This is a genomic window from Pelomonas lactea (genome assembly GCF_043555885.1).
Classification (GTDB): domain Bacteria; phylum Pseudomonadota; class Gammaproteobacteria; order Burkholderiales; family Burkholderiaceae_C; genus Pelomonas; species Pelomonas lactea.
The window spans coordinates 165476-220194 of record NZ_JBIGHX010000005.1 but is presented as its reverse complement, the minus strand read 5'-3'; the positions used below and the strand labels follow the sequence as shown (position 1 = coordinate 220194).

Here is a 54719-nt window from a genome sequence, read left to right as displayed (position 1 = left end):
CCTGCTCTACCAGGCCGCCGAGCAACTGGCCCGGCCCCTCGCGATGGCGGCGCAGATGGTGGTGGACGCCATCACCGGCGGCAACCGCATCCTGTGCGCCGCGCAGGGCCTGGCCAGCATGGACGCCGACTACCTCGCCGCCCGCCTGGCCGGCCGCTTCGAGCAGGAGCGCCCGGGCCTGGCCGCGTGGAGCCTGGCCGCCCAGGCGCGCGACGCCGCCGGGCTGGACCTGGCGCGGCTGCTGCAGGCCCACGGCCACCCGGGCGACGTGCTCATCATGATCGAGCCGCTGCGCGAGCAGCGCGATGCCTGGCAGCCCGCGCTGGCCGTGGCCCATGCGCAGGAGATGAGCATCATCGCGTTGACGGCCCAGCCGCAGGGCGCCGCCGACGAATGGCGCGGCGTGCTGCAGGACACCGACATCCAGATCCGCGTCAGCCACGGGCGCGAGCCGCGCGTTGTGGAAGCCCAGCGCGTGCTGCTGCATGCGCTGGCCGACGCCGTCGACCTGCAGCTGCTCGGCAGCGACGAATAACCCGATTGGAATCCCGACGATGAAGAAGTTCACCCTGACCCTGACCGCCGCCGTGCTCGCCAGCACGCTCGCCACCGGCTGCGCACCGCTGCTGATCGGCGGCGCCATGATGGGCGGCGTCACGGTCGCCACCGACCGCCGCACGTCCGGCACGCAGCTGGAGGACGAGACCATCGAGGTCAAGGCCGGCGCGCGCATCCGCGAGCAACTGGGCGACAAGGTCCACATCAACGTCAACAGCTACAACCGCGTCGCGCTGATCACCGGCGAGGCCCGCAACGAGGCCGACCAGGCCGAGGTGGAGCGCCTCGTGGCCGGCGTCGAGAACGTCAGTAAGGTGCTCAACGAAGTGGCCGTCACGATGCACAGCTCGCTGAGCACGCGCTCTGCGGACGTCGTGCTCAAGGGCAAGGTCAAGGCCCAGCTCATCGACGCGCGCGACCTGCAGAGCAACGCGTTCTACGTGGTCACCGAGCGCGGCGAGGTGTTCCTGATGGGCCGCGTGACCGAGCGCGAAGCCAACCGCGCCACCGAGATCGCGCGCCAGGTCAGCGGCGTGAAGAAGGTCGTGCGCGCGTTCGAGATCATCACTGAGGACGAGCTCGCCCGGACGCTACCCAAAAAACAGTGATTCAGGCGCGCCGCCGGGCCGCCCCAAGGCGCGACTGAGCCGATGTGCTCGGGGGCCACGCCCGCGAGCATCGGCGTCCCCTCGGGGGACCGACCAGCGCATCAGCGCTGGGCGAGGGGTCAACGATTCACAGTCGCTTGATCAGCGACGACGTGTCCCAGCGGTTCCCGCCCAGCGCCTGCACGTCGGCGTAGAACTGGTCCACCAGCGCCGTCAGCGGCAGGCGCGAGCCGTTGCGGCGCGCCTCGTCAAGCACCAGCCCCAGGTCCTTGCGCATCCAGTCGACCGCGAAGCCGAAGTCGAACTTGTCGTCGACCATGGTCTTGCCGCGGTTGTCCATCTGCCAACTCTGGGCTGCGCCCTTGCCGATGACGTCCAGCACCTGGTGCATGTCCAGGCCCGCGTTCTGGCCGAAGCGCACGGCCTCGGACAGCCCCTGCACGACGCCGGCGATGCAGATCTGGTTGACCATCTTGGCCAGCTGGCCCGAACCCGGCCCGCCCAGCAGCGTGACGGCCTTGGCAAAGGCCAGCACCAGCGGCTTCATCGCGTCGAACGGTGCGGCGTCGCCGCCGCACATCACCGTCAGCGCGCCGTTGACGGCCCCCGCCTGTCCGCCAGACACCGGCGCGTCGACGAACGGGATGCCGCGCTGTGCGCCCTCGGCATGCAGCTCGCGGGCCACGGCGGCCGAGGCCGTCGTGTGGTCCACGAACACGGCGCCCGCCGCCATGCCGGCAAAGGCGCCTTGCTCGCCCAGCACCACCGAGCGCAGGTCGTCGTCGTTGCCGACGCAGCAGAACACGAGTTCCGCGCCCTTCACGGCCGCCGCCGGCGTGGCCGCGAACGCGCCGCCGTATTCCGCGACCCAGGCCTCGGCCTTGGCCGTCGTGCGGTTGTAGACGGTGACCTGGTGGCCGGCACGCGCCAGGTGGCCGGCCATCGGATGGCCCATGACGCCCAGGCCCAGGAAGGCGACGCGGCGGGAGGTAACGGGGTTGTAGGCGCGAGTGGTCATGCTCAGAGAATCGTCAGGTGTTCGGTGCCGGTCGACAGGTCGCCGCTGCGGGCACGCTCGCTGTTGAGCTTGATCTGCAGCCGCAGGTCGTTCACGGAGTCGGCGTTGCGCAGCGCGTCTTCGTAGGTGACCTTGCCGGCCTCGTAGAGGTCGAACAGCGCCTGGTCGAAGGTCTGCATGCCCTGCTCGCGCGAGCGCTTCATCAGCTCCTTGATCTCGCTGATCTCGCCCTTGAAGATGAGGTCGGAGATCAGCGGCGTGTTCAGCAGGATCTCGACGGCCGCGACGCGGCCCTTGCCCTCGCGGCGAGGCAGCAGCCGCTGGCTGATGAGCGCGCGCAGGTTCAGCGAGATGTCCATCAGCAGCTGCTGGCGGCGGTCTTCGGGGAAGAAGTTGATGATGCGGTCCAGCGCCTGGTTGGCGCTGTTGGCGTGCAGCGTGGCCATGCACAGGTGACCGGTCTCGGCGAAGGCGATGGCGTGGTCCATCGTCTCGCGGTCACGCAGCTCGCCCATCAGGATGACGTCGGGCGCCTGGCGCAGCGAGTTCTTCAGCGCGGCTTCCCAGCTGTCGGTGTCGATGCCCAGCTCGCGCTGCGTGACGATGCAGTTCTTGTGAGGGTGCACGAACTCGATCGGGTCCTCGATGGTCACGATGTGGCCATAGGTCGTCTCGTTGCGCTCGTCGATCATCGCGGCCAGCGACGTGCTCTTGCCCGAGCCGGTCGCGCCGACGACGATGACCAGGCCGCGCTTTTGCTGCACCACCTCGCGCAGCACCACGGGCAGGTCCAGCGACTCGATGGTGGGCAGCGTGGACGGGATGGTCCGCAGCACCAGGCCCACCTGGCCCTGCTGGATGAAGGCGTTGACGCGGAAGCGCCCGATGCCATGCGGCGAGATCGCGAAGTTGCACTCCTTGGTGCGCTCGAACTCCGCGGCCTGCTTGTCGTTCATGATGGCGCGCGCCAGCTGCAGCGTGTGCTGGCCAGTCAGCGGCTGCGGCGAGACCTTGGTCATCTTGCCGTCCACCTTGATGGCGGGCGGGAACTCCGCCGTCAGGAACAGGTCGGAACCCTTGCGCGACAGCATCAGCCGCAGCAGGTCGTTGATGAATTTCGAGGCCTGATCGCGTTCCATGATCTATCCGATACGAAGTAGTACCCGTGTTCGAGCCGAGCGCCGGGCCGCTCCCAAGCCGGCCCGCGATGCAATCCGATGGGCGCCTGGCGCGCATGGGATTGCACCCCCTCGGGGGGTGGTTCGGCGTATCCGCCGAACCGGGGGTGAACAGTTCTAGCCGGGGAAGTTCTCGGGGAACTTGGCCTTGGAACGCGCTTCCGCGGGCGAGATGATGTTGCGCCGCACGAGGTCGGTGAGGTTCTGGTCCAGCGTCTGCATGCCTTGCGAGTTGCCGGTCTGGATTGCCGAGTACATCTGCGCCACCTTGTTCTCGCGGATCAGGTTGCGGATGGCCGAGGTGCCCAGCATGATCTCGTGCGCCGCCACGCGGCCGGTGCCGTCCTTGAGCTTGCACAGGCTCTGCGAGATGACGGCCACCAGCGACTCCGACACCATCGCCCGCACCATTTCCTTTTCAGCGGCCGGGAACACGTCGACGATGCGGTCCACCGTCTTGGCGGCCGACGAGGTGTGCAGCGTGCCGAACACCAGGTGACCCGTTTCCGCTGCGGTGAGCGCCAGGCGAATGGTTTCCAGGTCGCGCATTTCGCCGACCAGCACGCAGTCCGGGTCCTCCCGCAGCGCCGAGCGCAGCGCGTTGGCGAACGAGTGCGTGTGCGGACCGACCTCGCGCTGGTTCACGAGGCTCTTCTTGCTCTCGTGCACGAACTCGATCGGGTCCTCGATGGTCAGGATGTGGCCGTACTCGTTCTCGTTGAGGTGGTTGACCATGCCGGCCAGCGTCGTGCTCTTGCCCGAGCCGGTCGGCCCCGTCACCAGCACCAGGCCGCGCGGTTTCAGCGCCAGTTCGGCGAACACCTTGGGCGCCGCCAGCTGTTCCAGCGACAGGATCTTGCTCGGAATCGTCCGGAAAACGGCGCCGGCGCCGCGGTTCTGGTTGAACGCATTGACGCGAAAGCGCGCCAGGCCCTGGATCTCGAACGAGAAGTCAACCTCCAGCGTCTCCTCGTACACCTTGCGCTGGGAGTCGTTCATGATGTCGTAGACCATGTCGTGGACCGCACGGTGGTCCAGCGCCTCGACATTGATGCGGCGCACATCGCCGTGGACCCGGATCATCGGCGGCAGGCCGGCCGAGAGGTGCAGGTCGGACGCCTTGTTCTTGACCGAGAATGCCAGCAGCTGAGTGATGTCCATGATGCTTGTAAGAGTCCTCGGCCGATTATGGCGATCCCAGATTCCCTCCAAGTCACCAAAACACGGATCACCGCGGCATGTGTCGCAGCTGGCAGACCGCCCGAGGCGGTGCGGCTGCTGGTCGTCAGCAAGACCTTCCCCGCCGCCGCGGTGCGCGAGGCCTTCGATGCCGGCGCCCGTGCCTTCGGGGAGAACTACGTGCAGGAAGGGCTGGCCAAGATCGGCGAGCTGATCGACCTGCGCAGCCAGCTCGAATGGCACCTGATCGGCCCGCTGCAGTCCAACAAGACCAAGCCGGTGGCCGAGCAGTTCGACTGGGTGCATTCCGTGGACCGGCTCAAGATCGCCCAGCGCTTGAGCGAGCAGCGCCCGGCTGACCTGCCGCCGCTGAACATCTGCTTGCAAATCAACATCAGCGCCGAGGCCAGCAAGAGTGGCTTGCTGCCAGGCGAAGTCGCCGCGCTGGCGCACCAGGTCGCCGCGCTGCCCCGGCTCCAGCTGCGTGGCCTGATGGCCGTGCCCGAGCCCGGCCCCGGCGCGCTGGCCCAGCACCGGGCCATGGCGGCGCTGTTCGAGCAGCTTCAGGCCCAGGGCCTGGTGCTGGACACACTGTCGCTGGGCATGAGCGCCGACCTCGAGGACGCGATCCGCGCGGGCTCGACGATGGTGCGCGTCGGCTCGGCCATCTTCGGCCAGCGCTGACGGGCGCGCGACCCATGGTGCGACGCCCGCTCACCGCCCTGGCTGCCGGCCTGGCGCTGCTGGGCGGCGCGCCCAGCCCCGCCGCGCCGGTGCCGGACACGCTCGCGCAGCGAGCGCTGGCCTGCACCGGCTGCCACGGCAAGGAAGGCCGCGCCGCGCCCGACGGCTACTACCCGCGGCTGGCGGGCAAGCCGGCGGGCTATCTGTACAACCAGTTGCTGAACTTCCGCGACGGCCGGCGCGACTACGGGCTGATGAGCGAGCTCATCGCGCCGTTGTCCGATGTCTACCTGAAGGAGCTGGCCGGCCACTTCGCCGCGCTGGACCTGCCCTACCCACCGCCGCAGAAGCCCACGCTGGCAGCACCCGAGCTGGCCCGCGCCGAGCAGCTGATCCGCCACGGCGACGCCGCCCGCAGGCTGCCCGCCTGCGTGGCCTGCCACGGCGAGCGGCTGACCGGCACGCAGCCGGCCGTGCCGGGGCTGCTGGGGCTGTCGCGCGACTACCTGAACGGCCAGCTGGGCGCCTGGCGCAGCGGCCAGCGGCGCGCGCAGGCGCCCGACTGCATGGCGCACATCGCCAAGGCACTGACCGATGCCGAGATCAACGCGATGACGCAGTTCCTGGCCGGCCAGCCGCTGCCGGCCGACCCGCACCCGGCCGCGGCGCTGGCCGCGCCGCCCCCCGTCCGCTGCGGCGGCGTGCCGCCGTGAAGCGCGCCCTGATCGCCGCCGCGCTGCTGGTTGTGGCGGCGCCCTTTGCGCTGCTGGGCTGGCAACGCCACCTGCCCGACGCCACGCCCCGCAGCACCGCGCCGGTGGACCTGAAACGCGGCGCCTACCTCGCCGCCGTCGGCAACTGCGCCGGCTGCCACACGGCCCGCGGCGGCGAGCGGCTGGCCGGCGGCCGAGCCATCCCGACGCCATTCGGCACCGTGTTCTCGTCCAACCTGACGCCCGACGCCACCGGCCTGGCCGGCTGGAGCGCCGACGACTTCTGGCGCGCCGTCCACCTGGGCCAGAGCCGCGACGGCCGGCTGCTGGTACCGGCGCACCCGGTCACCAACACCACCCTTGTCACCCGCGCAGACGCGGACGCGCTGCACGCCTGGCTGCAGGCCCAGCCCGCCGTGAGCGCCCCGCGCCGCGAGCACGAGCTGCGCGGCCTGTACGGCAGCCAGCTGGCCATCGCCGCCTGGCGGGCGCTGTACTTCAGACCCGGCACCTACCAGCCCGACCCGGTGCGCGACGGCGCCTGGAACCGTGGCGCCTACCTGAGCCAGGGCCTGGCTCACTGCAGCGCCTGCCACGCCGGGCGTGATGCGCTGGGCGGTGACCGCGGCGCCGCCGACTTCCGGGGCGGGCTGCTGCCCGGGCTGGGCTGGCTGGCGCCGTCGCTGCTGGACCCGGCCGAGGCCGGCGTGCAGCGCTGGACGCCCGAGGCCGTGCAGCGCCTGCTGCGTGACGGCCATGCCGACGGCCACACGGCCCAGGGGCCCATGGCCGAGGTCGTGCTGGGCAGCACCGCCGCGCTGGACGACGCCGATCTGGCCGCCATGGCCGTCTACCTGCGCTCGCTGCCGGAGCAGCCCGTGCCGCGGCCCGCAGCGGCCGAGCCCGACCCGCGCCGCCGCCAGCTGGGCGCGCGGCTGTATGCCGACCACTGCGCCAGCTGCCACGGCGAGCGCGGCGAGGGCGGGCGCGACGAGGCCGGCCGCCTGGCCTACCCCGCGCTGACGGGCAGCCGGCTGGTCACGCAAGCCAGCGCGGCCAACCTCGTGCGGCTCATCGAGCGCGGTGGCTTCGGGCCGGCCACGCCGGGCCACCCGCGGCCCTATGGCATGCCGCCGTTCGCGGGCCAGTTGGGCGCCGAGGAGCTGGCCGCGCTGTCCAGCCATCTGCGGCAGTCATTCGGCCACCACGCCGGCGAGGTCGATGCCGTCGAAGTGCTGCGTTTGAAGGCCGCCGCCGCCGCGCACTGAGCCGACCGTCCACCGGGCGGGGGAGCCGTCGTGAACGACTTCACGGCCGCCGTCCACAGCCACGAGGCAAATCGTCACAGGTCGCGACACACTGCGCGCCGGCCCGTCGTTGGGGCAGTCCAAAACGGACGCGCGGGTCTACAGTCCGCTGCGGCATACACGCGCGCCGCCGGCCGCCATACCGAAGATCTCGAAGGAACGGAACGAATGAACTTTCTGACGCAACTGCGCATCGACCAGCGCCTCTTCGTGAGCTTTGGTCTGCTGATCCTGCTGCTGGTGGGCATCGGCACCTATGGCGCATCCAATGCGAAACGCCTGGCCAACGACCTGGACCGCACCGCGAATTCCAGCCTCGTGAAGATCGGGTCGGCCAACGGCCTGGAGAGCCAGGTCAACATCATTGCCCGTGCCGTGCGCGACCTGCTGCTGCTGGACACGGCCGGCGCCATCAAGAAGCAGAAGGCGGCCATCGCCGGTGCGGTGGACGAGTCCGAGAAGCAGCTCAAGAGCCTGGAAGAGATCGTGACCGACGACGCCGAGAAGTCCGTCGTGTCCGACGTGCGGGCCCAGAAGGTCAAGTTCCTGGCCGCGCTGGAGAAGTTCCAGAAGATCCAGACGGACGGCAGCCCCGACGAAGCACGCGAAAGCCTGATCACCGACCTGCGCCCCGCCCAGGCCGCGCTGCAGGACGGCATCAAGAAGCTCGTGGACATGCAGTTCGAGAACGGCAAGCAGCTTGCCACCAGCGGCGTGGACCTGGCCCGCTGGTCGGTCATGCTGACCATCGGCCTGGTGGTGTTCGCCGTCGTCGTCGGCATCGGCGGCGCCATCGTCATCGCGCGCTCCATCGTCGGCCCGGCCCGCAAGGCCCAGCTGGCTGCTGAGGCCATCGCCGCCGGTGACCTGACGCAGAACATCCAGGTCGAAGGCCGCGACGAGCTGAGCCAGATGCTGCAGGCCATGCAGAACATGCAGCAGGCGCTGTCGGGCGTCGTGCGCGACGTGTCGGCCGCCGCCAGCGAAGTGGCCTCCAACTCCGGCTCCATCGCCGACAGCAACTCCAACCTGGCCGAGCGCACCACGCGCTCCGCCGCCAGCCTGCAGAACACCGCCGCGTCGGTGGAAGAGATCGCCTCCACGCTCAAGGGCGCCAGCGACCTGACCCGCCGCGCCGCCGGCATCGCCGTGACGGCCCGCCAGGCAGCCAGCAACGGCGGCTCGGTCGTCTCCAAGGTCGTCGAGACCATGGAAGAGATCAGCGCCAGCTCCAAGAAGATCGGCGACATCATCGGCGTCATCGACGGCATCGCCTTCCAGACCAACATCCTGGCGCTGAACGCCGCCGTGGAAGCGGCCCGCGCCGGCGAACACGGTCGCGGCTTCGCGGTCGTCGCCGCTGAAGTGCGCGCGCTGGCCCAGCGCTCGGCTGGCGCCGCCAAGGAAATCAAGGTGCTGATCCAGGAGTCGACCGTCAAGGTTGAGAACGGCACGACGCTGGTCAACAACGCCGGCGTCACCATCCGCAGCGTCGTCGACGAGGTCAACAACATGGGCCAGCTGATCGAGGAGATCTCTCACTCGGCCCAGGAGCAGGCCACGGGCGTCGGCGTCGTCAACGGCGCGATGAACGAGCTGGACAAGGCGACGCAGCAGAACACCAGCCTGGTCGGCGAACTCAGCCGCTCGGCCGACGCGCTGCGCGACAGCTCCACCCGCCTCATCGAGGCCGTGGGCTTCTTCCGCGCCGCCTGAGCCCCGTCAATCACTCACCGAGGTCCGCCATGTCAATCCTGCGTTCCGTCTCCGTGTTGGCCGCCAGCCTGATGTTCGCCGTGGCGGCGGCTCACGCTGCGCCCAAAGTCGTCAAGAAGGTGCCGCCGGAGTTCCCGTCGGAAGCGGCCAAGAAGGGCATCTCCGCCGGCTCGGTCAAGGCCAAGCTCATCATCGAAGCCGACGGCAAGGTCAGCGACGTGGAAATCGTCGAAGCCGAACCCAAGCGCGTGTTCGACCGCGCCGTGAAGGCGGCGCTGATGGAGTGGAAGTTCGAGCCGGGCGAGAAGACCACCCACGAAGTCAAGCTCGTCTTCAAAAACGAGGATTGACGCCCCCTCGCCCAGCCCTGCGGCGCTGGACGCGCGCAGGCCTGGTCGGTCCCCCGAGGGGACGGCGATGCTCGCGGCCTCGAGCCGCTCGCACATCGCCAAACGGGCCGGCTTGGGAGCGGCCCGGCGCCCGGCCCGAAAGTCGAATCTACCGCCGCATCGCCGGCGGCACGTCCGCCGGCGAGCCGTGCGGCCACCAATGCACGCCGCCCATCACCAGCATCACCGTGACAACGGCGCCGGCCGCCAAGCCAAGGCGCCGTTTTCTATGGGCGCGCTGCACGCGGGCATGGCCCACGCCCGTGGCCTCGCGCAATGCCATCGCATGCGCACCGGCCGGTAGGCGCTTGAGGTTGACCGCCTGCTTGCGGCCGTCACGCCCCGTCACAACTTCAAAGCTCAGCGGTTCATCCAGGCGGGGGCCCAGACCATCGGTCGGGAAGGCCCCCAAGGCCACGAACAACTCGTCGCCGCCGCCCGCCGGGCGGATGCTGCCGTAGCCCGCCGCGTGGTTCCAGCCGCTCAGCACACCATCGAATCTCATACTGCCCTCTCAAGCTTGAATATTGGGGCGGCCGGCGCCAGGTGCCGCAACCGGATGTAAACCCCGACAATCCCGCCTTCCTGACTTTTCCGACACCGCATGCCCATCCACTGGTTCCCCGGCCACATGAACTCCACCCGTCAGGCGATCAAGGATCGCGTGAAGGCGGGGCTGGACGTGGTCATCGAGCTGCTGGACGCACGCCTGCCGGGTTCCAGCAGCAACCCGCTGCTGGCCTCGCTGACGACCGGCCGGCCGTCGCTGAAGGTGCTGAACAAGCAGGATCTGGCCGACCCGGCCCAGACCGAAGCCTGGCTGGCGTACTACAACGCACAACCCCACACCCGCGCAATCCCATTGGATGCAGGGGAGAAAACGCCGGCACGCGCGCTCGTCAAGGCCTGCCGCGAGCTGGCGCCCGGCCGGGGCGACATGCACAAGCCCCTGCGCGTGCTGATCTGCGGCATCCCCAACGTCGGCAAGAGCACGCTGATCAACACGCTGGTCGGCAAGAAGGCCGCCAAGACGGGTGACGAGCCCGGCATCACCAAGGTCGAGCAGAAGATCGTGCTGGAGAACGGCTTCTACCTGTTCGACACACCCGGCATGCTGTGGCCCAGGATCTCCATCGAGCAGAGCGGCTACCACCTGGCCGCCAGCGGCGCCATCGGCCGCAACGCGTTCGACGAGGCCGAGGTGGCGCTGGAGCTCATCGCCACGCTCAAGCGCCGCTACGCCGACCGGCTGCAGCAGCGTTTCGGCCTGGCGGAGCTGGGCGAGGACGACGCGGTGCTGGAGGCCATCGGCGTGAAGCGCGGCGCCAAGATCCGCGGCGGCGCGGTGCAGCTGCACAAGGCCGCCGAGGCGCTGCTGATGGACTTCCGCGGCGGGCAGCTGGGCCGCATCACGCTGGAGACGCCCGACGAGATGGCCGCCTGGCGCCGCGCGGCCGCCGAGGCGGAGGAACGCAAGGCGGCCCAGCGCGAAGCCGACAAGGCCGCGGAGAAGGCCAAGCGCAGCGGCAGGCGGCAGGACTCCGGCGGCGAGGCGTGATTTCCCGGCCTTGACCGCCTCCGGCGCCTGCCTATGCTGGGCGGCATGACCCGCCTCTCCCTGCTCGACCTCGCGTTCTTCATCGCCGAGAGCGAGGCCAGCCCCAAGCATGTGGCCGGCCTGCACCTTCACCGCATCCCCAAGGGCGCCAAGGCCGGCTTCGCCAAGCAGCTGTACGAGGACTTCCTCGCACACACAGACGTGCAGCCACCGTTCGACCAGGTCATCCACTTCCTGTCCGCCGGGCTGATGCCCAGCTGGGGCACGGCCGAATCGGTGGACCTGTCGCAGCACATCTTCTTCCACCAGCTCAGGCGCGGCGCCAACGACCGCGAGGCGCTGTACGCGCTGACGGCCCGCCTGCACGAGCCGGTGCTGGACCGCAGCCGGCCGCTGTGGGAGGTGCATGTCATCGCCGGGCTGTGGGATCGGCAGTTCGCCGTCTACTACAAGATGCATCACGCGGTGGCCGACGGCATCACGATGACGCGCTGGGGCGTTCAGTCGCTGCGCACGACGCCCGACGACCTCAGCCTCACGCCGGTCTGGACGCTGGACCAGTCGCGCCGCGGCGGCGGCCTCAAGGGAAAGAAGCGGCTGGACCAGGCCGTCGCCGGCACCGTGTGGAAGCAGCTCACGGCCAACAGCAAGCGCGCCGTCGGCATCGGGCGGCTGACCGCCATGCTGGCGCTGGAGGCCGTGAAGCTGACCAAGAACGCCATCGCCCTGCCCTTCATGGCCAGCGGCAACACGCCGTTCACCGGCAACGCCACGCCGGGCCGCCAGTTCGCCACCGCCGCCGTGCCCATGGCGCGCATCGACGCGATCCGCAAGGTCGCGCGCGCCACGCTCAACCACGTCGCACTGACCTGCCTGGACGGTGCCATGCACCGCTACCTGGCCGACGAGGGCATCACGCTGGACCGGCCCATCACCATCCAGATGCCGGTGAACCTGAGACGCGAAGGCGAGAAGGGCGGCGGCAACAAGATCGGCATCATCCTCGTCGACCTGTCGCCGCCCACCGATGACGCCTACGTGAGGCTGCGCAACGTCGGCTACTCGCTGCGCAACGTGCGCGCCATGATCGACTCGGTCGCCCCCGAGGCCGTCGAGACCTACACCATCCTCACCGGACTGCTGGGCCAGATCGCCGGCATGCTCAAGCTGGCCGACGTCATCACGCCGCTGGGCAACACGCTGGTGTCCAACGTGCCCGGCCCGGCCGAGAAGCTCTACCTGAAGGGCGCCGAGCTGACCGAGATGCACCCCGTCTCCACGCTGCCGGCCACGCACCTGCTGAACATCACGCTGTTCAGCTATGCCGGCACGCTGTACTTCGGCCTCATCGCAACGGACGCGCTGCCCAACCTGGGCCGGCTGGCGGCCTACGTGGACGAGGAGATCGCCGCACTGGAGGCGGCCGTGGGCATTGCCGGCAGTGCCGAGCGCACCTGATCAGCGCCGCGGGCCGGGCTCCACAAAGACCGGGCCGCCGCCATAGGGCCGCGCGTCGTAGTGATGATGTCTGCCGTGGTGGTGATGCGGCACGATGATGCAGCCCGACAGCATCACGGTGGACGAGATCAGGGCGAGGGCCAGGGCCAGTCGTTTCATGGGTCAACTCCCGGACGCAACGCGCGGCCGTCCGCTGCTAACCGCCGCACCCCGCGAACGGATGACCGGCGTCACACACGGTTACGCCCGTCATCCAGCCCCGATATGCTGCGCACTCCGTTTGTCAGGGAGTTCCAATGAAACCACTGCTGCTGCTCCTGCTGCCCGTCGCCCTGCTGGGCTGCGCCGGCCCGGCGCCCAAGGAAGAGACCGCCGCGGCCCCGGCCGCCGGCACCGTTTGTGAACGCGACGAGATCACCGGCACGCGCTTCACCGCGATGCGCTGCCGCTCGGCCGAGCAGCGCGAAAAGGACCGCCGCGCCGCCGAGGACCTCGAGGATGTGGCCCGCCGCGGCCAGGCCGTCACGCGGCCGGGTAGCACCTGACCGCCGCGTTATGCTGCGCGCCACCACGGACCTACGCCCCGTCACCATGAAACTGCTGCTCCCCCTGCTCGTGATCGGATTGGCCGGCTGCGTCGCCGCCCCGCAAACCAACGACACCGTCGCGGCCGACCAGGTCTCCTGCGAGCGCGAGACACGCATCGGCAGCAACCTGCCGACCAACCGCTGCCGCTCCGCCGCGCAGCGCGAGGCCGACCGACGCCAGGCCGAGTCCATTGGCGAGAACATCCGCCCCGGCTCCGCCGTGGCGCCGGGCCGCGGCTCCTGATCAGCGGCGGTCTTCGCGCCGCACGCCGGCCAGCGCCAGCATCCCGAGTGCCAGCACCGCGGCGGTCAGCCACAGGGCGGCATCGAAGCTGCCGCTGGCCTCCACCATGCGCCCGGTCAGCGCCGGCGCGCTGACCTGTGCCACGCCGTAGCTCAGCGTCAGCCGCGCCATCGCCTTGCCCGGGTTGGCCGGCGAACGCCGCCCCACCAGCGCCAGCGTCAGGCTGACGATGCCGATGAAGGTGGCGCCATACAGCAGCGCGCCCAGCAGCGCCGCGGCCAGGCTGTGCGACAGCGCCGGCAGCAGCACGCCGGCGATCTGCACGCCGAACGCGATCAGCAGCGCGCCGACGTCGCCGGTGCGCCGCGCGATGCGGTCCCACACGAACACCGCCGGCGTGGCCGCCAGCCCCACCAGCAGCCAGGCCCACGGCCCCTGGCCGGCCAGCAGCGGCTGCTTTTCGACGATGGCCACCGTGAAGGTCGCGTTGATGACGAAACCCCAGCCGGCGCAGAAATAGGCCGCCACCATCAGCGCCATCCAGCGCCGCGACGGCGCCGCGCCGGCCTGCGCCTTGACCGCAGCCGGCGGCACCGGCGGCCGCCACCACCACGCCGGCAGCAGGAAGACCAGCCCCAGCAGCGCGAAACCCTGCCACTGCGCGGCCCAGCCCCAGCCCAGGCCGCCCATGCCCATGGCGCCGACGGCCGACACGACGATGCCCAGCCCCAGGCCGATGAAGTACAGGCCCAGCTCGGGCCGGCGCCCGGCGCGGATCAGCCAGCCCTGCACCAGGCCCGAGCCCAGCAGCATGCCCGCCGCGCCGCACAGCCCGCCCACGTAGCGCGACACGGCCCAGGCCGCGAACTGCGTGCTCCAGCCCATCAGCGCCGTGATGACGAGCGCCAGCGGCAGCGCCCAGGCGTACAGGCGGCGGCGCCAGACCGGGTCTTCGATCCACGCCGCCAGCAGCGCGCCGCTCATGTAGCCGGCGTAGTTGATGGCCGCCAGCAACCCGCCGTCGGCCACGCCCAGCCGGGCTTGCGCATGCATCTGCGGCAGCAGCGGCGTGAACGCGAAGCGCGCCAGGCCGATGGTCAGCACCAGCGCGCAGACGCCGCCCAGCAGCACCTGCCAGGCCTGCAGGCGGGAGGGTTGGGCGGCGTCGGGCATGCCCGCAGCGTAAGCGACGACGGCGCAAGCCTGGCCCGCGGGGGCTTGCAAACGGCGCCGGCGGGCCCAGTTGCGGGCGATGCCGCTGCTGATCTGCTTCGTCGTCGTCCTGCTTGCCGCCACGGGCATCGCGCTGTGGCCGCTGTGGGAGCGGCGCCGGCGCGAGCGGCTGGCCGCACGGCCGTTCCCGGCCGCATGGCGGCGGCTGCTGCGCCGCCATGTACCGCTGGTGGCGCGGCTGCCGGCGCGGCAACAGCTCAGGCTCAAGGGGCTGATGCAGGTGTTCCTGGCCGAGAAGCCCATCCTGGGCTGCCGCGGCCTGCGCGTGACGGACGAGGTGCGCGTGACCATCGCCGCGCTGGCCTGCCTGCCGCTGCTGGGCGCGGCGCGCGGCGTCTATCCGGAGCTGCGCCAGGTGCTGGTCTACCCCGGCGCCTTCGTCGTGGACCGGCCGGTGACGGAGGGGGGCGTGCAGTCCGACCAGCGCCGCGTGCTGGCCGGCGAGAGCTGGAGCCAGGGCCAGGTGCTGCTGGCCTGGGACGAGGTCAAGCGCGGCGCGGCGACACCGGGCGACGGCCACAACGTCGTCATCCACGAGTTCGCGCACCAGCTGGACCAGGCGGGCGGCCGCGCCAACGGCGCGCCGGCGCTGCCCACGGCCGAGGCCTACCGGCGCTGGTCCACGGTGATGCAGAACGAGTTCGATGCGCTGCGCTGGCGGCTCGCGAACGGTGAGCCGGGGCTCATCGACGCCTACGCGGCCACCGACCCGGCGGAGTTCTTCGCCGTCATCAGCGAGCTGTTCTTCGAGAGGCCCGTCGAGCTGGCCGCGATGCACCCGGCGCTGTACGCGGAGCTGCGCGGCTACTACCGGCTGGACCCGGCGAGCTGGACTTAGAAGCCCAGGCTGGCCAGCAGGTCGTCCACGTCGTCCTGCTTGAGCGCCTTGTCGGGCGTCTGCACGCCGCCCAGTTCCTGCGTTTCCAGCGGCTCCACCGGCGCCGGCAGCGACTGCATCAGGTCGCGCAGCGGCGGCTCGGCGCGCTCCAGCATCTTGCTGACCTTGTTGATGACCTGGCCCGAGAGATCCTGGAAGTCCTGCGACATCATGATCTCGGTGTGCAGCGACTTCTCGCGCGCCGCAAAGCTGGCGGCATCGGCCGCGTAGGCGGCACACAGCTTCATCAGTGCGCGGGCGCGGTCCTGGCTGATGTTGGTGGACAGCGCCAGGCGGTTCAGCGCGTCGGACAGCTCGCGGCCCTTCTTGCGCACGGCCTCGGCGTCTTCCTGCGCGGCTTCCACGAGGTTGAGCACCTTGGTCGCAGCCTGTTCGGTCATGCTGCGCACGTAAGCCAGACGCTCGCGCGCGTCGGGCAGTTCGTCCACCACGTTGTGCAGGATCTGGGCCGCATCGGCGCGGATCAGGGTCTGGATGGATGCGTCGGACATGCGGGACTCCCTGGTCTGACCGGGCAAGAGCGACCGGATCGAGGCAGTTTAGGAGGCCCGTGCCGCCTCGCCCAGCCCCCGCGCCGGGTCGAACGCGGCCTTTGTCACGCCCGCTGCAAACGTGTTCAACGCGGCGCCAGCAGGGCTTGCAGCGCCGTGACCTGTGCCACGTCCAGCCGCCCGGCGGCCTGGGCCAGCGCCAGTTGGCGAAGCGCCACGGCGCGCAGCAGATCGTCCGCCAGGCCGGCGCCGGCCAGCGCGTCGAGGTGGCGGGCCAGCACGCCGGCATCGCCCCGCGCCACCGGGCCGGAGACGGCACCGGCCAGGCCGCGGGCCTGGGCCGTGTCCAGCGCGCCACGGGACAGCGGCAGCAGCGCCGCCAGCGCGTCGTCCGGCGCCAGGCCGGCCGCCGACCACAGCGCGCCGGCCTCCGCCAGCACGGCCAGCAGGCCGCTGGCCGCCAGGTTGGCCGCCGCGTGGTAGGCCGCACGGGCCGGTGCCGACATCGGCGACGGCAGCGCCAGCGGCACCAGGCCCAGCCGCCGCACCAGCGCCAGCAGCGCGCGGCGGTGCGCGTCGTCGGTCTCGATGCCCACGTACGCGCCGGCCAGCACCGCGTCACCGGCCAGCAGCTTCAGCGGGTGGAAGCCGGCGGCGGCCGGCGCGGGCGCCAGCGCCGCCAGCGGCGTGGCCCCGCTGCAGTGCAGCGCCAGCTGGCCGCTGCGCCAGGGCAGCGCGGCGGCGGTCGCGGCGATGTGGTCGTCGGGCACGGTCAGCCAGACCCAGTCTGCCGCGCGCACCGTGGCCGCCACGGCGGCTTCGCCGTCACTGCGGCGCGCGACGCCGACGTCTTCGCCCGCCGCCTGCAGCGCCGGCACCAGCGCCCGCGCCAGCCGGCCGAAGCCGACGACCGCATGCTTCATGGGCGCCCCTGGCCCGACGGCCGGCATGGCTCGTCCATCAGGGCTTGACGAACTTGAGCGTCATGCGGTCGCTCTCGCCGATGGCCTGGTACTTGGCGCGGTCCTTGTCCTTCAGCGCGTAGGTGGGCGGCAGCGTCCAGACGCCTTCGGGATGGTCGGCCGTGTCCTTGGGGTTGGCGTTGACCTCGCTGCGGCCGGCCAGCTTGAAGCCGGCGGCCTCGGCGAACTTGATGACGGTGGCCTCATGCACATAGCCGCTGGGCGCCTTGGGGTCCTGCGGGCGCGAGGCCGGCAGGCGGTGCTCCTCCACGCCCAGCACGCCGCCAGGCTTGAGCGCCTTGAAGGCGGCGTTGAAGACGTCCTGCGCCTTGCCCGAGCCCATCCAGTTGTGCACGTTGCGGAAGGTCAGCACGGCGTCGGCGGTGCCGGCGGGGGCGATGTCCAGCAGGCCCTTGTTGGCGTCGAACGCCGTGATCTTGACCTTGGCGTAGACGCCCATGGACTCCATCTTGGCCTTGAAGCGCGCGCTGCCGCCGTCGGCCGCGTAGAGCTGGCCGGCGTCGCGCAGGTAGGGCGCGAGGATCTCGGTGTACCAGCCGCCGCCCGGTGCCAGCTCGACGACGGTGTCGGTCGGCTTGATGCCGAAGAAGCTCAGCGTCTCGTAGGGGTGGCGCCAGGCATCGCGGGCGACGTTGCCGACGAGGCGGTTGTCGGCCGCGACGGCGGCCTTCAGCGGGTCGGCCGCCTGGGCCTGGGCGCCAACGGCGGCGAGCGTGAGGGTGACGGCGGTGAGCCAGGTCTTCATGAGCGGTGTCTCCGGTTGGGGCAGCCAGTATCCAGGCCCGCGAATGCCCCTGACAAAGGTCAGCCCACCGGGCCCGTCACGCCGCCGCGGCCACCTCGCGGCCGGCGCACCAGGCCTCGAAGGCATCGGCCGGCATGGGCCGGGCCAGGCCGTAGCCCTGCAGCTCGTCGCAGCCCTGCGCGCGCAGGTGGGCCTGCTGGGCCGGCGTCTCCACGCCCTCGGCCACCACGGCCAGCCCCAGCCGGTGCGCCAGCGAGATCACCGCGTCGACGATGGCGCTGCCGTCGGGGCCGATGCCGATGTGGTCGACGAAGGACTTGTCGACCTTCAGCGCATCGATGGGGAACTGGCGCAGATAGGCCAGGCTGGAGTAGCCCGTGCCGAAGTCATCCAGCGACAGCTTGACGCCCAGGTCCTTGAGCCGGCGCAGCATGTCGACACCCTCGCCGGGCCTGTCGATGAGCATGCTCTCGGTGACCTCCAGCTCCAGGCAGGCCGGCGGCACGCCGTGGCGGCGCAGCGCCTGGCCCACGACGCGGTCCAGGTCGCCGGCGGCGAACTGGCGGGCGGCCACGTTGACGGCGATGCGCGGCATGGCCAGCCCGTCGGCGCGCCAGCGCGCGAGCTGCGCGCAGGCCTGGTCGATGACCCAGGCGCCGATTTCCAGGATCAGGCTGCTCTGCTCGGCAATCGGCACGAACAGCCCCGGCGGCACCAGGTCGGCGCCCCGCTGCCAGCGCAGCAGCGCCTCGGCGCCCATGACGCGGCCGCTGGCGGCGCCCACCTTGGGCTGGTAGTGCAGCCGCAGCTCGCCGCGGTCCAGCGCCTGGCTGAGCGCCACCTCGATGTCCAGCCGGGCGACGGCCTGGCGGTTCAGGTCGTGCGTGAAGAAGCACAGCCGGTTGCGGCCCTGCTCCTTGGCGCGGTAGAGCGCCGCGTCGGCGTCGCGCATCATCGCCGTCGCGTCGCTGCAGCCGTCGTCGGGGAACAGGCTGATGCCGATGCTGGCGGTCACGTAGACCTCGTGCCCGCCGCCCAGCGTGACGACCCGCGCAACGGCGTCGATGAGGTCCTGGGCCAGCACGGCGGCCTCCTGCGGGCCGTTCAGCGACTCGGCGATGACGAGGAACTCGTCGCCACCCAGCCGGCCCAGCGTGTCGCCGCGGCGGATGCGCCCGCCCAGCCGGCGCGCCATCTCCACCAGCAGCTCGTCGCCGGCCGGATGGCCCAGGCTGTCGTTGACGGTCTTGAAACCGTCCAGGTCGATGTACAGCAGCGCCGTGCGCCCGCCCAGGCGCTGCGTGCGGGCCAGCGCCTGCTCCAGCCGCGCGATCAGCAGGCGGCGGTTGGGCAGCTCGGTCAGCGGGTCGTAGTTGGCCAGGCGCTGCAGCTCTGCCTCATCGCGCTTGACGCGCGTGATGTCGGTGAACACGCCGACGTAGTTGGTGATGGCGCCGGCGTCGTCGCGCACGGCGCTGATCGTCAGCCACTCGGGGTAGATCTCGCCGTCCTTGCGCCGGTTCCAGATCTCGCCGCGCCAGTGGCCCTGCTCGGTGATGCCGCGCCAGAGCTGGCGGTAGAACTCGGCGTCGTGCCGGCCCGAGTGCAGCAGCGCGGGCGTGCGGCCGATGGCATCCGCGGGCGCATAGCCGGTGATCTCGGTGAACGCCGGGTTCACGCTCTCGATGCGGCCGGCCGCGTCGCAGATGATGACGCCGTCGCGCGTGCTCTCGAACGCCTGGGCCCACTGGCGGTGGCGCTCCTCCTGCTGGCGGCGCTCGGTGATGTCGTGCACGACGCCGAAGATGCCGCTGATGCTGCCGTCCGCGTCGCGCAGCGGGCCCAGCGTGCGCAGATACCAGCGCCGCCCCAGCGCCGTCGTCAGCGGGCCCTCGCTGGCAAGGGTGCGGCCGGACTGCACGACCTCATCGTTCAGCGCCGCGATGCGCTGGCAGTCCTCGGGCGGCAGGAAGGCGTCGGCGCGCGCGCCGAGCACGGCCTGCGCCGGCTGGCCGAGCGCGCGGCAGGTGGCCTGGTTCACGAACGTGAAACGCCCCCGCAGATCCTTGGTGAACACCAGCGCCGGCGTGCTGTTGGTGACGGCCTCCAGCAGGTTCAGCGCGCGCAGCTTCTCCGCCTGCTCGGCGCGCTCGCGCCGGCTGGCCAGCAACTCGCGGCGCTGCTGCAGGCCGTAGACGCCGAAGGCCAGCAGCACCAGCGCCGCGAGGTCGGCGGCGACGATCCACAGCAGCTCGCCCCACGCGTGCCGATAGAGGTTGCCGGCATCGGCGACGGCCAGCAGCGACCAGCCGCTGCCCGCGGGCACCGCGGCGCCGACGAAGGCCCGCTGCGCGTCCAGCGTGGCGTCGAAGACGAGCGGCGCCGGCTGGCCGTCCGCGCCGCGACCCGGCCAGCCCGAGGCACCGGCCTGCGCCACCACGCGGCCGGCCAGGCCGCCGGCCGGCGCGGCCTCCAGCCAGTGCCAGCCGCTGCCCGCGTGCCGCGACAGCAGCAGCCTCGCGCGGCTGGCGTCGCCCGCCGCCAGCAGCGCGGCCAGCGTGGGCGTGGCATCAAACCGCAGCACCAGCCGGGCCGCAGCGCCGGCCGCTGACACGAGCGGCGTGCCGACCTCGGCCAGCACGCGCTGCGGCGCGCCGTCGGCGCGGGCGTCGCCCACCGCGATGACGGCGACGTCGGGGCCCGGCGCCGCCTCGGCAATGCGGGCGTCCAGGCAGCGCAGCTGCACGCACAGCTCGCGCAGGTGGCCGGCCAGCAGCGGCGATGCGGGCTCGTCGGGCTCGGTGCGCTCGCGGCGCGCCAGCAGCTGCAGCAGCTCCGCATCGTCGCGCCGGCTCGCCGCGTCCTTCTGCCGCTCCTGCAGCCAGGCGGCCCACAGCATGCCGCGCGCCTGCGCCATCGCGGCCAGCATCTGCGAGACCTCGCGGCGCTCGCCCCGCGATGCATGGATGGCGCCGGCCATGCCGACGCCGATGATGGCCACCGCCGCCAGGCTCAGCACGGCCATCAGCCGCCGCCCGCCGGGCATCTGCGCCGTGGCGGGCAGGTCGCGGTGCCGCCACCCCGCCACGCCCACCCACAGCGCCGACAGCGCGACGAACGCCAGCCCCTTCCACTGCCCCAGCGGCCGCAGCACGGCCAGCTCGGAGGACGACTCGAACAGCAACCGGTCCGACCACAGCACCCACGTCACGCCGAACACCGCGTACAGCAGCGCCGCGGCCAGCGCGCCGCGCTCTGCGCCGCCCAGCCAGCGCCGCGCCGCGCCCGGCCGCTCGCCGTCGAACGCCGGCGGCTGCCAGAACGTCTTGCTCGCCGGGTCTCGCACTTCGGCCGTCCTCTTCGTCATGGGCGGGCATTCTGGGCACCGCCATCCGGCGAGCATCTGACCTGCATCAAGTCGCTCCGCTCGGTTCTCGCGTCAGGCCCGCGGATCGCGGTGCGATTTCACGGCGGCGGCGGGGGTTAAAGTGACCGCCATCGCTGCGCCAGCACCGCATGCCGGAATCCATGACCCTGCCCCACGTTGCCGTTCTCGACGACGAAGTCGACATCACCCAGCTGCTGGCCACCTATCTGCAGGCACAGGGCTTTCGCGTCAGCCAGGTGCACAGCGGCCGCGCGCTGCTGGAGCTGATGGCACGCGACCCCGCCGCGCTGGTGCTGCTGGACCTGGGCCTGCCCGGCGAGGACGGCTTCGTCATCGCCCGCCAGCTGCGCGAGCACTGGCGCTGCGGGCTGGTCATCGTGACGGGCCGCGGCGACGCCATCGACAAGGTCGTGGGCCTGGAGATCGGCGCCGACGACTACGTGACCAAGCCCTTCGACCTGCGCGAGCTGCTGGCCCGCATCAAGGCCGTGCTGCGCCGCCTCGTGCCGGCCGAGCCGGCGCCGCCCGCGGCCGCACCCGCACCGCCGCAGCGGCCGCGCCTGCGCTTCGCCGGCTGGGAGCTGGACACCGCGGCGCGCCGCCTCGTCGACGCCAGCGGCACGGAGGTGGTGCTGACCACCGGCGAGTTCGAGCTGCTGCAGGTGCTGGCCCGCCACGCCGGCCGCGTGCTGTCGCGCGACTTCCTGCTGGAGCAGACGCGCGGCCGCGAGGCAGCGCCCTTCGACCGCACCATCGACGTGCTCGTCGGCCGGCTGCGCCGCAAGCTGGGCGACAACGCCGACGAGCCGCAGCTCATCAAGTCGGTGCGTGGCGCCGGCTACCTGTTCGCGCCCGCCGTCAGCCAGCACTGAGCCATGGACGCCGCCGCACTGCACCACGCCCTGTTCGCCGCGTCGGCCGACGCGCTGCTGCTGGTGGATGCGCGCGGGCACATCGCGCTGGCCAACCCGACCGCGACGACGCTGCTGGGCTACAGCCCTGAGGAGCTCATCGGCCTGTCGGTGGACGCGCTGGTGCCCGACGCCATCCGCCCCCGCCACGCCGCCTACCGCGAGAGCTACGCCCTGCATCCCCGGCCGCGCCCCATGGGCACGCAGATGGAGCTGGTGGCGCGGCGCAAGGACGGCTCGGAGGTGATGGTCGAGATCGCGCTGAGCCCGCTGCACGCGCAGGGCCTGCCCTACGTGGTGGCGGCCATCCGCGACATCGGCGCCTACCCGCGCGTCAAGCAGGCGCTCAAGCGCGCCCACTACGCCGAGCACCTGGCGCAGGTGGGCGGCATGGCGGTGGACACGCGCGACCCGCAGCAGCTGCTGCAGCGCGTGCCGCAGGTGGCCGTGCAGGCGCTGCAGGCCGACGCCTCGGTGGTGCTGCTGCTGGAGCCCGACCGCCAGAGCCAGCGCGTGGCCGGCTGCGCCGGCAACGTGCCCGCCGGCCAGCTCGGCAGCCGCGTGCCGGCAGGCGATGCGGGCCCGGCCGCCGACGGCACGCTGGCCGCGCCGCTGACCGACCGCGGCCAGGTCGTCGGCACGCTGACGGCGCGCCCGCGCGCGGGCGAGCGCTTCGGCGACGACGAGGAGCGCTTCCTGCAGTCGCTGGCCCATCTGCTGGCCACCAGCCTGCAGCGCACGCAGACCGAGGAGGCGCTGAACCACGCGCAGCGGCTGGAGAGCGTGGGCCAGCTGACCGGCGGCATCGCGCACGACTTCAACAACCTGCTGACCATCATCCAGGGCAACCTGCAGGTGCTGGAAGACCTGCCCGCCGTGGCGGGCGACGCCATCGCGCCGCAGCTGGTCAGCGCGGCGACCCGCGCCTCCAAGCGCGGCGCCGAGCTCACCGCCAAGCTGCTGGCCTTCTCGCGCCGCCAGGTGCTGCAGCCCACGCACGTGGACGTGGGCGCGCTGCTGGAGTCGCTGGCCGACATGCTGCGCCGCACGCTGGACCAGCGCATCCGCCTGCGCGTCGACGTCGAGCCCGGCTGCCCGCCGTGCCTGGCCGACCCGGGGCAGCTGGAGTCGGCCCTGCTGAACATCGCCATCAACGCGCGCGACGCCATGCCCGACGGCGGCGAGCTGGCGTTTGCCGCGCGCCGCTGCGACACGCTGCCCGCCGAGCTGGCCGGCGGCCGGCCGCGCGACTACCTGCGCATAGACATCGCCGACAACGGCGCCGGCATGCCCGAGGCGGTGCGCGAGCGTGCCTTCGAGCCCTTCTTCACGACCAAGGAGGCCGGCCGCGGCACGGGCCTGGGGCTGAGCACGGTGTACGGCTTCGCCAAGCAGTCACGCGGCGCGGCGCTGCTGGACAGCACGCCGGGCCAGGGCACGACGGTGTCGCTGCTGCTGCCCGTGCATGCCGACGCGGCCGACGACGCCGCGGCCGAGGGCGCGGGCGGCGACGCCGTGCCGCCCGGGCTGCGCGTGCTGCTGGTGGAGGACGAGCCGGAGGTGCGCACCGTCGTGACGACCTTCCTGCGCACGCTGGGCTGCGAGGTGCGCGCCGTGGCGACCGCCGAACTGGCGCTGGCCGAGCTGGCGGGCGACGCAGGCTGCGGCCTGCTGCTGTCGGACATCGCGCTGGGTGCCGGCCTGCGCGGCACGCAGCTGGCGCAGCGCGCGCAGCAGCAGCACCCCGGGCTGGCGGTGCTGCTGATGTCGGGCTATTCGTCGGAGCTGCTGGACGCCGACGAGGCCGCCGCCCACGAGCTGCTGCGCAAGCCCTTCAGCCGCGAGGAGCTGGCGCGGGCCGTCGCGAGGGTGGTGAAGGCGGCCCCTCGCCCGGGCTTGCCGCGCTGAACGCGGGCCAGCCCAGCCGGTCCCCCGAGGGGACGGCGACGCTCGCGGCATCGAGCCGCCAGCACGTCGCCTGAACGGGCCGGCTTGGGGCGGCCCGGCGCTCGGCCCGAAGGGCCAAGGTGCTGCGCGGCTTACTGCAGCGTCGTGCTGGCCGGCGCCAGGCTGCGCTGCACGTAGGCGCCCAGCGCCTGCACGTCGGGTATCTGCACGTCGCGGCGGCCGCGCTCGGGGAAGGCGATCAGCTGCTCGCGCGACAGCCGCGTCAGCGCACGGCTGACGGTCTCCAGCGTCATGCCCAGGTAGTTGCCGATCTCGGCGCGCGTCATGCGCAGCGTGATCTGGTCGTGGCGCAGCCCGCGCTGGGCCATCGCATCGGCCCAGTAGCGCAGGAAGTCGGCCACGCGGGCGTCGGCGGACAGCGTGCACAGGCTCAGCAGCGAGTCGCGGTCGCGCGTGATCTCGCGGCTCATGGCCTGGTGCAGCACGCCCAGCAGCTGCGGGTGGCGGGCGCAGGCGGCCAGCAGCGCGTCGTAGCGGATGCTCCAGACCTCGCCCGTGTCCAGCGCCACCGCGTCGCAGCCGTACTGGCCCGCGGCGATGCCGTCAAAGCCCAGCCAGTCGCCCTTGAAGTGCAGGCCCACCACCTGCTCGCGGCCGTCGGCGGCGAGGTTGATGGTCTTGAAGAAGCCGGAGTTGATGACGTGCAGCATGCCGAAGCGCTCACCCGCCTCGTAGACGCTGTCACCGGCCCGCACGATGCGCCGCGTGATGGCGACATGGTCCTGCAGCAGCTGCAGCGTGCCGGCGATGCGCTCGGCCACCTCGTGCCGGCCGGCCGCCGGCTGGGCAGACGGGGTGCGGGCGCGGGCGGCGGCGGTGCTGGTGGCGGTCATCATGGCGGGGCTCCTGGTGAAGCGGATTCGATGGACAGGAGCTTAGAAACCGGCCGACAACCGCCGAACAACGATCCGCACCACTCGGCAACACTCGGTAAACGGCGTGTAAACGGCGCTTGCGGCTTGATCTTCGTCAGCCTCGCCGCAGCGGCGAGCGCTTAGCCTGCGCCGGCCATGCTGCCCCACGCCTCACCCTGGTCCGCCGACAACGGCCTCGCGCTGATCGCCGACGCCGAGCGCCTCAAGCGCGCCGCCGCCAGCGACGCCGGCCTGCCCCAGCTGCTGCGCGGCAAGCGGCTCGCGCTGCTCAGCGACGACCTCGACGGCCCGGCCGCCACCGCCTTCGTGCGCGCGGCAACCGAGCTGGGCGGCCAGGTGGCCCGCGTGCGCGCCAGCGGCCTGGGCGACCGGCATGCGCGCAACCTCGCCTCGCTGCTGGGCCAGCTCTACGACGCCATCGAATGCCAGGGCCTGCCCGCCGCCGAACTGGGCGAGCTGGGCCGCCACGCCGGCGTGCCCGTGTTCGACGGCATTGCCGACGCCGGCCACCCGCTGCGCCAGCTGGCCGACACGATGGACGGCGAGACCGCCGGCAACCACCGCCACCTGCTGCAGGCGCTGCTGGCCGCGGCGCTGGGCTGACGCCGCACCGGCGCGGCGTCCGACACCGGCGCCGCGACGGCGCCCCTAGGCTTGGCCGAACGCTGCCACGCCCGCCTGCCCCCATGAGCCCCACGCCCGCCGACACGACCTCCGCCTGGAGCCGCTTCCTCGTCGTGGCCAAACCCTACTGGACGGGCGACCGCCGCCGCGTCGCCTGGGCCGTGCTGGTGGGCCTCATCGCGCTGATGCTGCTGGACACCCAGCTGGCCGTGCTCATCAACGAGAAGACCGGCGAGCTGACCTCCGCGCTGGCCGCGCGCGACGAAGGCCGCTTCTGGGCCGCCGTGCGCGGCATGCTGTGGGTCGTCGGCATTGCCGTGCCCGTCTACGCGCTGTACTACGCCGCGCGCGACGCCTACGCCAACGACTGGCGGCGCTGGCTCACGCACCGCTTCCTGGATGCCTACCTCGGCGACCGCGCCTACTTCCGCCTCGCCGGCGTGGACAACCCCGACCAGCGCATCGCCGACGACGTCAACACCTTCACCGGCCGCTCGCTGAACTTCCTGCTCATCCTGCTCGGCTCGGCCATGCAGCTGGTGGCGTTCAGCGCCGTGCTGTGGGGGCTGTCCAAGCTGCTGGTGGGCTTTCTCATCGCCTACGCGCTGCTGGGCACGCTGCTGTCCATCGGGCTGTTCGGTCGGCCGCTGATCCGGCTGAACTTCTGGCAGCTCAAGCGCGAGGCCGACTTCCGCTTCCGGCTCATGCGGCTGCGCGAGAACGCCGAGTCCATCGCCTTCTACCGCGGCGAGCAGCAGGAGCGCCACCAGCTGGACCAGCGCCTGCGCGCCGCGCTGCTGAACACGAAGAAGATGATCCGCGCGCAGTTCCTGCTGAACCTGTTCCAGCGCTCGTTCAGCCAGCTCAGCCTGCTGGTGCCCTTCGTCGTGCTGGCCGGCCAGGTGCTGGCGGGCGAGCTGGAGGTGGGCCAGGCCGTGCAGGCCGGCGGCGCGTTCGCCGCGGTGCTGAGCGCGGTGTCCGTCATCGTCGAGAACTTCGAGAGCCTGTCGCGCTTCGTCGCCGGCATCGACCGGCTGCACGTGATGGCGCAGAAGCTGCAGGAGGCACCGCCCGCCGCCGGCATCGCGCTGCAGCCGGCGCGGGAGTTGAAGCTCTCCAACGTGACCGTGACCGCCCCGGGCAGCGACCGTGTGCTGGTGAAGGACCTGTCGCTGAGCGTGCCGGCCGGCGGGTCGCTGCTCATCACCGGCGCCAGCGGCTGCGGCAAGAGCTCGCTGCTGCGCGCCATCGCCGGCCTGTGGACGCAGGGCGGCGGCCACATCGAACACCCGCCGCAGGAGGACGTGTTCTTCCTGCCGCAGCGCCCCTACCTGCAGGCCGGCACGCTGCGCAGCCAGCTCATCTACCCGCGCACCCATGCCGACCGCGACGACGAGGCGCTGCTGAAGGTGCTGGACGAAGTGCAGCTGCGCCACCTGGCCGACACCGACGCGGGCCTGGACCGCAAGGAAGACTGGGAGAAGCTGCTCAGCGGCGGCGAGCAGCAGCGCCTGGCCTTCGCCCGGCTGCTGGTGCACGCCCCGCGCGTGGCCATCCTCGACGAAGCCACCAGCGCGCTGGACGACGCCAACCAGCAGCGCCTGTACGAGCGCCTGCGCCAGCGCGGCACCACGCTGATCAGCATCGCCCACCGCGCCGCCGTGGCCGGCTTCCACCGCCGCGTGCTGCAGCTGACGGGGGGCGGGCGCTGGAAGCTCAGCAAGACACCGCCGCCGGAGGGTGACGCGGTGACTGGGGAGAAGTTGAAGGCGTGAGCGTTGCGGCGTGGCCGCGGGCCTTCGCAGAACGCCGCTTCAACGTGCCGCGTGGCCGTGCCCGCGGGATGCGCTGCCTAGCCGCCCGGCGCCAGGAAGCTGATGGATCGCAACGGCAAGCGACGCCGGGCTTGATCGGTCAGCTTGTCGTAGTGCTCATCCCACAGGTCGAACAGCTTCTTCAAGTTGATCAAGTTGATGCGCCGCTTTTCCTGCGTGCGCGCCTCGGCTTCGGCGTCCTTCGTGAAACCGCCGGTGCAGACGAACAGGCCCACATCGTCATCGCCCAGCACGGCCATGAAGGACCGCAGGCCCTCCACGCTCACCGCTTGCTGCTGGCGCTTCACCTGCACCTTGATGCGCGGCAGCCGCGTGCCCAGCGCGTCGGGCCACGCCTGGATGTCCACGCCGCCATCCTTGCCGGGCGGGGACACCCAGCTGACGTGGTACGACATGGCTCGCAGCAAGTCGGCCACCAGGTGCTGGAACTCGTACGGGTTCATGCCTTGCAGGTACCTGGAGATCTCGGCCCAGGCCTCCTCCTCGGCCATCTCGAACGTCACGCTCACCGCCTTGGCGTTGCTGCCCACGTCGTCTGCGCCGCCGGCTACCGCCGGGCCGGCCGCCGCCGGCGCCTCGGCATCGGGCTGCGCGGCCTTCCACTCCGCGTACAGCTTGCACGCCCGCTTGTAGAAGGCCTCCGGGTCCACCAGCGCCGCATGGGCAGCGCGCCCTTCGTCGGTGATGGACCAGATGCCCTTGTCCTTCACCAACCAGCCCGCCTTGACGCAATCGACCGTGGCGAAGCGGACGATCTTCTCGAAGCGGCGCCCGCCGGATTCATAGCTGTCAGCCTCGTAGGGCGACAAGGTGACGCGGCTGGCCAGCACCTGCAGGGCTTCGCTGGCTCGCAGGCCTTCTGGCGCCGCCAGCAGGATGCTGAACAGCTCGCGCAGGAATTCGCCGGTGCGGCGGCGGGTGATTTCGGCCATGGTTTGCTTCCCCCTGTTTGGCGTGGCGTTCAATGGACGCGAGGCGCTACCCGGTCAAGGTAGGCCAGTGCGGCGGCTTCGCTGTCTTCGATGGCGATCTCGACGGCCCGCTTGGCAGCGTCAAGTAATTGCGTTGCGCGCTGGCTGGCCTCGCGAGTCTTGCTTACAAATCGCTGTGTCCGACGCGCGATGTCCTCCATAACGCCGCGATCAAACTCGGGGACCTCAAACTGACGAATACTAAACAAACCTAGGAATGGATTAATTGCTCCAGTGGCCATCTTTTCTGACTGGAGCTTGCCAAATTGGCAGTTGAGGTATGCAACGATGTACCAAAGTGGCAATTCATCGGTGAATCGCAGCAGACCGACATCTTGATTTATGTTGACCGGGCCAGGCACACGTTCGGCAATTGCAGCGTTTCCAACCCGCCCCTTGATGGTGAACAGAACGTCGCCGTCGCGCAAAGCCGTTCTCGCCAATTCACCATGATGGTGCTCCAGCAAAATGCGTTTGTCCGATTCATAACTCATGTTGAAATCCGTGACATGCTCAGCGCACAGGAATGGCACATCGCCAACATTGAGATCGTGCCTCAGCGGGGTATGACCATTGGTCAGAGCGATCAGTAGTTCCGGCAGCGGAACGAAACGTTTGGCGCCCGCATCCAACAAGGCTTGGCGAGCAGAATAGAACTTTTCCTGGAAATGCTCTGCATCAAGGCGTGCAGCCGAGAATGCTTCGCTGCTTTGGCGGACATAGCTCAATGACTCGGGAGCTCTCCAGGCACCCAGACCTAGCGCTGTCAGTAGGACTGCTTCTACTCCCCCAAAATGCGCTTGTCGCTCCCGGTTGGTCTGATGTGCGAGTATGGAGACATAAGCAACGCGCGCTTCAAACTTCTCAGAGAACCTGGCGATGGCAAGCGCCTTCAAGTCAGGCAGAATTAACCCCATTTGCCCACCGCCACGCTTAGCGGAGAGAACCTGAGATTGACCGTAACGGCCGGCCAAGAACGCGTGCAGATAGGCCGGCGCAATAACGCCTCGCTTAGCGCGAAGAATGCCCAACTTGCAGTTCGCCGTGAGTTTTTCTGGGGCAGCGTCCACCAGCGCCGTCTGCCCAGTATTGGCGCCGACGATGGTGATCAGAACGTCATCGCGAAATATGTGTGAGCGAGCGAGCTTGTCGTATTCGGATTCCGGGATGAAGACTGGATTGCGGTCATCCAGCATCATTGCGCCGTTGATATCCTGCCCGCGCAGATAGCGGACGCCACCTTCAGCTTCGCCAAACTCATTGGCAATGCTGAGGTGGTTGCCGTCAGATACGGCGGCAACCTGGCTCACAGCGTCCACTCTGGGCAGCTTCGCCAGTCGTGCTGACAGTTCCAGGGCAGCTTTCGCAAAAGCCTCCGAGTCCATCCGCTCGCGGCTGAACACGTCGCTTGCCGGTCTTTCGATCGCTTCCAGCCCCTTCAACAACCGCGCGTACCGTGCGGCATCAAAGGGGCTCATGGAAAAAAAGGCAGGCCCTCCTTCTTCGCAAACTCCTGGAAGGCTTCGGCGATGCCGTCTTCGGTCTGCCCATCGTGGTTGAACAGGTCGTGCTTGACGATCAGGTGGCCGTGGGCGTCCAGCAGCGGCTTGCCATCCGCCCCCTGGCGATAGATCTTCTCGCCCGAGTTGTCCTTGCTGGGCTCGCGCATGGTGGCGAAGAAGATCGGGTAGTCGTCCACCTGCGGGCACAGCGGCCCGGCCTTGGGGTCGTCGTTCCACTTCTGGAAGAACAGCACGCTGGTCTTGGTGCCGGTGTGGGGCTTGAACACATTGCCGTGCAGGCCCACCACGGCCAGGATGCGGCCATGCGCGGCCAGGTACTCGCGCAGGAACTTGTCGGACGAGTTGTTGAACCGCCCCTGCGGCAGCACCACCGCCATGCGCCCGCCCGGCTTCAGGAAGCTGAGGTTGCGCTCGATGAACAGGATGTCGCGACCGACGGTGTTCTGGTTCTTCACCTTCACCTTGCGGTAGGTGCCGTCGGCCATCTGGTAGATCACCTCGTGGCTGGCATGCAGGGCTTCGGCAAAGCCGGGCGCCTTCGCGCGGGCATCAACGATGTTCTTGTCGTCGGCATCGACGTTGCCGATCTTGTCGAAGCTCACCGAGCGGGCCAGGTCGTACTTGGCCAGGATGCGGGTCTCCTTGATGTCGCCGGCAAAGGGCGGGTTGGCCATCAGCACGTCGAAGTTGAAGTCGCGGTTCTGGTCCTTGGCAGCGCGCAGCTTGCGCAGTTTCTTCCAGCCGTCGCCGTACACGTCCTGCCAGGCTTCGGTGTCCACGCGCTCGCCCCAGCGTTCGTAGTCCAGCGTGTTCAGGTGCAGCACATTGGTCTGGCCGTCGCCGGCGATCAGGTTCAGCGTGCGGCCCACGCGCACGGCCTTCTCGTCGAAGTCGATGGCAAACACCTTGTCGCGCACATAGTCCTCGCAGCGCGCGGGCTTCTTCTCGGTGGTGAAGAGGTGGCTCTTGGTCAGCCCTTCGTCCTGCATGATCTTTTCCCACACATGGAAGATGCCATGCACCGGGAAGCCGCAGCTGCCAGCGGCCGTGTCGATCAACGTCTCGCTCTCGTGGGGGTTGAGCATCTTCACGCACATGTCGATCACGTAGCGCGGCGTGAAGTACTGGCCTTTCTCGCCCTTGCTGGACTTGTTGATGAGGTACTCAAACGCCTCGTCCACGACCTCCAGGTTGGAGTTGAAGAGCTTGACCTTTTCCAGCGATGACACGCACACCGCCAAATGACTCGGCGTCAGCTCGATTCGGGCGTCGGTCGAAAACACGCCTTCCCAGCGCTTGCGTGCCTTGTCGAACAGCGCCTGAATTTTTTCTTGCAGTTCGGTCTCGGTCTCGCCGTAGTTCTTGAACACCAGGTGGCGCTTCTTGTCGCGGCCGCCTTCCAGCTCGTCGTACAGCTTGGTGAACACGAGCTTGAACAGTTCCTCGAACACGTCCACGCCGGCATTGGCCAGCACTTCGTCTTCCATCTCAAGGATCAGGTCCTTCAGCGACTTGCGCTCGTGGACGAGCTTGTCGCGCGCTGCAAGGTCCTCAATGGTCCAGCGCTCGCTGAGGATGTCTGACAGCTTCTGGCTGGCTGCTGGAATGCGCGGGATGTCCTCGAAGTAGTTCGGGTCCTTGCGGTGGTAGTACGAGATCTGGTCGCCATTGGTCCACACGCCCATGGGGGCGCCGGTGGCGTGGCAGTAGCTCTTGAGCTGCTCCTTGCCGTCCTTCAGCTTGGGCTTCTTGGTCTCGATCAGGATGTAAGGCGCGTCAGTCTTGTCTTTGTCGAAGACGCAGATGTCGGCGCGCTTCTTCTCCCGGCCGAAGGTGACCTCGTATTCGAGCTGCATGCGCGTGACCGGGTAGCCCAGGTCGTCGCGCAAGACCCTCAAGAAGAGCTGCCGAATGGCCTCTTCCGGTGTGAGCTTGATCGGCTTGCCACGGACCAGACAGGTGACGTAAGGCGTCGGCTTCTTGGCAGCGTCCTTCACCGAGATCGACGCTTCGAGCCCAATGATGTGTTCGGACTTGAACTGACTCAGCTTGTAGGCGCTGTCCTTGAGCAAGGTTTCGAGAAGGATGGTCATGTTTTGGTTGTCTTGCTGGCGCCCGGCCAATGCCGGGCGAAATCAAACGAAAGCTGCCGGTGGTGCCGAATGGACAGCAGATAGACCGCGGCCTGCGCGTCCACGGCCGTGTAGAGCATCAGGTAGTCGTCATGCAGGTACTCGCGCAGCGCGCCAGCCGCCCCAGCGGGCAACAGGGCGAGTTGCGCCAGGGCCTCGGCCGACTGCGGCGGGTTGGCCAGGTAGCGCCGCCCAATGCGAGGGAAGCGGGCCAGGTTGGGGATGACCGTGGCGCGCAGTTCGTCCAGCAGGTCGTCGAAGGCGAAGGCCGCGTCGGCTTCGGTCAGGAAGGCCTCGATGGCGTCCAGCCGCGCCAGGAAGCTGGCGGTCAGTTCGACCCGGTACAGGCTCTCAGCCACGCTTCTTGGCGGCCTTGCCCGGGGTGGCGCCGGCACGGCGCTGCTGCAGCTTGGCAATGGCGGCATCGGCCTCGACGGTGCGGCCGGCCTCGATGTCGGCCAGGCCGCGCTGGGCGTCGTCAATCAGCAGCAGGTGGATGCGCTCGCGCTCCAGCTGGTGGTAGTAGTCCAGCCGCGCGGCGTCGATGAGGGCAACGTAGCTCTCGCCGTTCTTGGTGATGATCTTCTCGGCGCCGGCCTTGGCCTGGTCCGCCAGTTCGGAGAGGTTGGCGCGCGCCTGGGTGAAGGGCACCACATCGCTGGCTGAAAAGCCCATGGCCGGCTCCTTGGGTGGGTAGATGACAGGATTCTGTGCAGTCTACTGGAGCGCCTCAACACACGCACCGGGCCCGCAGGCGGGCAGGGGTGGTAGGCCGTATTGGACTTGAACCAATGACCAAAGGATTATGAGTCCTCTGCTCTGACCAACTGAGCTAACGGCCCCCGAGGGAAGGCGCGGATTCTAGTCAGGCTTGGCTCAGCGCTGCGACAAGGCCTGGCCCACCATGCGTGACGTGATGTCGACGATCTGGATCATGCGGTCGTAGGCCATGCGCGTGGGGCCGATGACGCCCAGCGTGCCCACGACCTGGCCGTCCACCTCGTAGGGGGCCGACACGATGGACAGCTCCTCGTAGGGCACCACCTGGCTTTCGCCGCCGATGTAGATGCGCACGCCCTCGGCGCGGCTGGAGGTGTCGAGCAGGCGCATCAGCTGGGTCTTCTGCTCGAACAGGTCGAACAGGCGGCGCAGGCTGCCCATGTCGTGGCTGAAGTCCTGCACGGTCAGCAGGTTGCGTTCGCCGGAGACGATGACCTGCTCGTCCTGCTGTTCCATGGCCTCGGTGCCCACCTGCACGGCGGCGCTCATCAGCCCGGCGATCTCGCCGCGCAGCGCGTCCACCTCGTGGCGCAGCCGCTCGCGCACGGCCTCCAGCGTCAGGCCGGCGTAGCTGGCGTTCAGGCGGTTGCTGGCCTCGGCGAGTTCGGCCTGGGTGAGGTCTTGCGCGGTGAAGATGACGCGGTTCTGCACGTCGCCATCGGGCGACACGAGGATGACCAGCACGCGCCGCTCGCCCAGGCGCAGGAACTCGATGTGGTGGAACACGCTGGGCTTCTTGGGCGACGTGACGACGCCGACGAAGCTGGACAGGTTGGACAGCAGCTGCGCGGCGCTGGCGATGACGCGCTGGGGCTGGTCGGGCTGCAACTGGGCCTCCAGCTCCAGCCGGCCGGGCTGGGCCGTCAGCATGGTGTCGACGAACAGGCGGTAGCCGCGCGGCGTCGGGATGCGGCCGGCGCTGGTGTGCGGGCTGGCGATGAGGCCCAGGTCTTCCAGGTCGGCCATCACGTTGCGGATGGTGGCCGGGCTGAGCTCCAGGCCCGAAGCCTTGGACAGGGTGCGTGAGCCGACCGGCTGGCCATCCGCGATATAGCGTTCGACCAGGGTTTTCAGCAGGGATTTGGAGCGCTCGTCGAGCATGGCCCCATTCTAAGAACAGGCCTTCGGCTCCCAGGAGAGGCGATACCCCTGTGGTGTAATTTGCCGCATGGCCGAGCGCTTCAGACATGTCGCCATCGTGGGCAAGCATCAGGCGCCAGGCATCAAGCCGGTGCTGGAGGAAATTGCCCAGTTCTTGTGCACCCACGGCGTCGATGTGTCGCTGGAAGCGGAGACCGCACAGAACACCGGCATGACGGGTTACGACGCGCTGTCGCACGACGAGATGGGCCGCGCCTGCGACCTGGCCGTCGTCGTTGGCGGTGACGGCACGATGCTGGGCTTCGCCCGCGAGATGGCCCGCCACGGCGTGCCGCTGCTGGGCATCAACCAGGGGCGCCTGGGCTTCATCACGGACATCCCGATCGAGCGCTGGCGCGAGTCGCTGGCGCCGGTGCTGGCGGGCGACTACGAGGTGGAGTCGCGCGCGATGCTGGAAGGCGGCGTGCTGCGCGACGGCGAGTCCATCTTCTCGGGGCTGGCGCTGAACGACGTGGTCGTCAGCCGCGGCGGCACGTCGGGCATGGTGGAGCTGAAGGTGTCGGTGGGCGAGCAGTTCGTCGCCAACATGCGGGCGGACGGCCTCATCGTCGCGTCGCCCACCGGCTCCACGGCCTACGCGCTGTCGGCCGGCGGGCCCATCATGCACCCCAGCATCGCCGGCTGGCTGCTGGCGCCCATCGCGCCGCACACGCTCTCAAACCGCCCCATCGTGCTGCCCGACAGCGGCGAGGTGCGGCTGGAGATCGTGGCCGGCCGCGACGCGTCGGTGAACTTCGACATGCAGAGCCTGGCCAGCCTGCTGCACGGCGACACCATCACCGTGCGCCGCAGCCAGCATCAGGTGCGCTTCCTGCACCCCCAGGGTTGGAGCTATTACGCCACGCTGCGTCGCAAGCTCCGCTGGTATCTATGAAGCCCCTCGTCCGGTCTCGCTCCGCTGAACGCGGCGCGCCCAGCCGGTCCCCCGACGGGACGGCGATGCTTGCGGCATCGAGCCGCAAGCACATCGCCTGCGGGCCGGCTTGGGAGCGGCCCGGCGCTCGGCCCGCAGCATTTTTTGCATCACGTTCCACTGAGCAGTAGCCGACTGAAATGCTCCGCCACCTCTCTTTGAAGGATTTCGTCATCGTCCCGACGCTGGAGCTCGACTTCGAGCCCGGCTTTGCCGTGCTGACCGGCGAGACCGGCGCGGGCAAGTCCATCCTCATCGATGCGCTGCAGCTGGCGCTGGGCGGCCGGGGTGACGCGGGCGTCGTGCGCGAGGGCGCGGCCAAGGCCGAGATCACGGCCGAGTTCGACACGCCGGCCCATCTGCGCGGCTGGCTGGACGAGGCCGGTTTCGACGTTGACGACCACCTGCTGCTGCGCCGCGTCATCGACGCCGCCGGCAAGAGCCGCGCGTGGATCAACGGCGGCAGCGCCACGCTGACGCAGCTGCGTGAGCTGGCCGACCACCTGCTGGACATCCACGGCCAGCACGCCTGGCAAGGCCTGACCCGCCCGGCCGCCGTGCGCGAGCTGCTGGACGGCTTCGCCGGGCTGGACACGGCGCCGCTGGCGCGCGCCCACGCCGCCTGGAAGCAGGCGCTGGAGGCGCTGCAGAAGGCGCAGGGCCTGCAGGCCGACGCCCAGCGCGAACGCGAGCGGCTGGCCTGGCAGATCGCCGAGCTGGACCGCCTGGCGCCCGCCGACGGCGAATGGGACGAGCTGAACGCCGAGCATGGCCGGCTGTCGCACGGCCAGTCGCTGATTGACGCGGCCAAGTCGGCGCTGGACGCGCTGGACGACGCCGAACCCAGCGCCCAGTCGCTGGCTGCCGGCGCACTGGACCAGCTGGAGCGCGTGCTGGACCACGACGCCCGGCTGCTGCCCGCCGTGCAGGCGCTGCGCGACGTGCAGGCCCAGCTGGCCGACGCCAGCCACACGCTGGCCGGCTACCTGCACAAGGCCGACCTGGACCCCGAGCGGCTGGCCGAGCTGGACGAGCGCGTGTCGGCCTGGATGACGCTGGCGCGCCGCTACCGCCGCCAGCCGCAGGAGCTGCCCGGCCTGCTGGCGCAGTGGCGCGCCGAGCTGGCCGCGCTGGACGCCGCCAGCGACCCCGCGCAGCTGGAGGCCGCGCTGGCCGCCACGCGCCGGGCCTTCGACACGCAAGCCGCCGCCGCCAGCCGCGCGCGCAGGCAGGCCGCGCCGCAGCTGGCCGCGGCCGTCACGGCGGCGATGCAGCAGCTGGGCATGGCCGGCGGCCAGTTCGACATCGCGCTGCCGCCCACCGACGGCCCGCAGAGCTGGGGCGTCGAGTCCGCCGAGTTCCTCGTCGCCGGCCATGCCGGCAGCACGCCGCGGCCGCTGGCCAAGGTGGCGTCGGGCGGCGAGCTGTCGCGCATCGCGCTGGCCATCGCCGTGACGACCAGCCAGGCCGCCAACACGCACGGGCAGGCACCGGGCACGCTGATCTTCGACGAGATCGACGTGGGCATTGGCGGCGCCGTGGCCGAGACCGTGGGGCGGCTCATGAAGCAGCTGGGGCATGCGGCCGACGGGCAGCGCCAGGTGCTGGCCGTCACGCACCTGCCGCAGGTGGCCGCGTGCGCGGACCGTCATCTGGTGGTCGCCAAGAGCCTGCAGGATGGCGCCACCGCCAGCCGCGTGGCGCCGGTGCACGGCGAGGCGCGCGTGGCCGAGATCGCGCGCATGCTGGGCGGCGAACGTCTCTCGTCCACCAGCCTCGCCCATGCGCAGGAGATGCTGGCGGCCTCCACCACCAATGCCAAGGCGAAGAAGGCCCGATCATGAGCCCGGAACAAGAGCTGCAGGGTGACGTGGTGCTGCTGACCGGCATGTCCGGCGGCGGCAAGTCGGTGGCCATGCATGCGCTGGAGGACGCGGGTTATTTCTGCGTCGACAACCTGCCGGCCGAGCTGCTGCTGGACTTCCTGAACCTGGAGCAGCAGCGCGGCGAGCGCCGCGTCGCCATCGCGGTGGACGTGCGCTCGGCCGGCTCGCTGCCGCTGATGCTGCCGCTGCTCAAGCAGCTGCGCGCCAGCGGCGTGCGGGTGCGCTCCATCTTCCTGGACGCCAGCAACGAGGCGCTGATGCGCCGCTTCTCCGAGACGCGCCGCCCGCACCCGCTGCGCCATCAGGGCCGCGACACGGCCTTCGGCGGGCTGGACGGCGCGGAGGAGGACAAGCACCGCCTGCTGCTGGACGCCATCAAGCTGGAGCGCGAGCTGCTGGGCGGGCTGAAGGCCGAGTCCACCGTCATCGACACCAGCCAGCTGCGCCCGGCGCAGCTGCGCGCGTGGCTGGGCGACCTGGTGGGCCCCGAGGCCAGCAACCAGCTGACGCTGGTGTTCGAGAGCTTCGCGTTCAAGCACGGCGTGCCCAGCGACGCGGACTTCGTGTTCGACGTGCGCGTGCTGCCCAACCCCTACTACGACCGCGAGCTGCGCCCGCTGACCGGGCGCGACGCGCCGGTGGCGGCTTATCTGGCAGCGCAGCCCGAGGTGGGGCTGATGATGGGCCAGATCGCCGGCTTCCTGTCGCGCTGGCTGCCCAACTTCGCGGCCGACCAGCGCAGCTACCTGACGGTCGCCATCGGCTGCACGGGCGGGCAGCACCGCTCGGTGTACCTCGTGGAGATGCTGGCGCGCCAGTTCGGCCACCACGGCCATGTGCTGAAGCGCCACCGCGAGCTGGACGCGCGCTGAGGGCGCGCCCAGGCTGAACGTCAGAACGGATCGAGGGCGCTGGTCAGATAGCCCGAGCCGTTGATGGCCCCCCAGGTGTAGCCCTGCCAGCCCGGATAGGCCAGCGGCTCCCACCACAGCACGCCCAGGCCGTTGGCCCCCAGCGCCGACAGCCGCGTCATCACGTCGGCCAGCATGGACTTGGCGGCGCTGGCCTGCTGCCAGTCCATGCCCGTCTCGGCGACGATGACCGGCTTGCCGTAGCGAGACACCATGTCGGCCATGTTGGTGGACAGCTGCGCGTTCAGCGTGCCCCAGTTGCTGGCCGTCGGGTAGTGCGACATGCCGATCACGTCGTACTTGGCGCCGTTGTTCTTCATGCCGTCGAAGAACCAGCGGAACACGGTGTTGTTGTAGCCGTTGGCCAGGTGCAGCACGACCTTGGCGCCGGGGAACACGGCCTTGGTCGCGTTGTAGCCGCTGTTGATCAGCGAGACGAGGCTGGCGAAGCTGCTGCCCGAGGCCTTGCCCTCGGGCCACAGCATGCCGCTGTTGATCTCGTTGCCCACCTGCACATAGCTGACCGTCACGCCGTTGCTCTTCAGGTAGCTGAGGATGCCCTGGGTGTGCGAGTAGACGTCGGTCTGCAGTTGCGCCAGCGTGTGGCTGGACCAGGCCGCCGGCTTGTTCTGCTGGCCGGGGTCGGCCCACGAGTCGCTGTAGTGGAAGGTCAGCATGATCTTCTGGCCCTGCGCCACGGCGCGCTTGGCCTTGTAGAGCGTGTCGGCACCGTTGCACCAGCCGCCGCTGGGGTTGACCCAGACGCGCAGCCGGACGGTGTTGACGCCTGCGTTCTTCAGCAGCACGAAGGGGTCGGTCTTCGCGCCCGACGCGCTGTAGAAGCTGTAGCCGGCCGATTCCTCCTGGCTGACCCAGCTCACGTCCGCGCCCTTGTCCAGCGCGGCCGCGGGCCCCGCCGCAAACGCCCCAACGGCGCCCATCACCACGCCCGCGCACCAGCGGCGCAGGCTCCATGCCTTCGTCGTCATCATCAGTCTTGTCTCCGGGTTGTCTTTTATGAAACGGATGCCGGGGCAGCTTAGGGAGAAGTGCGCTGCAGCAAATATTCCTTGTTGAGCGGCGCGTATCGCAGTTTGGGATAAGGGTTTTCCGAGTCAGAACACAAGTTCTAGACATTTAGTTCTAGAACATCTATGCTGAACACATGAACACCGACCCCGCCTCCACGCGGCCCACCGCCGCCGAGCTCGACCTGCTGCAGGTGCTGTGGCGCCTCGGCCCGGCCGACGCGAAAGCCGTTCACGAAGCCCTGCTGCCCGACCGCCCGGACGCCACCTACGCCACCGTGCTGCGGCAGCTGCAGGTCATGCACGGCAAGGGCCTGCTGACGCGTGACGAGAGCCAGCGCCCGCAGCGCTACGCGCCCGTGCAGGCGCAGGACAAGCTGCAGCAGTCGCTCGTCAAGGACTTCATCGCCAAGGCGTTCGCCGGCTCGGGCAAGGCCCTGGTGCTGGCTGCCTTGAAGAACCATGTGAGTGCCAAGGAGCGCGCGGAGATCCGCCAGCTGCTGGCAAAAAACGGAGACCAGCCTTGAATCTGGAGATCGTCATGAATGCCTGGGGCTGGGCCCTGTTGAACTTCGTCTGGCAGGGCGCCGTGGTGGGCGGCGTGGCCGCGCTGCTGCTGGCGCTGCTGCGCGGCGCGTCGGCGCGCTGGCGCTACGCCGTCTGCGCCGTGGCGCTGGGCCTGTGCCTGGGGTTGCCGCTGTGGCAATGCCTGGACCTCGCGCCCGCCGAGGTTGAGTTCAGCACCGAGCTGCCGCCGCTGGCCGAGCAGATGCCGGCCCTCGTCGGCGCCTGGGCGCTGGGCACCGGGCTGATGCTGGCGCGGCTGGCACTGGGCCTGGCCTGGGTGGCGCGCGCGCGCCGGCGCAGCACGCCGGCCCCGGCCGACTGGCAGGCGCGGCTGGACGCCCTCGCCCGCCGCCTGGGCCTGCGCCGCCCGGTGCCGCTGCGCCTGCTGCCCGACCTGGCCGGCCCCGTCGCGCTGGGCGTTCTGCGGCCCTGCGTGCTGCTGCCGGCCGCGCTGCTGAGCCGCCTGCCGGTGGACCTGCTGGAGGCGCTGCTGGCCCACGAGCTGGCGCATGTGCGGCGCTGGGACTACGTCGCCAACCTGCTGCAGAGCGTGGTGGAGGCGCTGCTGTTCTTCCACCCGGTGGTGTGGTGGCTGTCGGCACGCCTGCGCGCCGAACGCGAGCTGGTGGCCGACGAGATCTCGGCCGAGCTGCTGGGCCAGCACGACGGCGGCCGCCGCATGGCGCTGGCGCTGCACGCGCTCAGCGAGCTGCCGCCCGGCCACACGCCGAACGTCGCACTGGCCGCGCACGGCGGCGACCTGCTGCGCCGCATCGAGCGCCTGCTGGCGCCGCGCCCGCAGGCCACCGGCTGGAAGCTGGCGCTGCCGGCGCTGCTGATCGCAGCGACCAGCTTCGTCGTGCAGGCCAAGGGCCGCGACACGGCCGAGCCGCCCGCCGCCACCGCCACTGCTGCCGCCGCAGCCAAGGACGCGCCGCCACCCGCCCAGCAGCTGCGCCTGCCGGTGAACGCCAAGCATGTCGTCGTCGTCGACGACGCGACGGGCAAGGTGCTGATGTCGCGCGACGCCGATGCCGTCGTGCCCATCGCGTCGCTGACCAAGCTGCTGACGGCCATGGTGGTGCTGGATGCCAAGCTGGACCCCAACGAGAAGCTGCGCATCACCAACGACGACGTCGACACGCTCAAGCACAGCAAGTCGCGCGTGCGCGTCGGCACGCAGATGACGCGGCTGGCTGCGCTGGAGATGGCGCTGATGGAGTCGGAGAACCGCGCCGCCGCCGCGCTGGCGCGCACCTTCCCCGGCGGCGAGGCCGGTTTCGTGAAGGCCGTGCAGGCCAAGATCCGCGCGCTGGGCCTGAGCCGCACGGCCATCGCCGAGCCCACGGGGCTGTCGCCGGCCAACACGTCCACGGCCACCGAGATGGCCGCCATCACCGCGGCCGCCGCGCGTTACGGCGAGATCGAGCGCATCACGAGCGTGAAGAAGGCCAAGGTGCCGGTGGACGGCCGGCCGCGCGAGATCCGCAACACCAACCGGCTGGTGGGCGCCAAGGGCTGGGACATCCGCGTCTCCAAGACCGGCTACACCGAGGAGGCGGGCCGCTGCCTGGCGATGCGCATCCTCAACGGCAAGCGGCCCGTCACCGTCGTGCTGCTGGACGCCGACGGCTCGGCACAGCGGCTGCGCGACGCGGCGCTGATCCGCAAGTCGCTGGCCAAGCAGGCGTTGTGATGCGCCGGCGCGAACTGCTCGCGGCGGGCTCCGCCGCCTGCGCCCTGCCCGCCGCAGCGCTGGACTTCGCCGCGCCGCGCGCGCCAGCGGCCATGCGCGTCAGCACGGACCGCATCATCGACATCGCCGTCGGCATCCGCCCGTTCCGCGCCCAGGGGCCGCGCATCGAGGCACAGCGGCTGCACGGCAAGACCGTGGTGCATCACTACGGCCACGGCGGCAGCGGCTGGTCGCTGAGCTGGGGCTCGGCGCAGCGCGCGCTGGCGTTGATCCAGGCGCACGCGAAGCCGGCCGCGCGCATCGCCGTCATCGGTGCCGGCGCCATCGGCCTGACGACCGCGCGCACCGCGCAGCAGGCCGGCTTCAAGGTGCGGCTCTACGCCCGGGAGCGCCCGCCGCGCGTGCACTCGTCGGCCGCCACGGGGCTGTGGACGCCCGAGTCGCGCATCGCCGCCAGCGAGCACGCCACCGCGGCCTGGTGCGCCGACTGGGAGGCCATGGCACGGGCGTCGTTCAAGGCGCACCAGGGCTATCTGGGCCTGCCGTCCGGTCCGGTCGAGTGGCACGACGGCTTCGTCGTCTCCGACGACGGCTTCGACACGCCGCTGCCCGGCCATGTCGGCGAGCCCGACTACCCCGACCTCTACCCCCGCGTGGCCGACCTGCGCCCGCAGGGCAAGGCCTTGCAGCCGGGCGAGCACCCGTTCCACCAGGCGCAGGCGCGCAGGTTCACGCAGCTGGTCTTCAACATCCCGGCCTACCAACGCCTGCTGCTGGACGACTTCGCACGTGACGGCGGCGAGCTGGTGCAGCGCGAGTTCCGCACGCCGCGCGACCTGGCCCGGCTGCCGGAGGCGGTCATCGCCAACTGCACCGGCGACGGCGCCCGCACGCTGCTGGGCGACGCCAGCCTGACGCCGGTGCGCGGGCAGACCGCCCGGCTCATCCCGCAGCCCGAGGTGGACTACGCGGTCATCTACCGCGGCCACAACGTCGTCGCGCTGCCGCGCCGCGACGGCCTGCTCGTTGCCGCGATGGGCGAGCACGACTTCGGCAACGCCGACCTGCGGCCCGACCGCGAGCACTCGGAGGACGCCGTGCGGCGCCTCGCGGCGCTGTTCGGCTAGAAGGTCTCCCAGTCGCCTTCGCTGGACGCCGGGGCTGGTGCGGCCGGCCTGGGGGCGGGCGCTGCGGCGGCCGGCGCCGGGGGCGCCGGCCTGGCCGCCGCCTTCACGGCCGGCTTGTGCGGGGCCGGCTTGGGCGACGCCACCGGGCGTGGCGCCGGCCGGGGCGAGGCGTGCGTCGCGACGACGTGGCCCGCATCGACGCGGAAGGCCGCCACCGCCTCGACCAGCCGGCCTGTCTGCGTGCGCATGCTCTCGGCCGCGGCGGCCGTCTGCTCCACCAGCGCGGCGTTCTGCTGGGTGGCCTGGTCCAGCTGGCTGACGGCGGCGTTGATCTGCCCCACGCCCTCGCTCTGCTCGCGGCTGGACACGGTGATCTCGCCGACCAGGTCGGTCACGCGGCGCACCTCGTTGACCATCTGGCCTATCGTCTCGCGCGCCGTCAGCACCTGCGCGCTGCCGCTCTCGACCTTGGTGACGCTGTCGCCGATGAGGCTCTTGATCTCCTTGGCCGCCTCGGCGCTGCGCTGGGCCAGCAGGCGCACCTCGCCGGCCACCACCGCGAAGCCGCGGCCTTGCTCGCCGGCGCGCGCCGCCTCGACGGCCGCGTTCAGCGCGAGGATGTTGGTCTGGAACGCGATGCCGTCGATGGTGCCGATGATGTCGCCGATCTTGCGGCTGGCGGCCGAGATGCCGTCCATCGTGTCCACCACCTCGCCCACCGCCGTGCCGCCCTGCTGCGCCACCTCGGACGCGCGGTTGGCGAGCTGGTCGGCCTGGCGCGCGTTGTCGGCATTGGCCTTGATCTGCGCGGCCATCTGCTCGACGGATGCGGCCGTCTGTTCCAGGCTGGAGGCCTGGCTCTCGGTGCGCGCCGACAGGTCGGCGTTGCCCTGCGCGATCTCGGCGGCGGCGACGTTGAGCTGCTCGCAGCCCTGGCGCACGCCGGACACCATGCGGGCCAGGTTCTGCGTCATATCGTCCAGCATGGACAGCAGCTGGCCCAGCTCGTCACGGCCGCTGCTGTGCACACGCAGGGTCAGGTCGCCGCCGGCGACGGCCCTGACGGCCTCGGACGCGCGCTGCACCGGCACGGTGATGGACCGCGTGATGACCAGCGCCGCGAACGCGCCGATCAGCAGCGCGACGACGGAGACGATGGCGAAGACCCACAGCACGCGGACGTAGGCCGCCTCGGCAGATTCGGTGGTGGCCGCCGCCACCTTCTCGTTGTAGGCCCACCACTCCTTGATGGTGTCGCGTACCGGCGTGAAGGCGGCTCGGGCCGGGCCGAAGGTGAGGTCCCGCGCGGCGGTGGCCTGGGTGGGGTCGGCAGCCCCATCGTCCGACGCCTTGAGCACCTTGTCCTGCGCGGCCAGGTAGACCTTCAGCCCTTCGCTCACCTTGCCCAGCAGCGCGCGGTCCTGGTCGTCGGTGACGAGGGGCTCGTAGTCCTTGAGCCGCTGCTGCAGGTCGGTGCGCGCCTTCGCGATGCGCGCCGACAGCGACTTCTTCTCCTTGTCGTCATCCGTCAGGATGTGCTGCTGCTCCAGCCGCCGCGCATCCGACAGTGCGCCGTCGATCTGATGAATGACACGCAGCGACGGCAGTATGTTCTGCGGGTAGTACTCGGCGAAGTAGTTGATGGACTTGGCCTGCAGCGCGCCGATGCCGGCCATCGCCAGCAGCAACGCCAGCAGCATCGCGAACGCCAGGCCCAGCCGGGTTCCGACACGCAGGTTCTTCAAGGCGTCCACGGCTGTCTCCTGTAGTTGTTCAGAAGACTTTGCCCCTTTCGCGGAGGGTAGGCAATGCGGAAAGAGCGCCCTGTCCGCCGCCTGTCAACTTTGTGGCGAATCGGACTCGCTGAGCAGCAGGGCCAGCAACACCGCCGTGCCCACCGGCATGAAGATGACGATGGCGACGAACCACGGCGCGAACGCCCTGCCGGTGCGCTTGACCAGCTGCATCATGAAGACGCAGTGCATGGCGCCGGCCACCAGCATCCCCAGGCCCATCATCGCCATGCGGGCCGGCGGCGGATCGGGCTCGTTGGCACCGCTGATGAGCTGCCACAGGCACACGGCGGCCACCAGCAACGCGATCAGTGCGTACTCGACGCCGCTCTTGATGTCAGGTCTCATGGTCAGCTTTCCTCGATCAGCTTCTTCAGCGGCGCCGGCAGCGCGTACTCCGCGATTCTGTCGCGTGCGACCCAGGTGCCGCCAGACGCCAAGCCGTCGGGAGCCTCGGCGCGCAGCGTGTGCAGCACCCAGTCGAAATGCGTCAGCGCATGCTGGATGCGCGGCAGCGTCTCGGGCTCCGCGCCTGCCAGCGCGGCGCGGGCACCGGCCTCGTCGTCGAACATGGGCAGCGTCCACAGCCCCGCCCACACGCCGGTGGCGGGCCGCTGCTGCAGCAAGACCTGGCCCTGCCTCTCCACCCACAGCCACCAGTTCTCGCGCCGGCCGCGCTTGAGTTTCTTCGTCTTGACGGGGTAGCGCGTCGGGTCGCCCTGCTGCTGCCCGCGGCACAGCGGCTGCACGGGGCAGATCAGGCAGTCGGGCGAGCGCGCACCGCAGACGGTCGCGCCCAGGTCCATCAGCCCCTGCGTGTAGCGGTCCACGTCGTGCTCGGGCAGCAGCGCGGTGGCGTGGTCCCACAGCTTCTTCTCGGCGGCGCTGCTGGCGAGGTCGCCGCCGAAGGCCAGCACGCGCGACAGCACCCGCTTCACGTTGCCGTCCAGGATGGCGACGCGCTCCCCATAGCAGAACGCCGCGATGGCCGCCGCGGTCGAGCGGCCGATGCCGGGCAGCGTCTGCAGCCCGGCAGCAGTGGCCGGGAACTGGCCGCCGTGCAGCACGGCCACGGCCCGGGCACAGGCATGCAGGTTGCGCGCACGGCTGTAGTAGCCCAGGCCGGCCCACTGCGCCAGCACTTCGTCCAGCGTCGCGGCAGCCAGGTCGGTCACCCGGGGCCAGCGCGCCAGGAAGCGCTCGTAGTAGCCCAGCACCGTCGCCACCTGCGTCTGCTGCAGCATGACCTCGGACAGCCACACGCGGTACGGGTCACGCGTGTTCTGCCACGGCAGCGTGTGGCGGCCGTGGCGCTTCTGCCAGGCGACGACGGTCCGGCCGAAGTCCTCGGTCAACGCTTCTGGCATGACGGGCAGAAAAAGGTTGAGCGCTGTCCCTGCACGATGCGCCGGATGGCCGTGCCGCAGCGCCGGCAAGGCTCGCCCTCGCGGCCGTAGACCTGCGCCTGCATCTGGAAGCTGCCGGCCACGCCGTGCGCGTCGCGGAAGTCGCGCAGCGTCGTGCCGCCCGCCTCCAGCGCCTGGCCCAGCACCTGCCGCACGGCAGCGGCCAGCCGGTCGGCACGCGGGCGGCTGAGCTTGCCGGCGGGCAGGCGGGGGTCGATGCCGGCCATGAACAACGCCTCGCAGGCGTAGATGTTGCCGGCGCCGACGACGATGTCGCCCGCCAGCAGCGCCTGCTTGATTGCCACGCGCCGGCCGCTCAGCGCCGCGTGCAGGTGCAGGCCGTCGAAGCGCTCGTCGAACGGCTCCAGGCCCAGGCCGGCGAGCAGCGTCGCCACGGGGTCGGCGTCCAGCGCCGCGCCCCAGACGACCGCGCCGAAGCGGCGCGGGTCCGTCAGGCGCAGCAGGCCGCGGTCGGTGTGCAGGTCGAAATGGTCATGCGCGCCAGGCGCCGGCGTGGTTTCAAGAAACGCCAGCGAACCGGACATGCCCAGGTGCATCAGCAGCCCGCCGCGGTTCTCGAGCGGCAGCCACAAATATTTACCCCGTCTTTGCACGGCGCCCACCTCGCTGCCCAGCAGCGTTTCGGGGTCCACGCCAATGGGCCAGCGCAGCGGCTTCCCCAGGCGCAGGCCGGTCACCCGGGCTCCCTGGATGGCGTTCGCAAAGCTGCGGCGCGTGACTTCGACTTCGGGCAACTCGGGCATGGGACGGAAATCATAATCAGCGCCTCGCCCCTGGGGCTTGGAGTCTGAATGCCGTTCACCGTCCGCCGCATCGCCTGCGCCGCCGCCCTGTTGTTGGGCCTGCAAGTCCATGCCGAGGAGGCCCCACCCGCGCCCGCCTCGTCGTTCACCAACTCGACGATGGATGCGCCGCTGTTCTACCAGCTGCTGATCGGCGAACTGGAGCTCAACAACGGCCAGGCCGGCGTCGCCTTCCAGGTGCTGCTGGATGCCGCCCGGCGCACCGGCGACGAGGCCCTGTTCAAGCGCGTCGTCAACATCGCGCTGCAGGCCCGCGCGGGTGACCAGGCGCTGCTGGCCGCCCGCGCCTGGGGCGACACGCTACCCACGTCGGTCGAGGCGCAGCAGACCGTCGTGCAGTTGCTGGCGCTGCTGAACAAGCCCGCCGAGGTGCCCCAGCCGCTGCGCGCGCTGCTGCGCCTGGCGCCGGCCGACCAGCGGCCCGGCTTCATCGCGTCGCTGCCGCGGCTGTTCCAGCGCGCGCCCGACACCAAGGCCGTGCTCGCCGCGCTGGCCCCGGTGCTGCAGGCGCAGGCCGGCCCGCTCAAGCCCGCGGCCCTTTACGCCGAGGCGCGCCTCGCGCTGAACGCCGGCGAGAACGCCCGCGCGCTGGCGCTGACGCGCGAGCTCAACCAGGCCATGCCCGACGGCGACGACGCGATGCAGCTGGCGGTCGACCTGATGCCCGTCGAGCCACAAGCCGAGAGCCTCATCACCGAGCGCCTGGCGAAGAAGCCCGACCAGCACGCGCTGCGCCAGGCCTATGCCCGCACGCTGCTGAAGGCGCAGCGCCCGGCCGACGCCGCTCGCGAATTCCGCGCGCTGACCGAGGCCACGCCCGAGAACCCGGCCGTTTGGCTGGCGCTGGGCGCGCTGGAGCTGGAGCTCAAGCAGCTGCCCGCCGCCGAGGCCGCGCTGCGCGAAAGCCTCAAGCGCCTGGACGTTCCCGCCGCCGGCACCGACGCCGAGATCAAGGCCCGCGCCGACGGGCGCCAGAGCGCGTGGCTGATGCTGTCGCAGGTGGCCGAGCAGCGCGGCGACCTGAAGGCCGCCGACGCCGCGTTGCAGAAGGTCGACGGCAGCGGCCTGGACGTCAGGTTCCGCCGCGCCAGCCTGCTGGCCCGCCAGGGCAAGCTGGCCGATGCGCGCAAGCTGCTCAAGCCCGCCGCCGACGCGAGCGATGCCGACGCCCGCGCGGCGCTGCTGGCCGAGTCGCAACTGCTGCGCGAGCAGCGCGACTACGCCGGCTCCGCCGCCGTGCTGAAGGCCGGCACCGAGCGCTTCAAGGACGACACCGACCTGCTGTACGAGCTGGCCATGATGAGCGAGAAGCTGGGTCGCTTCGACGACATGGAGGCCCAGCTGCGCCGCGTCATCGAGCTCAAGCCCGACCACCACCACGCCTACAACGCGCTGGGCTATTCGCTCGCCGATCGCAACGTGCGCCTGCCCGAGGCCCGGCAGCTCATCGAGCAGGCCCTCAAGCTCGCGCCCGGCGAATCCTTCATCGTCGACAGCCTGGGCTGGGTGGAATTCCGCCTGGGCAACCTGCCCGAAGCCGCCAGGCTGCTGCGCCAGGCCCACGCCGGCCGGCCTGACGCCGAGATCGCCGCCCACCTGGGCGAGGTGCTGTGGCTCAGCGGTGCGCAGGACGAGGCCCGCCGCGTGTTCGCCGAAGGTCTGCAGCGCGAGCCCGACAACGAGGCGCTGCGAGACGTGATGAAGCGGCTGAAGGTCAAGCCGTGAGGGCCGCCGCCCTGCTGCTGGCCGTGGCGCTGGCCGGCTGCGCCCAGCTGCCCAAGGCCCCGCCCGCCGACACCACCGAGGCTCGCCTGGGCGGGCGCATCAGCGTCACCGTCGCCGGCGACCAGCACAACCGCGGCACCGGCGGTGCGGCCAGCTTCGAGCTGTTCGGCGGGCCCGACGCGGGCCGGCTGGAGCTGACGTCGCCGCTGGGCACGCTCGTGGCCCGCGCCACCTGGGCGCCGGGCCTCGTCACACTGACCACGCCCGACGGCGAACGCCGCTTCGACACCCTGGACGCGCTGACCCGCGAGCTGCTGGGCGAGGCCGTACCGGTGGCGGCGCTGTTCGACTGGCTCCGCGCCCGCCCCTGGCCCGCCGCGCCGCACGAGAAGACCGCCAACGGCTTCGAGCAGCTCGGCTGGCGCATCGAGCCCAAGCCGCCGGCGCTCGTCGCCACGCGGCTGGCCGCGCCGGTCGTCACGCTGCGCGCCAAACTGGATGGGGGCGATGAAAGCACTCCATGACCTGGCCGCGCCGGCCAAGCTGAACCTTTTCCTGCACATCGTCGGCAAGCGCGACGACGGCTACCACCTGCTGCAGTCCGTCTTCGTGCTGATCGACTGGGCCGACACGCTGCACGTCGAACGCCGCAGCGACGGCCGCCTCGCCCGCCACGACGTGCTCGGCGGTGACCTGCCCGCCGACGACCTGTGCCTGCGCGCCGCACGGCTGCTGCAGCAGGAGACCGGCTGCACGCTGGGCGCCGACATCCACCTCGAAAAACGCCTGCCCGCCGGCGCCGGCATGGGCGGCGGGTCGTCGGATGCCGCCACGACGCTGCTCGCGCTGAACCGGCTGTGGGACCTGCGGCTGCCGCTGCCGCGCCTGCTGGCGCTGGGGCTGAAGCTGGGCGCGGACGTGCCGTTCTTCCTCGGCGGCGGGCCGGCCTTCGTCGAAGGCATCGGCGAGATCCTGCACCCCATCACGTTGCCCGAGCAGCGCTTCGCCGTCATCAAGGGACCGGCCGGACTGGCGACCAAAGAGATTTTTTCAAGCAAACTCTTGGCAAGGTCCGAAAAGCTGGCTATAGTCACTGGCTTTCCCGCTTCGGCAGGAGTTGCAGAAAGAATCTGCGAAGGCAACGGTCAAGACTTCGGTCGCAACGACCTGCAGCCCGCAGCAGAATCGATCAGCAGCGAAGTGCGAGATGCGTTGACCCTGTTGTCGAACACCTTCGGCAACGCCCGGATGACGGGCTCGGGGGCGGCGGTCTTCTCGGTACTTTCCGGGGATGGAAAAGATGGCAAGGACGACCAGTCCCTGGCGACATTGCTGAAGGCCCAGCCTTCGGAGTGGACCGGTCGAATCTGCCGCAGTCTGGCTCACCACCCGCTCGCGGGCTGGGCAGACTGAGAAAGTTTTGGGGTGCAGCAGCTCTGCTGTGTCCTGTGTAGGGGAGTCGCCAAGTTGGTCAAGGCATCGGATTTTGATTCCGACATGCGAGGGTTCGAGTCCTTCCTCCCCTGCCAAATTCTTCTGATACTTCGCTGAACCGGCGCGCGCTTCAGCGAGCCACTGACTGATCCAGAGGCTCCAAGTGCTGCTCAACACGGTTCTCTTCACCGGCAACGCGAACCCGGTCCTCTCCCAAGAAATTGCCACCCACCTCGGCCTCGAGCTGGGCAAGGCCGTGGTCGGCCGCTTCTCCGATGGCGAGGTCGCCGTCGAGATCCAGCAGAACGTGCGTGCCCGTGACGTGTTCGTCATCCAGCCCACCTGCGCGCCGACGAACGAGAACCTGATGGAACTGCTGATCATGGCCGATGCCCTGAAGCGTTCCAGCGCCCGCCGCGTGACGGCCGTGATTCCCTACTTTGGCTACGCCCGCCAGGACCGCCGCCCGCGCTCCACCCGCGTGCCCATCTCGGCCAAGGTCGTGGCCAACCTGCTGGAGACCGTTGGCGTCGAGCGTGTGCTGACGATGGACCTGCACGCCGACCAGATCCAGGGCTTCTTCGACATCCCGGTCGACAACATCTACGCATCGCCGGTGCTGCTGTCGGACCTGAAGAGCCGCAACTACAGCAACCTGGTGGTCGTTTCGCCCGACGTCGGCGGCGTGGTCCGCGCCCGCGCGCTGGCCAAGCAGCTGGGCTGCGACCTGGCCATCATCGACAAGCGCCGCCCGGCTGCCAACGTGTCCGAAGTGATGCACGTCATCGGTGACATCGACGGCCGCAACTGCGTGATCATGGACGACATGATCGACACGGCCGGCACGCTGGTGAAGGCGGCCGAGGTGCTGAAGTCGCGCGGCGCCAAGAGCGTGTTCGCCTACTGCACCCACCCCATCCTGTCGGGCCCGGCCATCGAGCGCATCGCTGCCTCGCAGCTGGACGAGGTCGTCATCACCAACACGATCCCGCTGACCGACGCGGCCAAGGCCTGCAAGAAGATCCGCCAGCTGTCTGTGGCCTTCCTGTTCGCCGAGACCATCCGCCGCATCTCCGACGGCGAGTCCGTCACCTCCCTCTTCTCCGAGCAGAACAACAACTTCTGATCGGAAATCCGTGGCCGTCGCAAGACGGCTTTTTCAATGCGGTGCCTGGTCGCGGGTGCCGTTTCTCTTTTGGAGATAAACCATGAAGTTCGTCGCTTTTGAGCGCAAGCTGCAGGGGACCGGAGCGAGCCGCCGCCTGCGAGTGGCCGGCAAGGTGCCCGGCATTGTTTACGGCGCCGGTGAGCCCGCACTGATCGAGCTCGATCACAACGCGCTGTACCACGCCCTGAAGAAGGAAGCCTTCCACAGCTCCCTGCTGGACATGGAGCTGAACGGCTCGGTCACGCAAGTGCTGCTGCGTGACTTCCAGATGCACCCCTACAAGCCGCAAGTCCAGCACATCGACTTCCAGCGCGTGGACGGCACGACCAAGATCACGAAGAAGGTGCCCCTGCACTTCATCGGTGAAGAGAACTCCGTGGCCGTGAAGACCGACAAGTGCACGGTCAACCACGTCATCACCGAGCTGGAAATCACCTGCCTGGCCCAGCAGCTGCCCGAGTTCATCGAGGTGGACCTGTCCGGCCTGACCAAGGGCCACTCGCTGCACGTCAACGACATGAAGATCCCCGCGGGCATCAAGGTCGTCACGCACGGCAAGCCCAACCCCGTCGTTGCAACGCCGGTGGAGCCCAAGACCGAAGAAATCGTCGTCGTGGCTGCCGCCCCGGCCGACGACAAGAAGGGCAAGAAGGGCAAGAAGTAATTCCTGCCGGCTTCTCGCCACAGCCAAGGGCTCCTTCGGGAGCCCTTTTTCATGGCGACCCACCTCGATAATCCCGCCCCATGATTCGCCTGCTCGTCGGCCTGGGCAACCCCGGCACTGAATACGAAGACACCCGTCACAACGCCGGTTTCTGGTGGATTGACGGCCTGGCCCGCGGGCTCAAGGTGAGCCTTGCGCCCGACAAGGCGTACCACGGCCTCGTGGCGCGCGTGAACCAGGCGCCGGGCGCGAGCGGCCCGATCTGGCTGCTGGAGCCCATGACCTACATGAACGTCTCCGGCAAGTCGGTGGCGGCGCTGGCGCGCTTCTTCAAGATCGCGCCGGAGGAGATCCTGGCCGTGCACGACGAGCTGGACCTGCCGCCCGGCGAGATGAAGTTCAAGAAGGGCGGCGGCGACGGCGGTCACAACGGGCTGCGCGACATGCGCGCCCAGCTGGGCAGCGGCGACTTCTGGCGGCTGCGGCTGGGCATAGGCCACCCGGGCCACAAGGCCGAGGTGGCCAACTACGTGCTGCGCAAGCCGCCGCTGGCGGAGCGCCAGGCGGTGGAGGACTGCATCGAGAAGAGCTACGCCGCCGTCGAGCTGATGCTGCGCGGCGACATGGACAAGGCGCTCGCCAAAATTCACGCCAAGCCCCCGCGCCCCAAGGCCCCCAAACCGCAGCCGCCAGCGGAAACTCCGGCCTCATGAAACCGCTGCTGCTGGCCCTCGCCCTGAGCATCGCGCTGCCCGCGATGGCGCAGACGCAGAGCCGGCGGGCGCAGGTCTACCGCTGCGGCCCTGACGGCCGTGACCTGCGCGACTCGCCCTGCCCTGGCGGCACGGGCGCCAGCAGCGTCGACTACGACGAACCCAGCGACGCCGACAGCCGTGCCGCGCGCAGCCGCCATCTGGCCGACGCCCGGCAGGCCGCCGCACTGGCCTCGGCCCGGCGCGCCAGCGAGGCCGAGGCGCGCCGCCAGAAGGCCTCGCACATCGGCCTGCAGCCCGCGCCCGCCGCGGCCGCCAGCGCGCCGCAGGTCACCTACCTGAAGCCGCCCAAGACGGCAAAGCCCGTCAAGCCGCCCAAACCGGCCGCCAGCAGCGCGCGCCGATAGAATGCCCGCCGTTGGTGCTCGCGCCGGTCTTCACGGCAGGCGCAGTTCAACGGGAATCAGGAGGGCAAGCCGCCACGCGGTGAGCGACTCCAGGTCCATCCGAGCGATGCAGCGCGCCCCGACTGGGGATGGGCTGCAAGGCGCAAACCGGAGCCATGGCTTTCCATGGCGAGGATTTGCAACGCAGCAGACCGCCCCATTCGGGGATGCGATGCGCGCGAGGAGGGGCCTGGCGTTGCTCTGCCTAACCTGAGCTGTCCCCGCAACGGTAAGTGGACGAGGCCCAGCGCCTCACTGTTCGACTCAAGAGCCACTGGTGCCCAGCACCGGGAAGGCGTCGAGCAGCCGTCCATCAGCCCGGATACCGGCCAACGACGGGGCCTGTCGCGCAACCAGCGGCAAGCCGTTTTTCAGCCTTGCTGCGGGGGTCAGCACGGCTGGTGGTTCGTTTGCGTTTCTTCCATGTCCCAGTCCATCTTCGCGGCCCGTCGGCCCGCGCCCATGCTTTTCGCCTTGTCCGTGCTGGCCCTGGCCGCGTCCGCCCACGCCCAGACCAAGCTCGACACCGTCGTCACCACCGCCACACGTGCACCGCAGAAGCTCGCCGACGTGCTGTCCGACATGACGGTCCTCACGCGCGACGACATCGAGCGCCAGGCCGTCGGCAGTGTTGCCGACCTGCTGCGCCGCCAGGTGGGCTTCGAGATGGTCCGCAACGGCGGCGCGGGAACCAACACCAGCCTGTTCGTGCGCGGCGCCGACACGCGCCACACCGCCGTGCTGATCGACGGCGTGCGCGTCGACTCGCAGGCCAGCAGCGGCGCGTCGTGGAACGCGATCCCGCTGGCGCAGATCGAGCGCATCGAAATCGTGCGCGGCCCGGCCAGCGCGCTGTACGGCTCCGACGCCATCGGCGGCGTGGTGCAGATCTTCACGCGCAAGGGCGAGGGCAAGCCGGTCGTCGACCTCGGCATCGGCGGCGGCAACCGCGGCCTCGTGAAGGCGGACGCCAGCGTCAGCGGCCGCACGGGCATCGTGGACTACGCGCTGTCCGCCGCCGCGGAGAGCAGCAACGGCTTCAACGCCCGCCCGGCGCCCGCCACGCCCACCTTCACGCCCGATGACGACGGCTACCAGAGCCGCAACGCCAGCCTGCGCCTGGGCGTGCAACTGGCAGCCGAACACCGGCTGGAGGTCAGCGCGGTGACCAGCCATGTCGACGCCGACTACGACTCCAGCGCCACGGCCAAGACCGACGACCGCTCGATCTCCGACACCCGCGCCACCCGGCTGGCCTGGGCGGCACAGTGGAGCAGCGACGTGCGCAGCGAGCTGAGCGTGGGCGAGTCCAGCGAGCGCTACGAGACCCAGCCCAGCCCATACATGACGAAGACGCGCGTGCGCACCTACGGCTTCAACACGAGCTGGAACCTCGGCGCGGCCGGCACGCTGCAGGGCCTGCTGGAGCGGCGTGAAGACCGGCTCGACAACAGCGGCCTCGTGGCCGCCGCGCAGCCGGGCCATGGCGAGCGCCACCAGAACGCGATCGGCGCCGGCTGGACCTGGGCCAGTGGCCGGCTGTCGCTGCAGGTCAACGCGCGGCACGACCGTGACAGCGAGTTCGGCGGCGTCAGCACCGGCTCGGTGGCCGGCGGCTACCGCCTGGGCAGCGGCTGGCGCCTGCAGGCGTCGGCGGGTACGTCGTTCCGCGCGCCGTCGCTGTACCAGCGCTTCTCCGACAGCGGCAAGCCCGACCTGCGCCCCGAGAAGGGCCGCAACGCCGAACTGGGCCTGCACTACGCCGCTGGCGGCGACGAGTTCAGCATCACCACCTACCGCAACCTGGTGCGCGACCTCATCGTCTATGTGTCCAAGCCCGCCGGCGCTCCGGCCGGCCCCTGCCTCAGCACCTTCGGCTGCTACGACAACGTGAGCCAGGGTCGCCTGCAGGGCCTGAGCCTGCGCGGCGCCACGACGCTGGGCACGGTGCGCCTGTCCGGCACGCTGGACCTGCAGGCGCCCAAGGACGTCGACAAGGCCTCGGTGAACTACGGCAAGCTGCTGGCGCGCCGCGCGGAGCAGCACGGCACCGTGCGCGCGGAGACCGACATCGGCAGCTGGACGCTGGGCGCGCAGGTGCTGGCCAGCAGCCAGCGCATCGACAACCTGAGCACCGGCAACCGCCTGGGCGGCTACGCGCTGCTGGACCTGGATGCGCAGCTCGCGATGTCGCGCCAGCTCAGCCTGCAGTTCAAGGTGGAGAACGCGGCGGACCGCAAGTACGAGACCGCGCGCACCTACGCGACGTCGCCGCGGCAGGTGTTCGTCGGCCTGCGCTTCACGCCGCAGCTCTGACGAGCATGAGCCGCCACCACCTCATCGTCGGCGGCCAGCGCAGCGGCAAGTCGCGCCAGGCCGAACGGCTGGCGCGGGCCTGGCTGCGGGCTGACCCGGCCCGCCAGGTCACCTTGGTGGCCACCGCGCTGGCTTTCGATGACGAGATGCAGGCGCGCATCGCGCGGCACCGCGCCGACCGGCCGGCCGGCTTCGCCACCGTCGAGGCGCCGCTGGCGCTGACGGCGGCGTTGCAGGGCTCGGCGGCGCCGGGCCGGTTGCTGCTGGTGGACTGCCTGACGCTGTGGCTGACCAACTGGCTGATGCCCATGGACGACCGGCCTGACCTCACCGCCTGGCAGGCCGAGCGCGACGCGCTGCTGGCCGCGCTGCCCACGCTGGCGTCGC

Annotated in this window: 53 protein-coding genes, 2 tRNA genes and 1 riboswitch (2 of these 56 running past the window's edge); of the genes, 32 read left to right on the top strand and 23 right to left on the bottom strand. The window is 70.4% G+C overall.

Going from position 1 to position 54719, the window contains the following annotated elements:
* Window positions 1–535, top strand: the 3' portion of a protein-coding gene (locus ACG04Q_RS16110) for an SIS domain-containing protein (RefSeq protein WP_394511980.1). The gene continues 44 nt to the left of window position 1, outside the view; only the last 535 of its 579 coding nucleotides appear in the window; its start codon lies beyond the left edge, outside the window; its stop codon occupies window positions 533–535.
* A 19-nt stretch (window positions 536–554) separates the two neighbouring features.
* Window positions 555–1166, top strand: a complete 612-nt coding sequence (locus tag ACG04Q_RS16105; RefSeq protein ID WP_394511979.1) for a BON domain-containing protein — start codon at window positions 555–557, stop codon at window positions 1164–1166.
* A 127-nt stretch (window positions 1167–1293) separates the two neighbouring features.
* Here the strand turns inward: ACG04Q_RS16105 and ACG04Q_RS16100 are convergent, their stop codons facing one another.
* The 3 genes from ACG04Q_RS16100 to ACG04Q_RS16090 all read right to left on the bottom strand — a co-directional run bounded on the left by ACG04Q_RS16100 (window position 1294) and on the right by ACG04Q_RS16090 (window position 4523).
* Window positions 1294–2184, bottom strand: a complete 891-nt coding sequence (locus ACG04Q_RS16100; protein ID WP_394511977.1) for an NAD(P)-dependent oxidoreductase — start codon at window positions 2182–2184, stop codon at window positions 1294–1296.
* Between the two features lie 2 nt (window positions 2185–2186).
* Window positions 2187–3323: a PilT/PilU family type 4a pilus ATPase gene (locus ACG04Q_RS16095; RefSeq protein WP_394511976.1), complete on the bottom strand. Its 1137-nt coding sequence runs from the start codon at window positions 3321–3323 to the stop codon at window positions 2187–2189.
* Between the two features lie 156 nt (window positions 3324–3479).
* Window positions 3480–4523, bottom strand: coding sequence for a type IV pilus twitching motility protein PilT (locus tag ACG04Q_RS16090; protein WP_394511975.1), 1044 nt, complete (start codon window positions 4521–4523; stop codon window positions 3480–3482).
* A gap of 27 nt (window positions 4524–4550) precedes the next feature.
* On the opposite strand from ACG04Q_RS16090, the gene ACG04Q_RS16085 reads away from it, so the two are divergent.
* From ACG04Q_RS16085 to ACG04Q_RS16065, 5 genes are all read left to right on the top strand, one after another.
* Window positions 4551–5225 (top strand): YggS family pyridoxal phosphate-dependent enzyme, encoded by a 675-nt coding sequence (locus ACG04Q_RS16085; RefSeq protein WP_394511973.1) that lies wholly within the window; start codon window positions 4551–4553, stop codon window positions 5223–5225.
* Between the two features lie 14 nt (window positions 5226–5239).
* On the top strand, window positions 5240–5938 hold the full coding sequence (locus ACG04Q_RS16080; protein ID WP_394511972.1) for a c-type cytochrome: 699 nt from the start codon (window positions 5240–5242) through the stop codon (window positions 5936–5938).
* On the top strand, window positions 5935–7206 hold the full coding sequence (locus tag ACG04Q_RS16075; protein ID WP_394511971.1) for a c-type cytochrome: 1272 nt from the start codon (window positions 5935–5937) through the stop codon (window positions 7204–7206). The genes ACG04Q_RS16080 and ACG04Q_RS16075 overlap by 4 nt, the downstream gene beginning before the upstream one ends.
* 207 nt (window positions 7207–7413) lie before the next feature.
* Window positions 7414–8961, top strand: a complete 1548-nt coding sequence (locus ACG04Q_RS16070; RefSeq protein ID WP_394511970.1) for a methyl-accepting chemotaxis protein — start codon at window positions 7414–7416, stop codon at window positions 8959–8961.
* A gap of 29 nt (window positions 8962–8990) precedes the next feature.
* Window positions 8991–9311: an energy transducer TonB gene (locus tag ACG04Q_RS16065; protein ID WP_394511969.1), complete on the top strand. Its 321-nt coding sequence runs from the start codon at window positions 8991–8993 to the stop codon at window positions 9309–9311.
* 148 nt (window positions 9312–9459) lie between these two features.
* Here the strand turns inward: ACG04Q_RS16065 and ACG04Q_RS16060 are convergent, their stop codons facing one another.
* On the bottom strand, window positions 9460–9855 hold the full coding sequence (locus ACG04Q_RS16060) for a cold-shock protein (RefSeq protein WP_394511967.1): 396 nt from the start codon (window positions 9853–9855) through the stop codon (window positions 9460–9462).
* 99 nt (window positions 9856–9954) lie between these two features.
* Here ACG04Q_RS16060 and ylqF point away from each other — a divergent pair, with 99 nt between their 5' ends.
* Together ylqF and ACG04Q_RS16050 are read left to right on the top strand one after the other, a co-directional pair.
* The gene (gene ylqF / locus ACG04Q_RS16055; RefSeq protein ID WP_394511966.1) at window positions 9955–10908 is read left to right on the top strand and encodes a ribosome biogenesis GTPase YlqF; all 954 of its coding nucleotides are present in this window, start codon (window positions 9955–9957) and stop codon (window positions 10906–10908) included.
* A 45-nt stretch (window positions 10909–10953) separates the two neighbouring features.
* Window positions 10954–12366 (top strand): wax ester/triacylglycerol synthase domain-containing protein, encoded by a 1413-nt coding sequence (locus ACG04Q_RS16050; RefSeq protein WP_394511965.1) that lies wholly within the window; start codon window positions 10954–10956, stop codon window positions 12364–12366.
* On the opposite strand, the gene ACG04Q_RS16045 is transcribed toward ACG04Q_RS16050, so the two are convergent.
* Entirely contained in the window at window positions 12367–12525 is a 159-nt protein-coding gene (locus ACG04Q_RS16045) for a hypothetical protein (RefSeq protein ID WP_394511964.1), read from the bottom strand.
* Window positions 12526–12662: 137 nt separating this feature from the next.
* Between ACG04Q_RS16045 and ACG04Q_RS16040 the strand changes: the two genes are divergently transcribed.
* Entirely contained in the window at window positions 12663–12911 is a 249-nt protein-coding gene (locus tag ACG04Q_RS16040) for a hypothetical protein (RefSeq protein ID WP_394511963.1), read from the top strand.
* A gap of 46 nt (window positions 12912–12957) precedes the next feature.
* A complete protein-coding gene (locus tag ACG04Q_RS16035) occupies window positions 12958–13197 on the top strand; it encodes a hypothetical protein (RefSeq protein WP_394511961.1) in 240 nt (79 codons plus the stop codon).
* Here ACG04Q_RS16035 and ACG04Q_RS16030 read toward each other — a convergent pair whose 3' ends face one another.
* Window positions 13198–14370, bottom strand: coding sequence for a YbfB/YjiJ family MFS transporter (locus ACG04Q_RS16030; protein ID WP_394511959.1), 1173 nt, complete (start codon window positions 14368–14370; stop codon window positions 13198–13200).
* A 79-nt stretch (window positions 14371–14449) separates the two neighbouring features.
* On the opposite strand from ACG04Q_RS16030, the gene ACG04Q_RS16025 reads away from it, so the two are divergent.
* Entirely contained in the window at window positions 14450–15268 is an 819-nt protein-coding gene (locus ACG04Q_RS16025; RefSeq protein WP_394511957.1) for a M90 family metallopeptidase, read from the top strand.
* Here ACG04Q_RS16025 and ACG04Q_RS16020 read toward each other — a convergent pair.
* The 4 genes from ACG04Q_RS16020 to ACG04Q_RS16005 all read right to left on the bottom strand — a co-directional run bounded on the left by ACG04Q_RS16020 (window position 15265) and on the right by ACG04Q_RS16005 (window position 20914).
* A complete protein-coding gene (locus ACG04Q_RS16020) occupies window positions 15265–15819 on the bottom strand; it encodes a protein phosphatase CheZ (protein ID WP_394511956.1) in 555 nt (184 codons plus the stop codon). The two genes, ACG04Q_RS16025 and ACG04Q_RS16020, sit on opposite strands and share 4 nt — an antisense overlap.
* Before the next feature lie 125 nt (window positions 15820–15944).
* Complete coding sequence (locus ACG04Q_RS16015; RefSeq protein WP_394511954.1) at window positions 15945–16742, bottom strand: DUF2520 domain-containing protein; 798 nt, start codon at window positions 16740–16742, stop codon at window positions 15945–15947.
* 37 nt (window positions 16743–16779) lie between these two features.
* Window positions 16780–17547, bottom strand: a complete 768-nt coding sequence (locus ACG04Q_RS16010) for a class I SAM-dependent methyltransferase (protein ID WP_394511952.1) — start codon at window positions 17545–17547, stop codon at window positions 16780–16782.
* 76 nt (window positions 17548–17623) lie between these two features.
* On the bottom strand, window positions 17624–20914 hold the full coding sequence (locus tag ACG04Q_RS16005) for an EAL domain-containing protein (protein WP_394511951.1): 3291 nt from the start codon (window positions 20912–20914) through the stop codon (window positions 17624–17626).
* Window positions 20915–21075: 161 nt separating this feature from the next.
* Here ACG04Q_RS16005 and ACG04Q_RS16000 point away from each other — a divergent pair, with 161 nt between their 5' ends.
* On the top strand, window positions 21076–21807 hold the full coding sequence (locus ACG04Q_RS16000; RefSeq protein ID WP_394511950.1) for a winged helix-turn-helix domain-containing protein: 732 nt from the start codon (window positions 21076–21078) through the stop codon (window positions 21805–21807).
* A gap of 3 nt (window positions 21808–21810) precedes the next feature.
* The gene (locus ACG04Q_RS15995) at window positions 21811–23754 is read left to right on the top strand and encodes a PAS domain S-box protein (RefSeq protein ID WP_394511948.1); all 1944 of its coding nucleotides are present in this window, start codon (window positions 21811–21813) and stop codon (window positions 23752–23754) included.
* A 131-nt stretch (window positions 23755–23885) separates the two neighbouring features.
* On the opposite strand, the gene ACG04Q_RS15990 is transcribed toward ACG04Q_RS15995, so the two are convergent.
* Window positions 23886–24650: a Crp/Fnr family transcriptional regulator gene (locus tag ACG04Q_RS15990; RefSeq protein ID WP_394511947.1), complete on the bottom strand. Its 765-nt coding sequence runs from the start codon at window positions 24648–24650 to the stop codon at window positions 23886–23888.
* A gap of 174 nt (window positions 24651–24824) precedes the next feature.
* On the opposite strand from ACG04Q_RS15990, the gene ACG04Q_RS15985 reads away from it, so the two are divergent.
* Complete coding sequence (locus tag ACG04Q_RS15985) at window positions 24825–25292, top strand: Rossmann-fold NAD(P)-binding domain-containing protein (protein WP_394511946.1); 468 nt, start codon at window positions 24825–24827, stop codon at window positions 25290–25292.
* A gap of 83 nt (window positions 25293–25375) precedes the next feature.
* Window positions 25376–27088, top strand: a complete 1713-nt coding sequence (locus ACG04Q_RS15980; RefSeq protein ID WP_394511945.1) for an ABC transporter ATP-binding protein/permease — start codon at window positions 25376–25378, stop codon at window positions 27086–27088.
* Window positions 27089–27165: 77 nt separating this feature from the next.
* Here ACG04Q_RS15980 and ACG04Q_RS15975 read toward each other — a convergent pair whose 3' ends face one another.
* The 7 genes from ACG04Q_RS15975 to hrcA form a co-directional block, all read right to left on the bottom strand.
* Complete coding sequence (locus ACG04Q_RS15975) at window positions 27166–28080, bottom strand: restriction endonuclease (RefSeq protein ID WP_394511944.1); 915 nt, start codon at window positions 28078–28080, stop codon at window positions 27166–27168.
* 29 nt (window positions 28081–28109) lie between these two features.
* Window positions 28110–29597 (bottom strand): restriction endonuclease subunit S domain-containing protein, encoded by a 1488-nt coding sequence (locus ACG04Q_RS15970; RefSeq protein ID WP_394511943.1) that lies wholly within the window; start codon window positions 29595–29597, stop codon window positions 28110–28112.
* Window positions 29594–31735 (bottom strand): type I restriction enzyme HsdR N-terminal domain-containing protein, encoded by a 2142-nt coding sequence (locus ACG04Q_RS15965; RefSeq protein WP_394511942.1) that lies wholly within the window; start codon window positions 31733–31735, stop codon window positions 29594–29596. Before ACG04Q_RS15965 ends, ACG04Q_RS15970 begins: the two co-directional genes overlap by 4 nt.
* A complete protein-coding gene (locus ACG04Q_RS15960) occupies window positions 31732–32133 on the bottom strand; it encodes a type II toxin-antitoxin system RelE/ParE family toxin (RefSeq protein WP_394511941.1) in 402 nt (133 codons plus the stop codon). The genes ACG04Q_RS15965 and ACG04Q_RS15960 overlap by 4 nt, the downstream gene beginning before the upstream one ends.
* On the bottom strand, window positions 32126–32449 hold the full coding sequence (locus tag ACG04Q_RS15955; RefSeq protein WP_394511940.1) for a type II toxin-antitoxin system Phd/YefM family antitoxin: 324 nt from the start codon (window positions 32447–32449) through the stop codon (window positions 32126–32128). The genes ACG04Q_RS15960 and ACG04Q_RS15955 overlap by 8 nt, the downstream gene beginning before the upstream one ends.
* Window positions 32450–32539: 90 nt before the next feature.
* Window positions 32540–32616: transfer RNA gene (locus ACG04Q_RS15950), tRNA-Ile, on the bottom strand.
* Between the two features lie 34 nt (window positions 32617–32650).
* Window positions 32651–33655, bottom strand: a complete 1005-nt coding sequence (gene hrcA, locus ACG04Q_RS15945; protein ID WP_394511939.1) for a heat-inducible transcriptional repressor HrcA — start codon at window positions 33653–33655, stop codon at window positions 32651–32653.
* A gap of 67 nt (window positions 33656–33722) precedes the next feature.
* Here hrcA and ACG04Q_RS15940 point away from each other — a divergent pair, with 67 nt between their 5' ends.
* The 3 genes from ACG04Q_RS15940 to rapZ all read left to right on the top strand — a co-directional run bounded on the left by ACG04Q_RS15940 (window position 33723) and on the right by rapZ (window position 37386).
* Window positions 33723–34589, top strand: coding sequence for an NAD kinase (locus ACG04Q_RS15940; RefSeq protein ID WP_394511938.1), 867 nt, complete (start codon window positions 33723–33725; stop codon window positions 34587–34589).
* Window positions 34590–34768: 179 nt separating this feature from the next.
* Entirely contained in the window at window positions 34769–36472 is a 1704-nt protein-coding gene (recN, locus tag ACG04Q_RS15935) for a DNA repair protein RecN (RefSeq protein ID WP_394511937.1), read from the top strand.
* Window positions 36469–37386 (top strand): RNase adapter RapZ, encoded by a 918-nt coding sequence (rapZ, locus tag ACG04Q_RS15930; RefSeq protein ID WP_394511936.1) that lies wholly within the window; start codon window positions 36469–36471, stop codon window positions 37384–37386. Before recN ends, rapZ begins: the two co-directional genes overlap by 4 nt.
* Window positions 37387–37406: 20 nt before the next feature.
* Here rapZ and ACG04Q_RS15925 read toward each other — a convergent pair whose 3' ends face one another.
* A complete protein-coding gene (locus tag ACG04Q_RS15925) occupies window positions 37407–38417 on the bottom strand; it encodes a glycoside hydrolase family 53 protein (RefSeq protein WP_394511935.1) in 1011 nt (336 codons plus the stop codon).
* A gap of 173 nt (window positions 38418–38590) precedes the next feature.
* Here ACG04Q_RS15925 and ACG04Q_RS15920 point away from each other — a divergent pair, with 173 nt between their 5' ends.
* Genes ACG04Q_RS15920 through ACG04Q_RS15910 form a run of 3 tightly spaced genes read left to right on the top strand, consistent with a single transcriptional unit; the run spans window position 38591 to window position 41843 of the window.
* Entirely contained in the window at window positions 38591–38980 is a 390-nt protein-coding gene (locus ACG04Q_RS15920; RefSeq protein ID WP_394511934.1) for a BlaI/MecI/CopY family transcriptional regulator, read from the top strand.
* Window positions 38977–40716: a M56 family metallopeptidase gene (locus tag ACG04Q_RS15915; RefSeq protein WP_394511933.1), complete on the top strand. Its 1740-nt coding sequence runs from the start codon at window positions 38977–38979 to the stop codon at window positions 40714–40716. The genes ACG04Q_RS15920 and ACG04Q_RS15915 overlap by 4 nt, the downstream gene beginning before the upstream one ends.
* Window positions 40716–41843, top strand: a complete 1128-nt coding sequence (locus ACG04Q_RS15910) for an FAD-dependent oxidoreductase (protein WP_394511932.1) — start codon at window positions 40716–40718, stop codon at window positions 41841–41843. Before ACG04Q_RS15915 ends, ACG04Q_RS15910 begins: the two co-directional genes overlap by 1 nt.
* Here ACG04Q_RS15910 and ACG04Q_RS15905 read toward each other — a convergent pair.
* From ACG04Q_RS15905 to mutM, 4 genes are all read right to left on the bottom strand, one after another.
* Window positions 41840–43597 carry a methyl-accepting chemotaxis protein gene (locus ACG04Q_RS15905; RefSeq protein ID WP_394511931.1) on the bottom strand — a complete coding sequence of 586 codons (1758 nt, stop codon included), beginning with the start codon at window positions 43595–43597 and terminating at the stop codon, window positions 41840–41842. The two genes, ACG04Q_RS15910 and ACG04Q_RS15905, sit on opposite strands and share 4 nt — an antisense overlap.
* Window positions 43598–43681: 84 nt before the next feature.
* Window positions 43682–43984 (bottom strand): hypothetical protein, encoded by a 303-nt coding sequence (locus ACG04Q_RS15900; protein ID WP_394511930.1) that lies wholly within the window; start codon window positions 43982–43984, stop codon window positions 43682–43684.
* A 2-nt stretch (window positions 43985–43986) separates the two neighbouring features.
* Window positions 43987–45003 carry an A/G-specific adenine glycosylase gene (mutY, locus tag ACG04Q_RS15895; protein ID WP_394511929.1) on the bottom strand — a complete coding sequence of 339 codons (1017 nt, stop codon included), beginning with the start codon at window positions 45001–45003 and terminating at the stop codon, window positions 43987–43989.
* Window positions 44988–45806 carry a bifunctional DNA-formamidopyrimidine glycosylase/DNA-(apurinic or apyrimidinic site) lyase gene (gene mutM / locus ACG04Q_RS15890; protein WP_394511928.1) on the bottom strand — a complete coding sequence of 273 codons (819 nt, stop codon included), beginning with the start codon at window positions 45804–45806 and terminating at the stop codon, window positions 44988–44990. Before mutM ends, mutY begins: the two co-directional genes overlap by 16 nt.
* 48 nt (window positions 45807–45854) lie before the next feature.
* On the opposite strand from mutM, the gene ACG04Q_RS15885 reads away from it, so the two are divergent.
* From ACG04Q_RS15885 to cobU, 10 genes are all read left to right on the top strand, one after another.
* On the top strand, window positions 45855–47591 hold the full coding sequence (locus tag ACG04Q_RS15885) for a tetratricopeptide repeat protein (protein ID WP_394511927.1): 1737 nt from the start codon (window positions 45855–45857) through the stop codon (window positions 47589–47591).
* Window positions 47588–48115: an outer membrane lipoprotein LolB gene (locus ACG04Q_RS15880; RefSeq protein ID WP_394511926.1), complete on the top strand. Its 528-nt coding sequence runs from the start codon at window positions 47588–47590 to the stop codon at window positions 48113–48115. Before ACG04Q_RS15885 ends, ACG04Q_RS15880 begins: the two co-directional genes overlap by 4 nt.
* Window positions 48099–49004 (top strand): 4-(cytidine 5'-diphospho)-2-C-methyl-D-erythritol kinase, encoded by a 906-nt coding sequence (ispE, locus tag ACG04Q_RS15875; RefSeq protein WP_394511925.1) that lies wholly within the window; start codon window positions 48099–48101, stop codon window positions 49002–49004. The genes ACG04Q_RS15880 and ispE overlap by 17 nt, the downstream gene beginning before the upstream one ends.
* Before the next feature lie 39 nt (window positions 49005–49043).
* A tRNA-Gln gene (locus tag ACG04Q_RS15870) sits at window positions 49044–49120 on the top strand.
* 68 nt (window positions 49121–49188) lie between these two features.
* Window positions 49189–50151 (top strand): ribose-phosphate pyrophosphokinase, encoded by a 963-nt coding sequence (locus tag ACG04Q_RS15865; protein WP_394511924.1) that lies wholly within the window; start codon window positions 49189–49191, stop codon window positions 50149–50151.
* A gap of 82 nt (window positions 50152–50233) precedes the next feature.
* Window positions 50234–50857 carry a 50S ribosomal protein L25/general stress protein Ctc gene (locus ACG04Q_RS15860; RefSeq protein WP_394511923.1) on the top strand — a complete coding sequence of 208 codons (624 nt, stop codon included), beginning with the start codon at window positions 50234–50236 and terminating at the stop codon, window positions 50855–50857.
* An 80-nt stretch (window positions 50858–50937) separates the two neighbouring features.
* Window positions 50938–51570 carry an aminoacyl-tRNA hydrolase gene (gene pth, locus ACG04Q_RS15855; protein ID WP_394511922.1) on the top strand — a complete coding sequence of 211 codons (633 nt, stop codon included), beginning with the start codon at window positions 50938–50940 and terminating at the stop codon, window positions 51568–51570.
* Window positions 51567–51977 (top strand): hypothetical protein, encoded by a 411-nt coding sequence (locus ACG04Q_RS15850; protein ID WP_394511921.1) that lies wholly within the window; start codon window positions 51567–51569, stop codon window positions 51975–51977. The genes pth and ACG04Q_RS15850 overlap by 4 nt, the downstream gene beginning before the upstream one ends.
* A gap of 149 nt (window positions 51978–52126) precedes the next feature.
* Window positions 52127–52364: riboswitch (cobalamin riboswitch) on the top strand.
* 75 nt (window positions 52365–52439) lie between these two features.
* Window positions 52440–54332, top strand: coding sequence for a TonB-dependent receptor domain-containing protein (locus ACG04Q_RS15845; RefSeq protein ID WP_394511920.1), 1893 nt, complete (start codon window positions 52440–52442; stop codon window positions 54330–54332).
* A gap of 5 nt (window positions 54333–54337) precedes the next feature.
* Window positions 54338–54719 carry the 5' portion of a bifunctional adenosylcobinamide kinase/adenosylcobinamide-phosphate guanylyltransferase gene (cobU, locus tag ACG04Q_RS15840; protein WP_394511918.1) on the top strand. 179 nt of this gene lie beyond the right edge of the window, so the window shows 382 of its 561 coding nt (coding positions 1–382); it begins with the start codon at window positions 54338–54340; its stop codon lies beyond the right edge, outside the window.

Coding starts and splice junctions, on each gene's coding strand:
- ACG04Q_RS16105 (WP_394511979.1), top strand. CDS start 555: ATGAAGAAGTTCACCCTGACCCTGACCGCCGCCGTGCTCGCCAGCACG.
- ACG04Q_RS16100 (WP_394511977.1), bottom strand. CDS start 2,184: ATGACCACTCGCGCCTACAACCCCGTTACCTCCCGCCGCGTCGCCTTC.
- ACG04Q_RS16095 (WP_394511976.1), bottom strand. CDS start 3,323: ATGGAACGCGATCAGGCCTCGAAATTCATCAACGACCTGCTGCGGCTG.
- ACG04Q_RS16090 (WP_394511975.1), bottom strand. CDS start 4,523: ATGGACATCACTCAGCTGCTGGCATTCTCGGTCAAGAACAAGGCGTCC.
- ACG04Q_RS16085 (WP_394511973.1), top strand. CDS start 4,551: ATGGCGATCCCAGATTCCCTCCAAGTCACCAAAACACGGATCACCGCG.
- ACG04Q_RS16080 (WP_394511972.1), top strand. CDS start 5,240: ATGGTGCGACGCCCGCTCACCGCCCTGGCTGCCGGCCTGGCGCTGCTG.
- ACG04Q_RS16070 (WP_394511970.1), top strand. CDS start 7,414: ATGAACTTTCTGACGCAACTGCGCATCGACCAGCGCCTCTTCGTGAGC.
- ACG04Q_RS16065 (WP_394511969.1), top strand. CDS start 8,991: ATGTCAATCCTGCGTTCCGTCTCCGTGTTGGCCGCCAGCCTGATGTTC.
- ACG04Q_RS16060 (WP_394511967.1), bottom strand. CDS start 9,855: ATGAGATTCGATGGTGTGCTGAGCGGCTGGAACCACGCGGCGGGCTAC.
- ylqF (WP_394511966.1), top strand. CDS start 9,955: ATGCCCATCCACTGGTTCCCCGGCCACATGAACTCCACCCGTCAGGCG.
- ACG04Q_RS16050 (WP_394511965.1), top strand. CDS start 10,954: ATGACCCGCCTCTCCCTGCTCGACCTCGCGTTCTTCATCGCCGAGAGC.
- ACG04Q_RS16045 (WP_394511964.1), bottom strand. CDS start 12,525: ATGAAACGACTGGCCCTGGCCCTCGCCCTGATCTCGTCCACCGTGATG.
- ACG04Q_RS16040 (WP_394511963.1), top strand. CDS start 12,663: ATGAAACCACTGCTGCTGCTCCTGCTGCCCGTCGCCCTGCTGGGCTGC.
- ACG04Q_RS16035 (WP_394511961.1), top strand. CDS start 12,958: ATGAAACTGCTGCTCCCCCTGCTCGTGATCGGATTGGCCGGCTGCGTC.
- ACG04Q_RS16030 (WP_394511959.1), bottom strand. CDS start 14,370: ATGCCCGACGCCGCCCAACCCTCCCGCCTGCAGGCCTGGCAGGTGCTG.
- ACG04Q_RS16025 (WP_394511957.1), top strand. CDS start 14,450: ATGCCGCTGCTGATCTGCTTCGTCGTCGTCCTGCTTGCCGCCACGGGC.
- ACG04Q_RS16020 (WP_394511956.1), bottom strand. CDS start 15,819: ATGTCCGACGCATCCATCCAGACCCTGATCCGCGCCGATGCGGCCCAG.
- ACG04Q_RS16015 (WP_394511954.1), bottom strand. CDS start 16,742: ATGAAGCATGCGGTCGTCGGCTTCGGCCGGCTGGCGCGGGCGCTGGTG.
- ACG04Q_RS16010 (WP_394511952.1), bottom strand. CDS start 17,547: ATGAAGACCTGGCTCACCGCCGTCACCCTCACGCTCGCCGCCGTTGGC.
- ACG04Q_RS16005 (WP_394511951.1), bottom strand. CDS start 20,914: ATGACGAAGAGGACGGCCGAAGTGCGAGACCCGGCGAGCAAGACGTTC.
- ACG04Q_RS16000 (WP_394511950.1), top strand. CDS start 21,076: ATGACCCTGCCCCACGTTGCCGTTCTCGACGACGAAGTCGACATCACC.
- ACG04Q_RS15995 (WP_394511948.1), top strand. CDS start 21,811: ATGGACGCCGCCGCACTGCACCACGCCCTGTTCGCCGCGTCGGCCGAC.
- ACG04Q_RS15990 (WP_394511947.1), bottom strand. CDS start 24,650: ATGATGACCGCCACCAGCACCGCCGCCGCCCGCGCCCGCACCCCGTCT.
- ACG04Q_RS15985 (WP_394511946.1), top strand. CDS start 24,825: ATGCTGCCCCACGCCTCACCCTGGTCCGCCGACAACGGCCTCGCGCTG.
- ACG04Q_RS15980 (WP_394511945.1), top strand. CDS start 25,376: ATGAGCCCCACGCCCGCCGACACGACCTCCGCCTGGAGCCGCTTCCTC.
- ACG04Q_RS15975 (WP_394511944.1), bottom strand. CDS start 28,080: ATGGCCGAAATCACCCGCCGCCGCACCGGCGAATTCCTGCGCGAGCTG.
- ACG04Q_RS15970 (WP_394511943.1), bottom strand. CDS start 29,597: ATGAGCCCCTTTGATGCCGCACGGTACGCGCGGTTGTTGAAGGGGCTG.
- ACG04Q_RS15965 (WP_394511942.1), bottom strand. CDS start 31,735: ATGACCATCCTTCTCGAAACCTTGCTCAAGGACAGCGCCTACAAGCTG.
- ACG04Q_RS15955 (WP_394511940.1), bottom strand. CDS start 32,449: ATGGGCTTTTCAGCCAGCGATGTGGTGCCCTTCACCCAGGCGCGCGCC.
- hrcA (WP_394511939.1), bottom strand. CDS start 33,655: ATGCTCGACGAGCGCTCCAAATCCCTGCTGAAAACCCTGGTCGAACGC.
- ACG04Q_RS15940 (WP_394511938.1), top strand. CDS start 33,723: ATGGCCGAGCGCTTCAGACATGTCGCCATCGTGGGCAAGCATCAGGCG.
- recN (WP_394511937.1), top strand. CDS start 34,769: ATGCTCCGCCACCTCTCTTTGAAGGATTTCGTCATCGTCCCGACGCTG.
- rapZ (WP_394511936.1), top strand. CDS start 36,469: ATGAGCCCGGAACAAGAGCTGCAGGGTGACGTGGTGCTGCTGACCGGC.
- ACG04Q_RS15925 (WP_394511935.1), bottom strand. CDS start 38,417: ATGATGACGACGAAGGCATGGAGCCTGCGCCGCTGGTGCGCGGGCGTG.
- ACG04Q_RS15920 (WP_394511934.1), top strand. CDS start 38,591: ATGAACACCGACCCCGCCTCCACGCGGCCCACCGCCGCCGAGCTCGAC.
- ACG04Q_RS15910 (WP_394511932.1), top strand. CDS start 40,716: ATGCGCCGGCGCGAACTGCTCGCGGCGGGCTCCGCCGCCTGCGCCCTG.
- ACG04Q_RS15900 (WP_394511930.1), bottom strand. CDS start 43,984: ATGAGACCTGACATCAAGAGCGGCGTCGAGTACGCACTGATCGCGTTG.
- mutY (WP_394511929.1), bottom strand. CDS start 45,003: ATGCCAGAAGCGTTGACCGAGGACTTCGGCCGGACCGTCGTCGCCTGG.
- mutM (WP_394511928.1), bottom strand. CDS start 45,806: ATGCCCGAGTTGCCCGAAGTCGAAGTCACGCGCCGCAGCTTTGCGAAC.
- ACG04Q_RS15885 (WP_394511927.1), top strand. CDS start 45,855: ATGCCGTTCACCGTCCGCCGCATCGCCTGCGCCGCCGCCCTGTTGTTG.
- ispE (WP_394511925.1), top strand. CDS start 48,099: ATGAAAGCACTCCATGACCTGGCCGCGCCGGCCAAGCTGAACCTTTTC.
- ACG04Q_RS15860 (WP_394511923.1), top strand. CDS start 50,234: ATGAAGTTCGTCGCTTTTGAGCGCAAGCTGCAGGGGACCGGAGCGAGC.
- pth (WP_394511922.1), top strand. CDS start 50,938: ATGATTCGCCTGCTCGTCGGCCTGGGCAACCCCGGCACTGAATACGAA.
- ACG04Q_RS15850 (WP_394511921.1), top strand. CDS start 51,567: ATGAAACCGCTGCTGCTGGCCCTCGCCCTGAGCATCGCGCTGCCCGCG.
- ACG04Q_RS15845 (WP_394511920.1), top strand. CDS start 52,440: ATGTCCCAGTCCATCTTCGCGGCCCGTCGGCCCGCGCCCATGCTTTTC.